At 36.8% G+C, this 56047-nt stretch carries 47 protein-coding genes and 1 riboswitch (1 of these 48 running past the window's edge); of the genes, 40 read left to right on the top strand and 7 right to left on the bottom strand.

The window, feature by feature from the left end; all coding sequences use genetic code 11:
• Positions 1-624: 624 nt before the first annotated feature.
• The gene (gene fosM / locus COD11_RS15050) at positions 625-1044 is read left to right on the top strand and encodes a FosM family fosfomycin resistance protein (RefSeq protein ID WP_098797718.1); all 420 of its coding nucleotides are present in this window, start codon (positions 625-627) and stop codon (positions 1042-1044) included.
• A gap of 114 nt (positions 1045-1158) precedes the next feature.
• On the opposite strand, the gene COD11_RS15045 is transcribed toward fosM, so the two are convergent.
• Positions 1159-1917: a CPBP family intramembrane glutamic endopeptidase gene (locus COD11_RS15045; protein WP_176551101.1), complete on the bottom strand. Its 759-nt coding sequence runs from the start codon at positions 1915-1917 to the stop codon at positions 1159-1161.
• A 286-nt stretch (positions 1918-2203) separates the two neighbouring features.
• On the opposite strand from COD11_RS15045, the gene COD11_RS15040 reads away from it, so the two are divergent.
• The 13 genes from COD11_RS15040 (at position 2204) to purD (ending at position 15748) form a co-directional block, all read left to right on the top strand.
• Positions 2204-2404, top strand: a complete 201-nt coding sequence (locus tag COD11_RS15040; RefSeq protein ID WP_098797716.1) for an NETI motif-containing protein — start codon at positions 2204-2206, stop codon at positions 2402-2404.
• Between the two features lie 87 nt (positions 2405-2491).
• A riboswitch (purine riboswitch) is annotated at positions 2492-2593 on the top strand.
• A gap of 165 nt (positions 2594-2758) precedes the next feature.
• Positions 2759-3247 (top strand): 5-(carboxyamino)imidazole ribonucleotide mutase, encoded by a 489-nt coding sequence (gene purE / locus COD11_RS15035; RefSeq protein WP_098797715.1) that lies wholly within the window; start codon positions 2759-2761, stop codon positions 3245-3247.
• Positions 3234-4364: a 5-(carboxyamino)imidazole ribonucleotide synthase gene (purK, locus tag COD11_RS15030; protein ID WP_098797714.1), complete on the top strand. Its 1131-nt coding sequence runs from the start codon at positions 3234-3236 to the stop codon at positions 4362-4364. The genes purE and purK overlap by 14 nt, the downstream gene beginning before the upstream one ends.
• 15 nt (positions 4365-4379) lie before the next feature.
• A complete protein-coding gene (gene purB, locus COD11_RS15025) occupies positions 4380-5672 on the top strand; it encodes an adenylosuccinate lyase (protein WP_098797713.1) in 1293 nt (430 codons plus the stop codon).
• A gap of 124 nt (positions 5673-5796) precedes the next feature.
• The gene (gene purC / locus COD11_RS15020; RefSeq protein ID WP_098797712.1) at positions 5797-6528 is read left to right on the top strand and encodes a phosphoribosylaminoimidazolesuccinocarboxamide synthase; all 732 of its coding nucleotides are present in this window, start codon (positions 5797-5799) and stop codon (positions 6526-6528) included.
• Positions 6516-6770: a phosphoribosylformylglycinamidine synthase subunit PurS gene (gene purS / locus COD11_RS15015; protein ID WP_098797711.1), complete on the top strand. Its 255-nt coding sequence runs from the start codon at positions 6516-6518 to the stop codon at positions 6768-6770. The genes purC and purS overlap by 13 nt, the downstream gene beginning before the upstream one ends.
• Positions 6767-7450: a phosphoribosylformylglycinamidine synthase subunit PurQ gene (gene purQ / locus COD11_RS15010; RefSeq protein ID WP_098797710.1), complete on the top strand. Its 684-nt coding sequence runs from the start codon at positions 6767-6769 to the stop codon at positions 7448-7450. The genes purS and purQ overlap by 4 nt, the downstream gene beginning before the upstream one ends.
• Positions 7434-9662 carry a phosphoribosylformylglycinamidine synthase subunit PurL gene (gene purL, locus COD11_RS15005; RefSeq protein WP_098797709.1) on the top strand — a complete coding sequence of 743 codons (2229 nt, stop codon included), beginning with the start codon at positions 7434-7436 and terminating at the stop codon, positions 9660-9662. The genes purQ and purL overlap by 17 nt, the downstream gene beginning before the upstream one ends.
• A complete protein-coding gene (gene purF, locus COD11_RS15000; protein WP_098797708.1) occupies positions 9638-11050 on the top strand; it encodes an amidophosphoribosyltransferase in 1413 nt (470 codons plus the stop codon). The genes purL and purF overlap by 25 nt, the downstream gene beginning before the upstream one ends.
• A gap of 114 nt (positions 11051-11164) precedes the next feature.
• Positions 11165-12202 carry a phosphoribosylformylglycinamidine cyclo-ligase gene (gene purM / locus COD11_RS14995; RefSeq protein WP_098797707.1) on the top strand — a complete coding sequence of 346 codons (1038 nt, stop codon included), beginning with the start codon at positions 11165-11167 and terminating at the stop codon, positions 12200-12202.
• Positions 12202-12768 (top strand): phosphoribosylglycinamide formyltransferase, encoded by a 567-nt coding sequence (gene purN, locus COD11_RS14990; protein WP_098797706.1) that lies wholly within the window; start codon positions 12202-12204, stop codon positions 12766-12768. Before purM ends, purN begins: the two co-directional genes overlap by 1 nt.
• Positions 12769-12787: 19 nt before the next feature.
• Positions 12788-14326: a bifunctional phosphoribosylaminoimidazolecarboxamide formyltransferase/IMP cyclohydrolase gene (gene purH / locus COD11_RS14985; protein ID WP_098797705.1), complete on the top strand. Its 1539-nt coding sequence runs from the start codon at positions 12788-12790 to the stop codon at positions 14324-14326.
• A gap of 153 nt (positions 14327-14479) precedes the next feature.
• The gene (gene purD / locus COD11_RS14980) at positions 14480-15748 is read left to right on the top strand and encodes a phosphoribosylamine--glycine ligase (RefSeq protein WP_098797704.1); all 1269 of its coding nucleotides are present in this window, start codon (positions 14480-14482) and stop codon (positions 15746-15748) included.
• On the opposite strand, the gene COD11_RS28015 is transcribed toward purD, so the two are convergent.
• Together COD11_RS28015 and COD11_RS14975 are read right to left on the bottom strand one after the other, a co-directional pair.
• Complete coding sequence (locus tag COD11_RS28015; protein WP_331275793.1) at positions 15729-15830, bottom strand: EYxxD motif small membrane protein; 102 nt, start codon at positions 15828-15830, stop codon at positions 15729-15731. The genes purD and COD11_RS28015 overlap by 20 nt on opposite strands.
• A 70-nt stretch (positions 15831-15900) precedes the next feature.
• Entirely contained in the window at positions 15901-16179 is a 279-nt protein-coding gene (locus COD11_RS14975) for a YgaP family membrane protein (RefSeq protein ID WP_176551100.1), read from the bottom strand.
• 117 nt (positions 16180-16296) lie between these two features.
• Here COD11_RS14975 and COD11_RS14970 point away from each other — a divergent pair, with 117 nt between their 5' ends.
• The 8 genes from COD11_RS14970 (at position 16297) to pruA (ending at position 27713) form a co-directional block, all read left to right on the top strand.
• Positions 16297-18039: an adenine deaminase C-terminal domain-containing protein gene (locus COD11_RS14970; protein WP_098797702.1), complete on the top strand. Its 1743-nt coding sequence runs from the start codon at positions 16297-16299 to the stop codon at positions 18037-18039.
• 38 nt (positions 18040-18077) lie between these two features.
• The gene (locus COD11_RS14965; protein WP_098797701.1) at positions 18078-19130 is read left to right on the top strand and encodes a DUF3048 domain-containing protein; all 1053 of its coding nucleotides are present in this window, start codon (positions 18078-18080) and stop codon (positions 19128-19130) included.
• Positions 19131-19154: 24 nt separating this feature from the next.
• Positions 19155-19466 carry a YerC/YecD family TrpR-related protein gene (locus tag COD11_RS14960; protein ID WP_098797700.1) on the top strand — a complete coding sequence of 104 codons (312 nt, stop codon included), beginning with the start codon at positions 19155-19157 and terminating at the stop codon, positions 19464-19466.
• Positions 19467-19659: 193 nt separating this feature from the next.
• Positions 19660-20352 (top strand): heptaprenylglyceryl phosphate synthase, encoded by a 693-nt coding sequence (gene pcrB, locus COD11_RS14955; protein WP_098797699.1) that lies wholly within the window; start codon positions 19660-19662, stop codon positions 20350-20352.
• An 81-nt stretch (positions 20353-20433) separates the two neighbouring features.
• The gene (pcrA, locus tag COD11_RS14950) at positions 20434-22662 is read left to right on the top strand and encodes a DNA helicase PcrA (RefSeq protein ID WP_098797698.1); all 2229 of its coding nucleotides are present in this window, start codon (positions 20434-20436) and stop codon (positions 22660-22662) included.
• Between the two features lie 55 nt (positions 22663-22717).
• Positions 22718-24739: an NAD-dependent DNA ligase LigA gene (ligA, locus tag COD11_RS14945; RefSeq protein ID WP_098797697.1), complete on the top strand. Its 2022-nt coding sequence runs from the start codon at positions 22718-22720 to the stop codon at positions 24737-24739.
• A gap of 46 nt (positions 24740-24785) precedes the next feature.
• Positions 24786-25976: a CamS family sex pheromone protein gene (locus COD11_RS14940; protein ID WP_231308845.1), complete on the top strand. Its 1191-nt coding sequence runs from the start codon at positions 24786-24788 to the stop codon at positions 25974-25976.
• A gap of 189 nt (positions 25977-26165) precedes the next feature.
• Positions 26166-27713, top strand: a complete 1548-nt coding sequence (gene pruA, locus COD11_RS14935) for an L-glutamate gamma-semialdehyde dehydrogenase (protein WP_098797696.1) — start codon at positions 26166-26168, stop codon at positions 27711-27713.
• A 53-nt stretch (positions 27714-27766) separates the two neighbouring features.
• On the opposite strand, the gene COD11_RS14930 is transcribed toward pruA, so the two are convergent.
• Positions 27767-28186 (bottom strand): hypothetical protein, encoded by a 420-nt coding sequence (locus COD11_RS14930; protein ID WP_098797695.1) that lies wholly within the window; start codon positions 28184-28186, stop codon positions 27767-27769.
• Positions 28187-28745: 559 nt separating this feature from the next.
• Between COD11_RS14930 and putP the strand changes: the two genes are divergently transcribed.
• From putP to gatB, 5 genes are all read left to right on the top strand, one after another.
• Entirely contained in the window at positions 28746-30209 is a 1464-nt protein-coding gene (gene putP, locus COD11_RS14925) for a sodium/proline symporter PutP (RefSeq protein WP_098797694.1), read from the top strand.
• A gap of 117 nt (positions 30210-30326) precedes the next feature.
• Positions 30327-30713 carry an Hsp20/alpha crystallin family protein gene (locus tag COD11_RS14920; RefSeq protein ID WP_098797693.1) on the top strand — a complete coding sequence of 129 codons (387 nt, stop codon included), beginning with the start codon at positions 30327-30329 and terminating at the stop codon, positions 30711-30713.
• Between the two features lie 302 nt (positions 30714-31015).
• The gene (gene gatC / locus COD11_RS14915; protein ID WP_098797692.1) at positions 31016-31306 is read left to right on the top strand and encodes an Asp-tRNA(Asn)/Glu-tRNA(Gln) amidotransferase subunit GatC; all 291 of its coding nucleotides are present in this window, start codon (positions 31016-31018) and stop codon (positions 31304-31306) included.
• 13 nt (positions 31307-31319) lie between these two features.
• Positions 31320-32777 carry an Asp-tRNA(Asn)/Glu-tRNA(Gln) amidotransferase subunit GatA gene (gene gatA / locus COD11_RS14910; protein WP_098797691.1) on the top strand — a complete coding sequence of 486 codons (1458 nt, stop codon included), beginning with the start codon at positions 31320-31322 and terminating at the stop codon, positions 32775-32777.
• A gap of 14 nt (positions 32778-32791) precedes the next feature.
• Complete coding sequence (gene gatB, locus COD11_RS14905; protein ID WP_098797690.1) at positions 32792-34222, top strand: Asp-tRNA(Asn)/Glu-tRNA(Gln) amidotransferase subunit GatB; 1431 nt, start codon at positions 32792-32794, stop codon at positions 34220-34222.
• 37 nt (positions 34223-34259) lie between these two features.
• Here the strand turns inward: gatB and COD11_RS14900 are convergent, their stop codons facing one another.
• Complete coding sequence (locus COD11_RS14900; RefSeq protein ID WP_098797689.1) at positions 34260-35021, bottom strand: AAA family ATPase; 762 nt, start codon at positions 35019-35021, stop codon at positions 34260-34262.
• Positions 35022-35244: 223 nt separating this feature from the next.
• Between COD11_RS14900 and COD11_RS14895 the strand changes: the two genes are divergently transcribed.
• From COD11_RS14895 to COD11_RS14860, 8 genes are all read left to right on the top strand, one after another.
• Entirely contained in the window at positions 35245-36156 is a 912-nt protein-coding gene (locus tag COD11_RS14895) for a diacylglycerol kinase (RefSeq protein WP_098797688.1), read from the top strand.
• A gap of 90 nt (positions 36157-36246) precedes the next feature.
• On the top strand, positions 36247-37629 hold the full coding sequence (gene rlmD / locus COD11_RS14890) for a 23S rRNA (uracil(1939)-C(5))-methyltransferase RlmD (RefSeq protein WP_098797687.1): 1383 nt from the start codon (positions 36247-36249) through the stop codon (positions 37627-37629).
• Positions 37630-37953: 324 nt separating this feature from the next.
• Positions 37954-38970: a Wadjet anti-phage system protein JetD domain-containing protein gene (locus COD11_RS14885; RefSeq protein ID WP_098797686.1), complete on the top strand. Its 1017-nt coding sequence runs from the start codon at positions 37954-37956 to the stop codon at positions 38968-38970.
• Complete coding sequence (locus tag COD11_RS14880; RefSeq protein WP_098797685.1) at positions 38967-40478, top strand: replicative DNA helicase; 1512 nt, start codon at positions 38967-38969, stop codon at positions 40476-40478. Before COD11_RS14885 ends, COD11_RS14880 begins: the two co-directional genes overlap by 4 nt.
• Positions 40468-41202: a DUF6063 family protein gene (locus COD11_RS14875; RefSeq protein ID WP_098797684.1), complete on the top strand. Its 735-nt coding sequence runs from the start codon at positions 40468-40470 to the stop codon at positions 41200-41202. Before COD11_RS14880 ends, COD11_RS14875 begins: the two co-directional genes overlap by 11 nt.
• Positions 41202-45629 carry a coiled-coil domain-containing protein gene (locus COD11_RS14870; RefSeq protein WP_098797683.1) on the top strand — a complete coding sequence of 1476 codons (4428 nt, stop codon included), beginning with the start codon at positions 41202-41204 and terminating at the stop codon, positions 45627-45629. The genes COD11_RS14875 and COD11_RS14870 overlap by 1 nt, the downstream gene beginning before the upstream one ends.
• Positions 45630-45911: 282 nt before the next feature.
• A complete protein-coding gene (locus COD11_RS14865; protein WP_098797682.1) occupies positions 45912-46832 on the top strand; it encodes a nuclease-related domain-containing protein in 921 nt (306 codons plus the stop codon).
• Between the two features lie 709 nt (positions 46833-47541).
• Positions 47542-48510 (top strand): tRNA dihydrouridine synthase, encoded by a 969-nt coding sequence (locus COD11_RS14860; RefSeq protein ID WP_098797722.1) that lies wholly within the window; start codon positions 47542-47544, stop codon positions 48508-48510.
• A gap of 277 nt (positions 48511-48787) precedes the next feature.
• Here COD11_RS14860 and COD11_RS14855 read toward each other — a convergent pair whose 3' ends face one another.
• Positions 48788-49642: a formate/nitrite transporter family protein gene (locus COD11_RS14855; RefSeq protein WP_098797681.1), complete on the bottom strand. Its 855-nt coding sequence runs from the start codon at positions 49640-49642 to the stop codon at positions 48788-48790.
• A gap of 248 nt (positions 49643-49890) precedes the next feature.
• Between COD11_RS14855 and COD11_RS14850 the strand changes: the two genes are divergently transcribed.
• The 3 genes from COD11_RS14850 to COD11_RS14840 all read left to right on the top strand — a co-directional run bounded on the left by COD11_RS14850 (position 49891) and on the right by COD11_RS14840 (position 52348).
• Complete coding sequence (locus COD11_RS14850; RefSeq protein ID WP_098797680.1) at positions 49891-50196, top strand: hypothetical protein; 306 nt, start codon at positions 49891-49893, stop codon at positions 50194-50196.
• A gap of 137 nt (positions 50197-50333) precedes the next feature.
• Positions 50334-51149 (top strand): alpha/beta fold hydrolase, encoded by an 816-nt coding sequence (locus COD11_RS14845; RefSeq protein WP_098797679.1) that lies wholly within the window; start codon positions 50334-50336, stop codon positions 51147-51149.
• Positions 51149-52348 carry a SpoIIE family protein phosphatase gene (locus COD11_RS14840; protein WP_098797678.1) on the top strand — a complete coding sequence of 400 codons (1200 nt, stop codon included), beginning with the start codon at positions 51149-51151 and terminating at the stop codon, positions 52346-52348. The genes COD11_RS14845 and COD11_RS14840 overlap by 1 nt, the downstream gene beginning before the upstream one ends.
• A gap of 233 nt (positions 52349-52581) precedes the next feature.
• Here COD11_RS14840 and katG read toward each other — a convergent pair whose 3' ends face one another.
• On the bottom strand, positions 52582-54762 hold the full coding sequence (gene katG / locus COD11_RS14835) for a catalase/peroxidase HPI (RefSeq protein WP_098797677.1): 2181 nt from the start codon (positions 54760-54762) through the stop codon (positions 52582-52584).
• A 486-nt stretch (positions 54763-55248) separates the two neighbouring features.
• Between katG and COD11_RS14830 the strand changes: the two genes are divergently transcribed.
• Both COD11_RS14830 and COD11_RS14825 read left to right on the top strand, forming a co-directional pair.
• A complete protein-coding gene (locus COD11_RS14830; RefSeq protein WP_098797676.1) occupies positions 55249-55746 on the top strand; it encodes a YehS family protein in 498 nt (165 codons plus the stop codon).
• A gap of 10 nt (positions 55747-55756) precedes the next feature.
• On the top strand, positions 55757-56047 hold the beginning of the coding sequence (locus COD11_RS14825; RefSeq protein WP_098797675.1) for a M48 family metallopeptidase. The gene runs 420 nt beyond the window's last position; only the first 291 of its 711 coding nucleotides appear in the window; the start codon lies at positions 55757-55759; the stop codon falls past the right edge of the window.

Here is a 56047-nt window from a genome sequence, read left to right as displayed (position 1 = left end):
ACGTCGCCAAGTAAGATGAAGGAAAGATCAGTAGAGATACTGATCTTTTTTTGTGTAGTTATAGGTTGTTAAACCGAAGGTTTGAAAATAAAAATTAGAGACAAAGTAAAACTACTAGCCTGAGGCTTGGGAGAAGCAAGAAGATCAAGGAAGCGCAGAGAATGAAGACCGGAGTGTGCGGTCTTGGCACATGAGGATCTGAATGAACAAGCTGACGCGGAGATTCGCCGCTTATCGCAGGCCGATAGTCCGAACACGGANNATGGTAGTTGGGGGTTTCCCCCTGTGAGAGTAGGACTCGCAAAGTAAGTGAAGAAAAGATCAGAAATGCTGGTCTATTTTTTTGTGTGTAGTTGTAGAAGTTGAATGCATATAATTTTGTAGAATTGCAGATGAAGATCTCAAAATCGTAGATAGGGTATTATGAGTCGAAAATAAACTACCAGAAATCGTAGATAAAAACAATCTAACCCGATTAGATCAGCATTTTGTATCCTCCACTTTTAAATTAAGATGTCTCTATTAAAAGAGGCCCGACAGAAGCCATCTTCTTAATTTTTACATAGATATGATATATTTATCCGGTATGAGACGTTTAAGTCAATAAAGATGGGGGAAATTAGTATGATTAAAGAAATTAATCACTTTCTGTTTTCAGTTTCAGATTTAAATCAATCAATAGAATTTTACCAGAGTGTATTTGGTGCTAAATTATTAGTAAAAGGTCGTAGTACTGCATATTTTGATTTGAATGGTTATTGGGTAGCATTGAATGAGGAGAAGGATATTGCGCGAAATGAAATAGCACATTCTTATACACATATTGCTTTTTCTATAGATGAAAAGGATTATGATCAAGTTTACAACAAATTAAGTGAATTAAATGTAACAATTCTTTCAGGACGTCCAAGAGATGAAAAAGATAAAAAATCGATCTATTTTACTGACCCAGATGGACATAAATTTGAATTTCACACGGGAACATTAAAGGATCGTTTAGACTATTATAAGAAGGAAAAGCTGCATATGGAGTTTTTTTATTAATTATAAAAATTAATCTGAATAGGAGAGATTTTTAAAATATAGAATTATTGAAAAAAACTGATGTGGAAAGCTCAAACCTTTTTATTTAGGTTCTGAGCTTTCTGTTAGAGAGTATCAGATTATAAAACCGCTGAATACCATTCCGATATTAATGATGATATGAAAAACAATACTAGGATAGATGCTGTTCGTTTTAAGTGTGATTAATGCGTAAATTACTCCTGCAATTGAAATTAACAAACTAAGAGAAATGGAAAAACCAATTGCTAGATGAAGAAGTCCAAAACCAACACTTGTAACAAAAATTGCAAAACCTGTAGATGTGTATTTCTTAAGGCTGGAAAGCATGATTCCTCTCCAAATAACTTCCTCAAAAATAGCATTTATTAGTGAGAAAATTAAGGAAAACAATAGAAGCGATTGGATATATTCTATATCTTTTTGAATAATAAAAATTAGATATATAAACCCATTAACGATGATTCCTATTATCCAAAACCAGAATGTATTAACTTTATGGAACGGTAAAATAATGGGATTTTGCCAATCTGGTTTCTTATTGTACCAAGAAATTGTGTTATTGAAGAATACATGGTTTAAAATGATCCCTATTATGATAAAAACAAGGAAAGTCCGATTTAGAATTACTTTTGTTTCCTTTGAGATATTTAACTCTCCAATGAAATCATTAGTAACCATAAATACCACAAAACCAATTAGAAACGATAACAATAGAGATATAATGAACCGTCTTTCTTTATTTGTTATTAACAAAACCAATAATCCAATAAAAACAATTGTAGAGAACATTACTTGCTGATAAGCAATAGAAATAATTCCTAAAAAATACAAAATAGCAGTAGTAATTAACAAAACAAAGACTCCCATTCAAATTTAATTAGGTAAGATAAAACAGATGTAAAATAATTTTACCATAAATAACCAAGGTCTCTTGTAATTTAGAAGTTACATTTTATGAACTGCCACATGCTAGGTACTCAAAATCACACCCTGTTAGTCCCCAGCCTCCTTTTTCTCCTTTTATATGGTATATGTCTTTCAAAATTACCCGAAAATAATAAGTAGAGGTATTAAAAAAGTGGTAAAATGAGAGTACTTTTTTTATGAAATTGGGATTGTACTTTATGGAGGTTGAAGAATGACAAGTAAGCCAAAAAAGAAAAAATTTATAGTAGAAGAAAATGAAACGATTGAAGATTGTTTAGCTAGAATGAGTAAGGAAGGGTACTTTCCTGTTAGAAGAACGGAGCAGCCTATCTTTAAGGAAGAAAAACGAGATAATGTTGTTGAACATGTTCCATGTGGTAGAAGTATTACATTTGAAGGGAAATTAATGTAAAACACGAACATTAATGTGTCAATAAAATAAATCGTTCGATTTTACGTTGACATCGAAAAGCTTCATTGTTAATATAAAACATGTAAATAATTGATGAACGATAAACCTCATATATAATTGGGAATATGGCCCAGAAGTTTCTACCCGATGACCGTAAATCACCGGACTATGAGGGAAAGTCATGTATATACGATTCGGAAATAGACCTATAATCCGAGCTCGATATACTGAACTTTCTCTATGGATTAGAGAGAGTTTAGATATCGAGCTTTTTTAGTATCAGAGTTTATAGGGCTTTCGCCGTTGTACTTAGCGACAAGCCAAGTTTTCTAGTTTTGTAAAGGTGGGGAAAAGATGGAGCCGGTTGTAGGAGTTATCATGGGAAGTACGTCTGACTGGGAAACAATGAAAGCTGCATGTGATATTCTTGATGAGTTGAATGTTCCCTATGAAAAGAAGGTTGTTTCAGCACATCGCACACCAGATTACATGTTTGAGTATGCTGAAAATGCTAGAAAAAGAGGTTTAAAGGTTATTATTGCTGGTGCAGGAGGTGCTGCACATTTACCGGGGATGGTAGCAGCAAAAACATCTTTACCAGTCATTGGAGTTCCAGTACAGTCAAAGGCTCTAAATGGTCTTGATTCATTGTTATCGATTGTTCAAATGCCAGGAGGGGTCCCAGTTGCAACGGTTGCGATAGGAAAAGCAGGAGCAACGAATGCGGGTTTATTAGCTGCTGAGATTCTTTCAACAGGTGATCAATCTCTAGCAGATAAATTAGATACAAGAAGAGAAGAACTTCGACTAAAGGTGTTAGAAAGCAGTGATGAACTTGAGTAACCAAACGATATTGCCAGGAGGAACAATTGGGATAATTGGTGGAGGTCAGCTTGGCAGAATGATGGCCATTGCAGCTAGACAGCTTGGCTATCGTATCGCGGTATTGGATCCAACAGAAGATTGTCCTTGTGGTCAAATTGCAGATATAGAGATTACAGCAGGTTATGAAGATTTAAATGCAATTAAGAGACTTGCTGAAGTTAGTGATGTTATTACCTATGAATTCGAGAACATCGATTACACAGCACTGCGTTGGTTAGAAGAAAATGCGGCATTACCACAGAAAAGCTCATTGCTTCTTTTAACGCAGGATCGTGAAACAGAAAAAGCAGCCATAGAGAAAGCAGGTTGTGAGGTAGCGCCTTATCAAATCATCCATAATGATGAGGAGTTATACAAGGCAGTTGAAAAGCTTGAGTATCCGAGCGTGTTAAAAACATGTAGAGGTGGTTATGACGGTAAAGGACAAAGAGTCCTCCGTAGTGATCAAGATCTTGAGGAAGCGAAACAATTACTTTCTCATGGAACATGTATATTAGAAAAATGGGTACCTTTTGAAAAGGAAATATCCGTTATTGTGACACGATCTGTTAGTGGCGAGACAAAGACATTTCCAGTGGCTGAAAATGTTCATAAAGACAATATTCTTTATCAAAGCATTGTACCTGCAAGAGTGTCAGATGAAGTTATTCAAAAAGCAGAACAGTTAGCTATAAAGCTATCAAATAGCTTTGAGCTTGTAGGAACACTTGCAGTAGAAATGTTTTTAACGAAAAATGGAGATATCTATATTAATGAGCTTGCACCTCGCCCACATAATTCAGGTCATTATACAATCGACTTATGTGAAACAGATCAATTTGAACAACATATCCGGGCTGTCTGTGATCTGCCTTTAGGGAGAACTACATTGCTTCAAAGCGGTATGATGGTGAATCTATTAGGAGAAGATTTATCCATAGTGAGTGATCATCTCTCATTACTAAAAGATGCAAAGCTTCACCTATATGGAAAGAAGGAACCTGCTGCAAAACGCAAAATGGGACATATCACGTTTATTAGTGAAACAATAGAAAAAGACATAGATAAAGTAAATCAAATTTGGGGTTATAAATAGAACGGAGGCAAAAACATGATTGAACGTTATACAAGACCAGAAATGGGCGCGATTTGGACGGAAGAAAATAAATTTAAAGCTTGGTTAGAGGTAGAAATTTTAGCATGTGAAGCATGGGCAGAGCTTGGAGTTATTCCAAAAGAAGATGTTGCACTTCTTCGTAAGAATGCATCATTTGATGTGAACCGCATTAACGAAATTGAATTAGAAACTCGTCATGATGTTGTTGCGTTCACTAGAGCGGTTTCGGAAACTCTTGGTGAAGAACGTAAATGGGTTCATTATGGCTTAACGTCAACTGATGTAGTAGATACTGCTTTATCTTATATACTTAAACAAGCAAACGATATTCTGTTAAAAGATATTGAAAACTTTATTCAAATTTTAAAAGAAAAAGCACAAGAGCATAAATACACAGTCATGATGGGACGTACTCATGGTGTACATGCTGAACCAACAACTTTTGGTTTAAAGCTTGGATTATGGTATGAAGAAATGAAACGTAATTTAGATCGCTTTAAGCGTGCTGCAGAAGGTGTTGAATATGGAAAGATCTCTGGTGCTGTTGGAACTTATGCAAACATTGATCCTTTTGTTGAATCATATGTGTGTGAAAAGCTAGGAACAAAACCTGCTCCAATTTCAACACAAACTTTACAACGTGACCGTCATGCAGATTATATGGCTTCTATTGCATTAGTTGCAACGTCAATTGAGAAGTTCGCTGTAGAAATTCGTGGTCTACAAAAGAGTGAAACACGTGAAGTGGAAGAATCGTTTGCAAAGGGTCAAAAAGGATCTTCAGCAATGCCTCATAAACGTAACCCGATCGGTTCAGAAAATATGACAGGTCTTGCACGTGTTATTCGTGGGTATATGTTAACAGCTTACGAAAATGTTCCTTTATGGCATGAAAGAGATATTTCTCACTCTTCAGCTGAACGTATTATCTTACCAGATGCTACGATTGCTCTTAACTATATGTTAAATCGCTTCGGTAATATTGTGAAAAACTTAACAGTATTCCCTGAAAACATGAAGCGTAATATGGATCGTACACAAGGTCTTATCTACTCTCAACGTGTGTTATTAGCGCTAATTGATACTGGTATGACAAGAGAAGAAGCGTATGACCTTGTTCAACCAAAAGCAATGGAAGCATGGGAAAAACAAGTACCTTTCCGTGGATTAATAGAAGCAGAAGAAAAGATTACTTCTCGTCTTTCAGCTGAAACAATTGCAGACTGCTTCGATTATAATTACCACTTAAAAGGTGTCGATACTATTTTCGAACGTCTAGGATTATAAAAAGCAAATAGCAAGGGCTAAAAAGTCCCTTGCTATCTATTTGATAAAAAAATATGGTTAGAAAATCTAACAAATAGTTTGTATATACTTAAGGTTCCCAATATTCAGTTTAGGAGGGCTTTCATTGAGTACAGAAAAGCTTGAATTACTATATGAAGGTAAAGCAAAAAGAATTTATAAAACAAACGAACCTACTATTTTATGGGTCTCATACAAAGATTCTGCAACAGCCTTTAATGGTGTGAAAAAGGAAGAGATTACAGGTAAAGGTCGTTTAAATAATGAGATTTCTACATTGATTTTTGAAAGGCTAACAGCTAACAACATTGAAAATCATTTTGTTAAAAGACTTTCAGCTACTGAGCAACTTGTCAAAAAGGTAGAAATTATTCCTTTAGAAGTAGTGGTAAGAAATGTTGTGGCAGGCAGCCTTTCTAAACGTATTGGAATTGAAGAGGGAACAGAAATTAAACATCCACTAGTAGAGTTTTATTACAAAGATGATGATTTAGGTGATCCATTAATTACCGAAGATCATATTGCTCTATTAGAAGTTGCAACACCAGAACAAGTTGAAACATTAAAAACTCTAGCTAAAAAGGTGAATGAAGTGCTTAAAGCTCATTTCCTAGCATGTGACATCCGCCTAATTGACTTTAAATTGGAATTCGGCTTAACAGAGGATGGGAACATTATACTTGCTGATGAAGTATCACCAGATACATGTCGTTTATGGGATATCAACACAAATGAGAAGTTCGATAAGGATGTTTTTCGTCGAGAAATTGGTAGTTTAACAGATGCATATGAAGTTATTTTAACTAGACTTGGAGGCCAATCAACATGTACAAAGTAAAAGTTTATGTCACGTTAAGAGAAAGTGTATTAGATCCACAAGGAAGCGCAGTGAAAAGTGCTTTACACAGCATGGATTATAAAGAAGTTCAAGATGTACGTATCGGAAAGTATATGGAACTTACAATTGAAAAATCAGACCGTGATTTAGATGTAGCTGTTCGTGAAATGTGTGAGAAATTACTTGCTAATACAGTGATTGAAGACTTTAGCTACGAGGTACAGGAGGTTGTCACAAAGTGAAATTCGCTGTGATCGTTTTCCCAGGGTCTAACTGTGATGTTGATATGTACCATGCAATTAAAGATGAGCTTGGTGAAGAAGTAGAGTATGTTTGGCATGATGAAACTGACTTAAGTGGGTTTGATGGCATTCTTCTACCGGGTGGATTTTCTTACGGAGACTACTTACGCTCAGGTGCGATTGCACGCTTTTCAAATGTAATGAAAGAAGTTGTAAAAGCAGCTGAAGCTGGTAAGCCTGTTCTTGGTGTATGTAATGGATTCCAGATTTTATTAGAAGTTGGTTTACTGCCAGGTGCAATGAAGAGAAATGAAAATTTAAAGTTTATGTGTCGACCAGTTAATTTAAAGGTTGAGAACAATGAAACAGCCTTTACTTCAGCTTATGAAAAGGATGAGGTTATCTCAATTCCGATTGCACATGGAGAAGGGAACTATTATTGTGATGAGCAAACACTTCAAACGCTTAAAGAAAACAATCAAATCGTGTTTACGTACGAAAAAAATCCAAATGGCAGCTTAGTTGATATTGCAGGCATTACAAACGAGCGCGGAAATGTATTAGGGATGATGCCTCACCCTGAGCGTGCAGTTGATGAATTATTAGGAAGTGCTGACGGATTGAAATTATTTCAATCGATCGTAAAAAACTGGAGGGAATCTCATGTCACTACTGCTTGAACCAACAAACCAGATGATAAAAGATGAAAAAATCTACAGACAAATGGGTGTAAGTGATGACGAGTTTGCCCTGATTGAAAAAATTATTGGACGTCTTCCAAATTACACAGAAATCGGTATTTTTTCGGTTATGTGGTCGGAGCACTGCAGCTACAAAAACTCTAAACCAATTCTAAAGAAGTTTCCTGTTACAGGTGAAAAAGTACTACAAGGTCCTGGTGAGGGAGCTGGGATCGTTGATATTGGAGACAATCAAGCGGTTGTATTCAAGATTGAGAGTCATAACCATCCATCTGCAATTGAGCCTTACCAAGGTGCAGCAACTGGTGTAGGTGGGATCATCCGTGATGTATTCTCTATGGGAGCTAGACCTATTGCGATTTTAAATTCTTTACGTTTTGGAGAACTAAAAACACCTCGTGTGAAATATTTATTTGAAGAGGTTGTTGCAGGGATCGCTGGTTACGGTAATTGTATTGGTATTCCAACTGTAGGTGGAGAAATCCAATTTGATGCTTCTTATGAAGGAAATCCACTTGTTAATGCAATGTGTGTTGGGTTAATTAACCATGAAGATATTAAAAAGGGTCAGGCAAAAGGTGTTGGCAACACAGTCATGTATGTTGGTGCCAAAACTGGCCGTGACGGAATTCATGGTGCAACATTTTCTTCTGAAGAATTAACTGACGATTCTGGTGCAGATCGTTCTGCTGTGCAAGTAGGCGATCCATTCATGGAGAAGCTTTTATTAGAAGCTTGCTTAGAAGTTATTAAGAATGACGCTTTAGTTGGAATTCAAGACATGGGTGCAGCTGGATTAACAAGTTCATCAGCAGAGATGGCAAGTAAAGCTGGTTCTGGTATTGAAATGGACTTAGATCTCATTCCACAACGTGAAACTGGTATGTCAGCTTATGAAATGATGCTTTCTGAATCACAAGAAAGAATGTTGCTTGTTATTGAAAAAGGAAGAGAGCAAGAAATTGTTGATCTTTTTGAGAAATATGATTTAGAAGCTGTTTCAGTTGGTAAAGTAACAGATGATAAAATGCTTCGTCTTTTCCATAAAGGTGAAGTGGTATGTGAGCTTCCAGTTGATGCTTTAGCAGAAGAAGCACCTGTTTACCACAAACCATCTAAAGTACCTGCTTATTATGAAGAGTTCCAACAAATGAACGTAGCACCTCTTCAAGTAGATAACTATAAAGAAACACTTGTGAATCTATTAAAGCAACCAACGATTGCATCTAAAGAATGGGTTTACGATCAATATGATTATATGGTTCGTACAAATACAGTTGTAGCACCAGGTTCTGATGCTGCAGTAGTACGTATTCGTGATACGAAAAAAGCTTTAGCGATGACAACTGACTGTAACTCTCGTTATCTCTATTTAGATCCTGAAGTTGGTGGGAAAATTGCGGTAGCAGAAGCAGCTCGTAACATCGTATGTTCTGGTGCAACTCCACTTGCGATTACAGATAACTTGAACTTCGGTAACCCTGAGAAACCAGAAATTTTCTGGCAAATTGAAAAAGCGGCTGATGGAATTAGTGAAGCTTGCCGTGTATTAAATACACCAGTTATCGGCGGTAACGTGTCTTTATATAACGAAACAAATGGAACAGCGATCTATCCAACACCTGTTATCGGTATGGTTGGATTAATTGAAGATACAGATTATATTACAACTCAAGACTTTAAAGCAGCTGGAGATCTAATCTATCTTGTTGGTGAAACAAAGCCGGAGTTTGGTGGTAGTGAGCTTCAAAAGTTAACACAAGGCGAAATCTTTGGTCAATCACCGGAGCTAGATTTAGAGAAAGAAAGCAACGTTTTAGGACAAATTTCTGCTGCAATTCGTGCGAAGTCAGTAGCATCTGCTCATGATGTATCTGAAGGTGGTGTAGCGGTTGCGTTAGCTGAACCATTATTCGGTGGTGAAGGATTAGGAGCTACTGTTACTCTTCAAGGTGATGCAACGGCAGCATTATTTAGTGAATCTCAAACAAGATTTATCCTTTCTGTGAAAAAAGAAAACAAAGAAACATTTGAAAGTTTAGTAGATGCAGTTTGTATTGGAGAAGTAACAGATTCTGGCAAACTTATCATTTCAAACGAGAAGAACGAAACACTTGTCGATGCATCTGTTAAAGAATTAAAGGATGCATGGAAAGGAGCAATCCCATGCTTGCTGAACTCAAGGGATTAAACGAAGAATGTGGCGTTTTTGGAATTTGGGGTCATCCTGAAGCAGCACAAATCACTTATTATGGTCTGCACAGTCTACAGCATAGAGGTCAAGAAGGTGCTGGGATTGTAACAAGTGATGGCGAGAAGCTTACAGGAATGAAGGGATTAGGCCTCATTAACGAAGTATTTGCGGGCGGAAAATTAAATGAACTATCAGGTAAAGCAGCAATCGGTCACGTTCGTTATGCAACAGCTGGTGGAGGCGGATATGAAAATGTCCAGCCTTTGCTTTTCAAATCACATAGTGGCGGATTAGCTCTTGCTCATAACGGTAACTTAGTAAATGCGACACAGCTTAAGCATCAGCTTGAGAGCCAAGGAAGTATTTTTCAAACAACTTCTGACACAGAGGTGCTTGCCCACCTTATTAGAAGAAGTGGTTATCAAGATTTGAAAGAAGCTGTGAAAAACGCATTAACGATGATTAAAGGAGCGTACGCCTTTTTAATCATGACAGAAACAGAAATGATGGTTGCTTTAGATCCTAATGGCTTACGTCCATTATCGATCGGAGTTATGGGTGATGCCTATGTAATTGCATCTGAAACTTGTGCGTTTGATGTTGTCGGAGCGAAATATGAAAGAGATGTTCAGCCTGGTGAACTGCTTATTATCAATGATGAAGGTATTCGTTCTGAACGTTTTTCAATGAATATTAATCGTTCTATATGCAGTATGGAATATATTTATTTCTCTCGTCCGGATAGTAATATTGATGGAATTAATGTTCATACTGCCCGTAAAAATTTAGGAAAACGATTAGCTGTTGAGTCTGAGGTAGATGCAGATGTTGTAACAGGTGTACCTGATTCAAGTATCTCAGCTGCGATTGGTTTTGCAGAGTTAACGGGTATTCCTTACGAATTAGGGTTAATTAAAAACCGTTATGTAGGTCGTACGTTTATTCAGCCATCTCAATCTCTTCGTGAACAAGGGGTTAAAATGAAGCTTTCTGCTGTACGTGGTGTTGTTGAAGGAAAGCGCGTTGTAATGGTTGATGATTCGATCGTTCGAGGAACAACAAGTCGACGGATTGTTAATATGCTTCGTGAAGCAGGTGCAACTGAGGTTCACGTGCGAATTAGTTCACCACCTATTGCAAATCCATGTTTCTATGGAATTGATACGTCAACACATGAAGAGCTCATTGCCTCTAACCATTCAGTCGAAGAAATCCGTCAAATCATTGGAGCAGACAGCTTAGCATTCCTAAGTGTCGAAGGTTTACTCGAAGGACTGGGCCGCCCATATGAAGGTGAAACAAGAGGTCAATGCTTAGCTTGTTTCACAGGACGCTACCCAACTGAAATTTACGCGGACACGGTACTGCCGCATGAGAAGGCGTAAATAGAAAATGCTGATAGGAATCGAGTGGTCGATTCCTGTCTTGTTTTCGGTACGTGTTTTTGTGGTGCCTGGCACCACCCGAAATTTGTCGAATTAATAAGGAGGATCACACACATGTCTGACGTTTATAAGCAAGCCGGTGTTGATATAGAAGCAGGATATGAAGCTGTTTCAAGAATGAAAAAGCATGTTGCCAAAACAATGCGCACAGGTGTATTAGGTGGCCTTGGTGGCTTTGGTGGGATGTTTGATTTAAGTGAATTAAATTATAAAAAGCCTGTACTTGTTTCAGGTACAGATGGTGTTGGGACAAAATTAAAGCTTGCTTTTATGGCTGATAAGCATGATTCAATTGGAATTGATGCAGTTGCGATGTGTGTGAATGACATCTTAGCTCAAGGAGCTGAGCCTTTATTTTTCTTAGATTATTTAGCTCTTGGAAAAGCAAAGCCTGAAAAAATTGAACAAATTGTAAAAGGGATCGCTGATGGCTGTGAACAATCTGGCTGTGCGTTAGTTGGTGGAGAAACAGCGGAAATGCCTGGACTTTATGAAGAGGATGAATATGATGTTGCTGGTTTCTCAGTAGGTGTTGTTGAAAAAGATAACATTGTAACAGGCGAGAACATTAAACCAGGACATGTGCTAATCGGTCTTGCATCAAGTGGTATTCATAGTAACGGTTTTTCTTTAGTTCGTAAAATACTACTTGATGATCAAAAGCTTAATTTAAATGAGGTATATGCGCCGTTTACACAAAGCTTAGGTGAGGTATTATTAACTCCAACAAAAATTTACGTAAAGCCTGTTCTTGAAGTGATTAAAAAGTATCAAGTTGATGGAATGGCTCATATCACTGGTGGTGGATTCATTGAAAACATTCCTAGAATGCTACCGGAAGAAACAGCTGTTGAAATCGACCTTGGTGCTTGGCCAATGCTTGATATTTTTAACTTCCTGAAGGAAAAAGGACAATTAAGTAGTGACGATATGTATAATGTGTTCAATATGGGAATTGGTTTTGTACTTGCTGTAAAAGAAGAGCTTTTACAAGATGTTATGAAAGAGTTAGAAGCTAACAATGAAAAAGGCTTTTGTATTGGGCGTGTTGTAGAAGGCTCTGGTGTTACGTTTAATGGAGGAGCACGTTAATGAAGAAAATAGCCGTATTTGCGTCAGGGAATGGCAGTAATTTTCAGGCAATCCTTGATCAAGTTAAGCTTGGTGCAGTAGATGCTGAGATTGGTTTTGTTATTTGTGATAAGCTTAAAGCAGGTGTTATTGAGCGTGCAAAATCAGCTAACATTCCTGTTTTTAGTTTTGTACAAAAAGACTTCGAAAACAAAGCACAATTCGAAGAGGAAATTTTAACTCATTTGCGTGATCACCAAATAGATTTCGTTATCCTAGCAGGTTATATGAGATTAATTGGGGATACGTTATTACAGGCTTACGAAAATAAAATTGTGAATATTCATCCATCTTTACTACCAGCTTTTCCAGGTAAAGATGCGATAGGACAAGCTTATCGTGCAGGAGTGAAGGTAACTGGTGTTACCGTACATTATGTGGATGCAGGAATGGATACAGGCCCGATTATTGCTCAACAAGCAGTTGAGGTTGCTTATGGTGATACAGAAGATATGATTGCAGAAAAAATCCATAAAGTTGAACATGTTTTATATCCGAAAGTCATTCAAGAATTAGTATCAAAATAATGTGTAGAGGTGAAAATTGATGGCAGTGAAACGTGCGCTAGTTAGTGTGTCAGATAAAGAGAATCTTGTCCCATTTGTTAAGGAATTAATTGAATTAGGGGTTGAAGTTATTTCAACTGGCGGAACAAAGAAATTACTTGAAGAAAACGGCTTAAATGTTATCGGAATTTCTGAAGTAACAGGATTTCCGGAAATCATGGATGGTCGTGTAAAAACTCTTCATCCAAACATTCATGGGGGTTTACTAGCGGTACGTAATAACCCTAGTCATATGGATCAATTAAAAGAAAATAACATTGATACAATCGATATGGTTGTTGTAAACCTTTATCCTTTTAAAGAAACAGTTTCTAAGCCGGACGTTCAATTCCAAGATGCTATTGAAAATATCGATATTGGCGGACCATCAATGCTTCGTTCTGCAGCAAAAAATCATGAAGATGTAACAGTTCTTGTTGATCCGCAAGATTACAGTACTGTTTTAGAAGAGCTAAAAGCTTCAGGTGAAGTATCACTAGCTCAAAAACAACGTTTAGCTGCAAAAGTTTTCAGACACACAGCTGCTTATGATGCTTTAATTGCAGAATTTTTAACAAAAACAATTGGTGAAGAAGATCCTGAAACAGTTACTTATACATTTGAGAAAAAGCAATCTCTTCGTTATGGGGAAAACCCTCATCAAAGTGCTACTTTCTATCAAAAACCATTCGTTCCAGTAGCATCTATTGCAAACGCGGAGCAGCTTCATGGAAAAGAGCTTTCTTTTAACAATATTAAAGATGCCGATGCAGCTCTTCAAATTGTACGGGAATTTACAGAGCCAGCTGCAGTAGCAGTTAAACATATGAACCCATGTGGAGTAGGGGTAGGTACTTCAACATTAGAAGCATTCACTCGTTGCTTCGAAGCAGATCCAACGTCAATTTTCGGTGGTATTGTTGCACTGAATCATGAAGTTGATGTAGAAACAGCTAAAAAGCTACACGAAATCTTCCTTGAGATTGTCATTGCCCCATCATTCAGTCAAGAGGCATTAGATGTTTTAACAGCAAAGAAAAACCTTCGTTTATTAACAATTGATGTGTCAGCTGCTTCTAAGCCTGAAAAAGTTCTTCAATCTGTTCACGGTGGCTTACTTGTTCAAGGTGAAGACACACTATCTTTAGATGATGTGGAAGTAACAATCCCAACAAAACGTGAACCATCAGAAGATGAATGGAAAGACTTAAAATTAGCTTGGAAAGTTGTTAAACATGTAAAATCAAACGCCATTGTATTAGCAAAAGATGAAATGACAGTTGGAGTTGGTGCAGGGCAAATGAATCGTGTTGGCGCTGCTAAAATTGCAATTGAGCAGGCTGGTGAAAAAGCACAAGGTAGCGCAATGGGCTCTGATGCTTTCTTCCCAATGTCAGACACAGTTGAAGCAGCTGCAAAAGCAGGTGTAACAGCAATCATCCAACCTGGTGGCTCAATCCGTGACGAAGATTCCATCCGCATGGCTGACGAATATGGAATCACAATGGTATTCACAGGAGTACGTCATTTTAAACACTAAAATACTTAATCAAGCAATTGGCAGTTCGCCAATTGCTTCTATTCTCACCTCTAATATCTGACATCTATTAGAACTTAATATTACAAGAGGAGAATAGCTTTTAGCATATAAACGTAATACCAAAGGGAAATAAAATTCAAGTGGGGTGTATTCATGAAGGTACTGATTATCGGACAAGGCGGACGTGAGCATGCGTTAGTTTGGAAGGCAGCACAAAGCAATCTTGTAGAAGAGGTCTTTGTTGCACCTGGCAATGATGGAATGAATGAGTTTGCAACAAGAGTAGCTATTAGTGAAAATGATAATGAAGCACTAGTTGCCTTTGCAAAAGAGCAAAACATCGATTTAACAATCGTAGGCCCAGAAGTTCCATTACTAAACGGAATTGTGAATGAATTTGAACGTGAAGGCTTAAAAATATTTGGTCCAAGAAAAGAAGCAGCTCTTATTGAAGGTAGTAAGAATTTTGCGAAAGAACTTATGATCAAATATAAAATCCCAACAGCTGAGTATCAAACGTTTACGGATGTAGATGAAGCAAAATCTTACATTGAACAAAAAGGTGCACCTATCGTTATTAAAGCGGACGGGTTAGCAGCTGGAAAAGGTGTAACTGTTGCTGAAACACTTGATGTTGCACTAGATAGTGTGACAGATATGCTTGAAAATGCTAAATTTGGCGATGCTTCAAGCTCTGTTGTTATTGAGGAATTTCTAGCGGGTGAAGAATTTTCCTTAATGGCATTTGTAAAGGGTGAAAATGTTTATCCAATGGTCATTGCTCAAGATCATAAACGTGCTTATGACAATGATGAAGGGCCAAACACTGGTGGAATGGGTGCATATTCTCCTGTACCACAGATTTCAGACGAAGTAGTAAATACCGCAGTTGAAACAATATTAAAGCCAGCTGCAAAAGCTCTTGTAAGTGAAGGTCGTTCATTTACAGGAATTTTATATGCTGGTCTTATTTTAACAAATGATGGCCCTAAAGTAATTGAATTTAATGCTCGCTTTGGTGATCCGGAAACTCAGGTTGTTTTACCAAGGTTGAAATCGGATTTAGTATCATCATTATTATCAATTTTGAATGAAGAACCTGTGGAATTAGAATGGTCAGAAGAAGCTGTTCTTGGTGTTGTACTTGCTTCAAAAGGTTACCCTAATGACTATGAAAAAGGTCTTCCAATTGGACAACTTTCTGAGAAGCATGAAAAAGCAGTCATTTTCCATGCAGGAACAAAGAAAGTTGAAGATCAGTTTGTGGGTAACGGTGGACGTGTGCTTGTTGTCTCTGGATATGGTGAAACAATTAGTGACGCACAAGAGCAAGCATATGCATTAGTTGAAAAGATTTCTGCACCAGCTTTATTCTATCGTAAAGATATTGGTAATAAAGCGATTAAGCACGGCGTTTCTTAATAAAGACGAAAAGTAATGCAACAATCCCGCCGATTAGTGCAATAAGAATAAAAGACATATCTGTTAAATATTCTAAAAACATTTTATACACCTCCTGTTAAATAAGGGACTGGCTACTAATGGCCAGTCCCATTTTTCATTTTTTAAAGTCGTTATGAAGGATTGTACGTAACAGCATCTTCTTCATCGTCAAAGTAATCTTCTTCATCATCATCAAAGAAGAAAGTTGATGATGAATTTTCAAATAAATAGGTGATCGGACAGAAGCGTAAAATACCTTCACCAACCTTCATTGCACCTAGGATGATGGCAATAAGGTAGGAATCTCTCCATGGCTTTTTACAATATTTTGAAGTAGCCCATGATAAAACAGAAAGGCCACATGTTATACGAATTAAAGCATTAACAATACCTATATTTGGTCGTACCATAATAAATCAATACCTCCCATATTTGTCATTAAATTGAAATAAAACTTTAATGCGTTAATAAGTTTCCTGTGTTAACATAGTATTTAAATAGTCTTACAAAAATTGGGGGGATTTTTTATGCCCGAACAAAAATTTCTATGGAAAAACAGTCAAATACGTAAGCAGATAGATGTTTTATCAAACAAATTATCATCTACAACAATTTTGAAAAACGTCACATATCTTAACTCATATTTAAGACAATGGATTAAAGCTAATATCTGGATCTACGATGATCGCATCGTCTATGTGGGAGACAATTTACCTGAACAAACAACAGAAACAGAAGTAATTGATTGCTCTGCTAAAGTGGTAGTACCAGGATATATTGAGCCACACGCTCATCCATTTCAGTTATATAATCCCCACACATTAGCAAAGTATGTGTCACAAACGGGTACAACAACCTTAATAAGTGATAACCTTTTTCTGCTATTACGTTGCAACAAAAAGAAAGCGCTTACTTTTATTGATGATATGGAAAAGTTGCCTTACCATTTTTATTGGTGGGCAAGATTTGATCTACAAACAGAAGTGCATTCTGAAGAAAAAATCTTTTCACATGATTTTGTGAAAAAATGGTTAGAGCATCATTCAGTCTTACAGGGCGGTGAGTTAACGGGCTGGCCTAAGCTTAGAGATGGTGATGATTGGATTCTTTATTGGTTACAGGAAACAAAGCGAAAAGGGAAAAGGCTGGAAGGTCATTTTCCTGGTGCCTCGGAAAATACATTAACAAAGATGAAATTATTTGGTGTTGATAGTGATCATGAATCAATGACCGGAAAGGATGTAATGAACCGGTTAAAAATGGGATACACAGCAGCATTAAGGCAATCATCTATAAGACCAGACTTAAGTAAGTTGATAAAAGAGGTTCAGGATGAGGGTCTTACAACTTACGATCATTTATACTACACAACAGATGGAGCGAACCCTGATTTTTATGAAAAGGGGATGATTAATCGTTGTATAGAAATCGCACTAGATAGCAATGTTCCTGCAATTGATGCTTATAATATGGCGGCCTATAATGTTGCAAAATATTATCAAATAGAAGACAGAATCGGGGTTATTGCTCCAGGAAGGGTGGCAACGCTTAATATTCTTGATTCAATTGATTGCCCTGATCCTATATCGGTTATGACAAAGGGTAGATGGATATTAAAAGATGGAATACCTCAACAAGAAGAACATGAGGTAGATTGGAATCAATATGGTCTTGAACCGGTTGATTTTAAATGGGATTTAACAATGGACGATCTACAATTTTCTATGCCACTAGGTATGAAAATGCGAAATGCGGTCATCATGGAACCATACTCTGTTACAATTGATAGTTCAGCAAATGATTTGTCCGAAAAACATGATGAAAGCTTTTTAGCTTTAATTGACCGTAATGGTGAGTGGCGAATTAATACGGTGATAAAGGGCTTTGCCAACCATGTTCAAGGCTTTGCAAGCTCCTATTCAACAACTGGAGATATTATTATCATTGGAAAACGAAAAACAGAAATGCTTGCTGCTTTTGAAAGAATGAAGGAAATTGGTGGAGGTATTGTCCTAACAGAAAACAATGAAGTGATTTTTGAAATGCCTCTTCAATTAAATGGGGGAGCTTCAAATGAAGAGCTTACACATGTTATTGATAAGCAAGCAAAATTGACCTCTTTATTACAAGAAAGAGGATACAGTTTTGATGATCCTATTCATTCATTGCTATTTCTGTCATCTACTCATTTACCATATATACGAATTACACCAAGAGGGATTTTTGATGTGATGAAAAAAACGGTACTCTTTCCATCTATAATGCGTTAAAATATAAAAGTGTAATAATAAGATAAGGTTGTGTTAGTTTGATTAAGGGTAAGTATTCATTGGTTATCGTATCATTACTTGTTTTCTTAAGCGCATGTAATCATAACGAGGACCAAGCCGAAAGCATTGTTAAAAAAGATGATGTTGTTCAGCAAGAAGATGAACCAGTCGTTGCAGAGGTTGAAGTTGAAGAAAGCGTTATCTATCCTCTAACCGGAATAGCAACAGAAGAGCAGAATATTTCACAACGTCCAGTTGCTGTGATGATTAATAATCATCCTAAAGCGAGACCACAATCAGGATTAACGAAAGCAGATGTTGTATATGAAGTACTTGCAGAAGGGAATATTACAAGGTTTTTAGCTGTATTTCAAAGTGAAGTACCTGATATAATAGGACCGGTTAGAAGTGCTAGGGATTATTATATTGATATAAGCAAAGGATTTCATGCCCTATATATTAGCCATGGATGGAGTCCTTCGGCAAAAGAGAGGCTTGTAAGTAATGAGGTTGATCATATAAACGGCATGTTACACGATGGCACTCTTTTTTGGAGGGCAGATCATCGTAACGCGCCTCATAATTCATATATCTCAAAGGACAATATCTTACAAGGTGCAGAGTTAAAACAATATACGATGACGGAAGATGTGATCCCATTCAATTTTCTTACTGAGGAAGAAATGAAGGAGATAAAGGGAGAGCAGGTAAACAAATTTGTTATAAAATATGACAAATCTGAAACATGGCAAAGCACATACGAGTATAATCAAACTGAACAAACCTATAAAAGATATAGTGGAAATGAAGAAACGGTTGACTTAGAAAGTGGAGATTCTCTAGAACTAACAAATATCTTTGTTGTTCAAATGGAACATAAGGTGATTGATAAAGAAGGCAGGCGTACAATCGACATAACATCAGGAGGAAAAGCTCTATTACTGCAAAAGGGTATGATGCAGGAGGTAGAATGGGAGAATCATGATGGCCGAATTTTACCGGTAAAAGATGGGGAAATTGTAAAGCTGGTGCCGGGAAGAACTTGGGTAAATGTCGTCCCATCTTTGGATCAATTTCTAATTCAATCGTAATAGTAAAAGGAGAATGAATAGATTATGCAAATAGAAAAGCTTCGTGGAAAAGAATTAGATCAACTTTTTCAATCTATTTTGTCATTAAAAGATTTAGAGGAATGTTATCGTTTCTTTGATGATTTATGTACTGTAAACGAAATCCAATCACTTGCACAACGACTTGAAGTAGCTAGAATGCTGCGTGATGGATATACGTATCATAAAATTGAAACAGAGACTGGAGCAAGTACAGCAACGATTTCCCGCGTTAAACGTTGCTTAAATTATGGAAATGATGCTTACACAATGGCTCTGGAACGTGTTCATGGAGAAAAGGAAATAGAAGAAGAATAAAGTGAAAGCACCGATTATAACGGTGCTTTTATTTTTTACTAAAAAATAAGGGGAATTAAGGCTTTCGCCATTTGACTTGGTGAAAGCCTAAGTTTTCTAATCTTCAAGTATCTTCCTCCCCTTTTAAGTTTTTTGCCTTCATGTAATTTGTTATAATAGGGAAATGGATGTTTTTGAATGGAGGAGTCCAGTAATGTATGATATTACCGAGTGGAAACATGTTTTTAAACTCGATCCTGATAAAGATATAAGTGATGAAGATTTAGAAAAAATATGTGAGTCTGGAACAGATGCGATTTTAGTTGGTGGAAGTGATAATATAACAGAAGATAATGTGTTAAACCTAATGTCCCGGGTTCGCCGTTATCTTATTCCTTGTGTGTTGGAGGTTTCCACAACCGAATCTATTATTCCTGGTTTTGATCTATATTTTATTCCAACAGTCTTAAATAGTCGTAAAACGAAATGGATGATGGACCTTCATCAAGAAGCTGTGAAGGAATATGGAGATGTCATGAACTGGGATGAAATTATTGTAGAAGGATATTGCATCCTAAATCAAGACTGTAAGGCTGCAGCTTTAACAGATGCTAATACCGAGCTTTCGATTGAAGATGTAAAAGCTTATGCCCGTGTAGCGGAAAATCTGTTTCATCTTCCAATCTTTTACCTGGAATACAGTGGGATGTTAGGGGACCTTGCTGTTGTTGAAGCAACGAAAAAGGTACTTACCAATACAAAACTATTTTATGGTGGAGGAATTACCTCACCAGAAGAAGCTAAAAACTTTGCTAAATATGCTGATGTAGTAGTCGTAGGGAATGTGATCTATGATGACTTAAAGTCAGCACTAAAAACGGTTGATGCAGTGAAAGAAGCAAAATAAATTTCTCCGTCAGCATTATTGAATGATGATAGAGATGACGATAAAATAGAACATATGTTTCAGAAAAGGGTGGTGGATTGGTTGCAATTTTTATCAAATCAGTTACTTGAAGGTTTGAATGATAGGCAACAACAAGCGGTAAAAACAACAGATGGTCCTTTATTGATTATGGCTGGAGCCGGGAGTGGAAAAACAAGAGTTCTAACTCATCGAATTGCTTATTTAATGACAGAAAAGCAAATAGCTCCGTGGAATATACTAGCGATCACGTTTACAAATAAAGCAGCAAGAGAAATGAGAGAGAGAATTCAAGGAATTCTTGGTTCTGGCGGAGATGAAATCTGGATTTCAACGTTTCACTCCATGTGTGTAAGAATTTTACGTCGAGATAGTGACAGAATGGGAATTAATCGTAACTTTTCTATTCTTGATACGACAGATCAATTGTCGGTTATTAAAACCATCCTAAAAGAGAAAAACCTTGATCCGAAAAAACATGATCCTAGAAGCTTACTAGGGTCCATTAGTAGTGCCAAAAATGAACTGATTACACCTGAGGAATTTGAAAAACAAGCGGGAAGTCATTATGAACAAATTGTTAGTGATATTTATAAAGATTATCAAAAGAAGCTACGTAAAAACCAGTCACTAGATTTTGATGACCTCATTATGACCACTATTCAATTATTTCAACGTGTACCAGAAGTACTGGAATCGTATCAACGAAAGTTTCAATATATTCATGTTGATGAATATCAAGATACGAATAGAGCCCAATATATGCTTGTAAAACTATTAGCTGCTCGTTTTCAAAATTTATGTGTTGTTGGTGACTCGGATCAATCGATTTATCGCTGGCGTGGTGCTGACATTGCTAACATTCTTTCATTTGAAAAAGATTATCCTCAAGCAAATGTGATTTTACTGGAACAAAACTATCGTTCTACACAGTTAATTTTACAAGCGGCGAATGAAGTGATTAAACAAAATTCTAACCGTAAAGCTAAAAATCTATGGACAGAGAATCAGCCGGGCTCCAAAATCACCTATTATCGTGCTGACAGTGAATCAGCCGAAGGGCAGTTTGTTGCCGGAAAGATTAAGCAGTTAGTTGATTCAGGTCAAAGAAAGCTTTCTGACATTGCGATTTTATATCGTACAAATGCTCAATCTCGTATTATTGAGGAAGTTTTGCTGAAGTCGAACTTGAATTATACAATTGTTGGAGGTATTAAGTTCTACGATCGTAAAGAGATTAAAGATTTACTTGCTTACCTTCGATTAATTGCTAATCCAGATGATGATATTAGCTTAGCTCGTGTTATAAATGTGCCAAAACGTGGTGTTGGTTCAACTTCCTTTGATAAAATCGCAAATTATGCAATAGACAATGACTTATCAATCTTTCGGGCTTTAGAGGAAATTGAGCAAATTGGTGTGAGCGCAAGAGTAATCAATGCTCTTACAGATTTCCGTGAATTGATACGAAATCTAGGGAATATGCAGGATTATCTGTCGGTAACAGAGCTTGCTGAAGAAATTATTGAGAAGAGCGGATATAGAGAAATGCTTAAACAGGAAAAAACGTTAGAGGCACAAAGTCGCTTAGAAAATATCGATGAGTTCTTATCTGTTACTCAAACCTTTGAAAAACAAAATGATGATAAGAGTCTTGTTGCCTTTTTAACTGATTTAGCACTTGTTTCAGACATTGATAAACTAGATGAAGAAGAGCAGGAGCAAAGTGATGCACTTGTATTAATGACGCTTCACTCTGCAAAAGGTCTTGAATTCCCTGTTGTCTTTTTAATCGGACTTGAAGAAGGTGTCTTCCCTCATAGTCGTTCCTTAATGGAAGAAGATGAGATGGAGGAGGAGCGCCGTCTTGCCTATGTAGGAATTACGAGAGCAGAGCAGGAACTTTTCCTTTCGAATGCTCAAATGCGTACGTTATTTGGTAAGACGAATATGAATCCAGAATCTCGCTTTATTAGAGAAATTCCAAGTGAATTAATTGAAAATCTGAACGAACAAGCAAAGAAATCTGTTTCATCCTTCAACGCAGCACGTCGTCAAGAACGTCAAGAAAAGCGACCACCTGTATCTAGACCTGTAGTCACACCTTCATCAACAGGGGGAGAAGCTTTTTCTTGGGCTGTTGGTGATAAAGCTGAACATAAAAAATGGGGAATTGGTACAGTCGTGAGTGTAAAAGGCTCCGGAGAAGGAAAGGAATTAGATATCGCTTTTCCAAGCCCAGTCGGAATAAAACGACTATTAGCTGCATTTGCACCTATTAATCGGGTTTAAAAATAGACGTAGTAATTTACAAACCAATTTTCGGTAGAAAGGATTGGATATCTTAATGGATAAACAATCAGCACAAGAGAGGGCTCATGCTCTTCATGAGTTATTAAACACGTATAATTATGAATATTATATACTTGATCAACCAAGCGTTTCGGATGCAGAATATGATCGGCTTATCCAGGAACTTTCAAAGCTTGAGGCAGATTATCCAGAACTGAAAACACCAGATTCACCTACACAAAGGGTAGGCGGTGGTGTTCTTGACTCTTTTCAAAAGGTTGTGCACAGAACACCAATGCTTAGCCTTGGAAATGCCTTCAATGACCAAGACTTACGTGATTTTGACCGACGAGTAAGACAAGCAGTTGGTGATGATGTTCAATATGTTGTTGAATTAAAAATTGATGGCTTGGCTGTTTCTCTACGCTACGAAAATGGGTTGTTCGTTCAAGGAGCAACGCGTGGAGATGGGACAACTGGTGAGGATATAACGGAAAACTTAAAAACGGTTCGTTCTATTCCACTAAAACTTAAAACAAATGTTTCTCTTGAGGCTCGAGGAGAAGTATTTATGCCTAAGTCCTCCTTTGAGAAATTAAATGAGCTCCGTTTACAGCTTGAAGAAGAGCCGTTTGCCAATCCAAGGAATGCAGCTGCTGGGTCTATAAGGCAGCTCGACCCTAAAATTGCTGCAAAAAGAAATTTGGACATTTTTGTTTACAGCATTGCGGATTTAGGTGGAACAGGTATTGATAGACATAGCGAAGCGTTAGACTTTTTAGAAAAAGAAGGTTTTAAAACAAATAAAGAGCGAAGAAAATGTGATAGCATTGACGAAGTCATCTCTCTAATTGAAAACCTTCAAGAAAAAAGAGCCTCTCTACCCTATGATATTGATGGAATCGTAATAAAGGTGGATTCTCTCGCTCAACAAGATGAATTAGGATTTACAGCAAAAAGTCCTCGGTGGGCTGTTGCCTATAAGTTTCCTGCAGAAGAAGTAACAACGAAGCTGTTAAATATTGAATTAAGTGTAGGAAGAACAGGTGTGATCACACCAACGGCTATTTTAGAGCCAGTTCGAGTAGCGGGGACAACTGTTCAACGTGCTTCTCTTCATAACGAGGATTTGATTAGGGAAAAAGATATTAAAATTGGTGATACAGTTGTTGTGAAAAAAGCTGGTGACATTATTCCTGAGGTTGTTAATGTGTTAGTAGAACAACGTACCGGAGAAGAACAGACTTTTACTATGCCGACGAATTGCCCTGCCTGTGAGAGTGAGCTTGTTCGAATCGAAGGAGAAGTTGCACTACGTTGCATAAACCCTCAATGTCCAGCTCAAATCCAAGAGGGGTTAATTCACTTTGTTTCAAGAAATGCGATGAATATTGATGGCCTTGGAGAACGTGTTGTTGCTCAATTGTTTCAAGAGGGATTAATTAAAGATGTTGCTGATTTATACCGACTAACAAGAGAACAATTGCTTCAACTTGAAAGAATGGGTGAAAAATCAACAGATAACCTATTAAATGCGATTGAACAATCAAAGGGAAATTCCCTTGAGCGACTGCTTTTTGGGTTGGGGATTCGCCATGTTGGAGCGAAAGCAGCGAAAACTTTAGCACAACAATATGAGACGATTGAAAATCTTCAACAAACAACTTTGGAAGAGCTAATTGCCATAAATGAAATTGGTGAAAAAATGGCGGATGCTATTACAACTTACTTCCAAAATCCTGATGTGGAGCATCTTATTAGTGAGCTTCAGTCACTAGGTGTTAATACAGCCTATAAAGGGACGAAGCTAGTTAAGCCTGAGGATAGTGACTCTTATTTTGCTGGAAAAACAATTGTTCTAACAGGAAAGCTAGAGCAATTATCAAGGAATGAAGCAAAAGAAAGAATTGAAGCCTTAGGTGGGAAAGTCACAGGAAGTGTTAGTAAAAGCACAGATCTTGTTATTGCAGGTGAGGCAGCAGGAAGCAAGCTTAAGAAAGCGGAAGACTTAAAGATTGAAGTATGGGATGAAAACAGACTAGTAGAAGAATTAGATAACGAGGGTCAGTCATCATAACAAACAGTCCTAGCGAAATGTATAAAATAAGAGGTGTGGACTTAAATTGAAAAAGAAACTATTCATGGTGTTAACAAGCGTGTTTCTATTAACTGCCTGTGCACCTAATTTTGGAGAGCAAGAGGAAATCGTGCAGGAAACGGAGGATGAATCAAAGGAAACAGCGATCATCCCTAAATATAATATTTCAGATAGTTACTACAGAATGATCTTACCTTTCAAACCAGGGGAAGCGAGAGGACTTGTTTCACAGCAGTTAAACACACGCCTGGATATTGATGAATTTGAAACAGGATTAATGAGAGTGGCGCAAGATACATTCCCAACTGAAAAGGAGTACTTATATCAAGAGGGACAGTACTTAAAAGGTGATGTAATTAACAGCTGGTTAAAAAGAAAGTTAACAGGAAAAAAATTAGAAGAGACCCAGGCCGAAGCCAAAGAAGATGATAAGGAATATATAGAGCTTGGCCTAAATCCAGCACTTCCTGAGGGTACTGACAACCTGGAACAAAAAAATAAAGAAAATCCAATTTACTTAGCTCACATGCTTGAGCATAACTACTTAATTCGTAAAGACGATACAGTGGAATTGGGCGGCGTTGTGATCGGGTTAGCAATGAATTCTGTTTACTATTTTAAACAAGAAGATGGATATGCTAGAGAGCATAAAATTAGTAGAGAAGAAATACTATCTAAAGGGAACGAAATAGCACAGGAAGTTATTAATCGAGTAAGAAAAACAAAAGGATTAGAAAATGTTCCAATTGTAATTGCTTTATATGAGCAAGAAGAAAAATCCTCGATTGTACCCGGTAACTTTATTGCTAAAAACGTAGTAAAACAAGGTAGCAATTCTTTAAGTAAATGGGAAGAAATTGATGAAGAATATTACTTTTTCCCATCAACAGAAGCAACAAGCGTTTATCGTGATGATGCACAAATGTTTAACCGATTTAAGCAGGATATTGAAGAGTTTTTCCCTAATTACACCGGGGTGATCGGAAAAGCATTTTATAAAAATGGTGAATTAAACTACTTGGATATTGAAATTCCAATGCAATTCTATGGAAAAGCTGAGGTTGTTGCTTTTACCCAATTTGTTACAGGAAAGGTAATGGATTACTTCCCAGATTACATTTCGCTTGAAGTGAATATCATGTCCAACTCTGATCAAGAAGCTCTTGTTCTAAAAGAACCAAATCAAGAAACTCCAACAGTTCATATATATAAATAAAAAAACAAGCTAAGATGTGCTCTTAGCTTGTTTTTTTATGCTTGAAAATAGATTTGATGTATTTATCATTTCTATATATATGGCTGCATACGAATGAAGCATGAATGGTTAAAGGCATGGAAATGTTTTTAACTATTCTTTTTTGGTCCGATAACTTTCAGGTTATTTTCTCTTAGGAGGCGAAGGAATATGGTAGTACCTTACAAGCACGAACCGTTTACTGATTTTTCTGTAGAAGAAAATAAACAGGCACTAGAGGACGGCTTTCATGTTGTTAAATCTTATTTAAATAATGATTATGATTTAGTGATTGGTGGAAAGCGCTATTCAACAAAAGATAAAATTGTTTCAGTAAATCCGGCAAATAAGCAGGAAGTGGTAGGTACCGTCTCAAAGGCAACGAAAGAACATGCGGAGCAAGCGATGCAAATTGCTGATCAAACATTTAACACATGGCGTAAAACAAAGCCTGAAATGAGAGCGGACATTTTATTCCGTGCAGCAGCTATTGTTCGCAGACGTAAGCATGAGTTTTCCGCATTATTAATAAAAGAAGTAGGGAAACCTTGGAATGAAGCTGATGCTGATACAGCGGAAGCCATTGATTTCATGGAATATTACGGACGGCAAATGCTAGATTTAAAAGATGGTATTTCTGTAGAAAGTCGCCCAATTGAATACAACCGATTTAATTACATACCACTTGGTGTTGGTATTGTGATTTCTCCATGGAATTTTGCCTTTGCTATTATGGCAGGAATGACAGCCGCAGCTCTTGTGTCTGGTAACACGGTATTGTTGAAGCCTGCAAGTGCAACTCCTGTTGTTGCGGCAAAGTTTATTGAGGTTTTAGAGGAAGCTGGCTTACCTGCTGGTGTTGTTAATTATGTACCTGGAAGTGGTTCGGAAGTTGGTGACTATTTAGTTGATCACCCTCGTACTAGATTTATTAGCTTTACAGGCTCTAGAGATGTAGGTGTGAGAATTTATGAACGAGCGGCCAAAGTACATGAAGGGCAAAAATGGCTCAAGCGTGTGATTGCAGAAATGGGTGGTAAAGATACGATCGTTGTAGACCAGTCAGCTGATTTAGAATTGGCTGCACAATCCATTGTGGCATCTGCCTTTGGCTTCTCTGGACAAAAATGTTCTGCTTGTTCTCGTGCTGTCATTCTCGAAGATGTATACCAACCCGTGTTAGACAGAGTAATTGAACTTACTAAAAATCTTTCAGTCGGAGAAACAAAAGATCGTTCTGTAAATATGGGACCTGTTATTGATCAAGCAGCCTACGATAAGATTATGAGTTATATTGAGATTGGAAAAGAAGAAGGGCGTCTAGTAGCAGGAGGAAAAGGGGATGATTCAAAAGGCTACTTCATTGAGCCGACCGTGTTTGCCGACGTAGATGAAAATGCACGCCTTATGAAGGAAGAAATCTTTGGCCCTGTTGTTGCATTCTGTAAGGCTAAGGATTTTGACCATGCTCTTGAAATTGCTAACAATACTGACTATGGTTTAACAGGTGCAGTGTTAACAAATAATCGGGAGCATATTGAAAAGGCAAGAGAAGATTTCCATGTTGGAAACCTTTATTTTAACCGTGGTTGTACAGGTGCTATTGTTGGTTATCAACCGTTTGGTGGATTTAATATGTCTGGAACAGATTCTAAAGCAGGTGGACCAGATTATTTACTTCTTCATATGCAAGCAAAAACAACATCCGAAATGCTATAAAAGACAAAGGGGCTGTCCATTTCTCTGGACGCCCCTTTTAATTGTCTATATTTTTACCCATTCCAATAAAGGCGTTCTTCACCGTTCTCCTGTTGAGTATAGGGTTCATATTCAACAGCCTCATTTATTTCCTCATTCAACTGTGGCTTTATTTGCTTGTTGTTCGATCTGGTTTCTTCAATAGGGGCTTGTCTTTGTGTTGAAAGAGCTTTAATAAGTTCGGAGGTAAGCTCACTACGCTTTTGGTACTCCATAATAAACGCAGCGAGGGCAATAATTAATCCACCGCCTACTAAACAAGTTAAATATGGTCCAAGAGATCCAATCAATTGTAACAGCATAAATTGAACAGAGCCGCCGTACATCTCTCTTTCTTCCTCTACAGCTTTAAATGCCATGGATACATGATTTATTATACCGCCTGCTCCAAGCAGGATTAATAACCCACCAAAGCCAATTAAAAATTTTTTCAACGATATCACTCCTGACGGAAATTATCCTTGTCCAATTTTATCATGAATGGAGAGTTTCCTCCAGAAATTCAAAAAAACCCCATTCAATAAAAAAGGAAAAAGTGAAAAAAATCCACCTATAAATCTAAATAAATTAGGAACGAGATAGACAATTCTCATCAAAAATCATGTGCAAAACCTCGACTTTTGCGAACTTAATTTTATAAATTTTTATGAATAGATATAATCTATAGTAGGATATTCTGCCTATTTAATGCGTTTTTATGAATATTTATTCATTTCCCATTTTTGTCCCAATCGGAAAATTTGTTCGGTTTGTCAAACTATGTTAACATATTATACGAGTTTTGCCTGTAGTTGTCCTATTAAACTCTTTTTATTCATTCATCATGAAATTGCATAAGCCTGCATAAGGATTTGGTGATAGCTCATTTAGGAGGTGAAGCATTCATGGAACATGCATTATCTGGAGCAACGTGGTTTTGGTTATTTGTCCCAATGTTAGCATTAGTGGCACTATCAATCATTACAAACTTTACAGAAAGGGAGTGAGGAATTAGTGGAAACAGGTGTTTTAGTAACATTTATCATTTATTTAGTAGGTATGTTAGGAATCGGGATCGCTGCATACAGAATGACTAGTAATCTTTCAGATTATGTTTTAGGTGGTAGACGACTTGGACCTGGTGTTGCAGCACTTAGTGCCGGTGCATCGGATATGAGTAGTTGGTTACTGTTAGGTTTACCTGGTGCGGTTTATGCATCTGGTGGTATGAATCAAATTTGGATTGCAGTAGGTTTAGCAATTGGTGCGTATTTAAACTGGCAATTCGTTGCAAAACGTCTTCGTACGTATACAGAAGTTGCTAACGACTCGATTACAATTCCAGATTTCTTTGAAAATCGTTTTAAAGATGGCTCTAAGCTATTACGTGTTATCTCGGCATTAGTTATTTTGTTATTCTTTACGTTCTATACTTCTTCAGGTATGGTTGGGGGAGCGAAGTTGTTTGAAGCTTCATTCGGCCTATCTTATACACAATCACTTTGGATTGGTGCAATTGTTATCATTTCCTACACATTCCTTGGAGGTTTCTTAGCGGTAAGTTGGACTGATTTTATTCAAGGAATTTTAATGTTCTTAGCATTAATTGTTGTACCGATTGTTGCGGTTAACAAGCTTGGTGGCTGGGGTGAAACAGTAAGCTCAGTTGGTGAAATTGATCCAATTTATCTTGATGCATTTTCGGGTATGTCAGCATTAGCGATTATTTCTTTACTTGCATGGGGATTAGGATACTTTGGTCAGCCTCATATTTTAACTCGTTTTATGGCATTACGTTCTAAAAAAGATGTACCAAAAGCACGTATGATCGGTACAATTTGGATGGTATTTGCTTTATTCGGAGCGATCTTCACAGGATTCGCTGGTATCGCTTACTTTGCGGATGCTCCAATTGCGGATGGAGAGCAAGTATTCATTATGTTCACACAAGTTCTATTTGATCCTTGGGTATCTGGTATTCTATTAGCTGCGATCTTAGCTGCTATTATGAGTACAATTGATTCACAGCTATTAGTATCATCAAGTGCTGTAGCAGAGGATTTCTATAAATCTATTTTAAGAAAAGAAGCTTCTGAAAAAGAACTAGTATGGGTTGGTCGTATCTCAGTTGCGGCTATTGCATTGATTGCTATTTTACTAGCTTCAAATCCAGACAGCTCTGTATTAGATTTAGTAAGTTATGCTTGGGCAGGATTTGGCGCTGCATTTGGTCCTGTAATCATTCTCTCCCTTTTCTGGAAACGAATGAATCGTTGGGGAGCATTGGCTGGAATGATCGTAGGAGCAGTTACAGTTGTAGTATGGAAACAATTAACGACTTCAGGGGCTATTTCATTTAGCCTTTATGAAATCGTACCAGGTTTCATCTTAGCATGGATTGCTGTCCTAGTTGTCAGCTTAGCGACAGGAGCTCCTTCTAAAGAAATTGAAGAAGAGTTCGAACAAGCAAAAGCATAAATTTCATGAAAAAGTAGGGGCCTCAGTCAGGCTCCTACTTTTTGTTATTGTTTAATAGGGGCAAATTCCTCAATGCTTCATAAGATATAGTAATGATAATTTGAGGAGGGGTGTGCCATGAGGAATAATGATCCGATGAGGATGATCAATGAGTTTTTTCAAAGTCGTCCAAAGCGTACACTTTTAGATTCCATTGATGATGCGTTTCGTAAAACAGCATCAACAGCAGGTTTTTCAGTTGATGTTAAGGAAACATCTGAACACTTCAATATTCTTGCTGAATTACCTGGTGTGCCGAAAGAAGATATTAATGTAGAAATTCGGGGTGACGATGTGGTAATTGAAGTAAAAGAACAAAGCCATCAAGACAGGAACGTCGGTGGAGTTCAAAGTGTATCATTGCCTCATTATGTATTGAGACGAAATATGAAGGCTAGTTATAAACATGGCTTGCTGAAGATTCAGCTAGATAAAAAGAAGCCGAAGAAGATTGAGATTGAATAATTGAGGAGCCGCTAGCATGGTGCTAGCGGTTTGTTTGTGACGTGGCGATTTTGTCGAAAAACTATTATATTTAGGAATTTGGCTAATAAAAGTACTAAAACAGCAAATAAACTCTTAAGAGACGTCAAATAAAACATTTAAAGAAACAGCAAATAAATCGTGAAAATTGGTAAATAAAAATACGAGGAGACAACTTTGCCCCAACTGTGGTTGCTTTTCTCTACAATTGTTGATTAAATATATGTTCATTTGGTATCATCAGAGTATTGTGATTGTACGATTTTGTGGAGGTGAGAGGAAAGATGTCTAGAATTTCGACAGATCAAGTAAAGCACGTTGCAAATTTAGCTCGTTTAGCCATTACTGAAGATGATGCAGAGCTTTTTGCCAAGCAATTAGATGCCATTATTACGTTTGCTGAGCAGTTAAACGAAGTAGATACAGAAAATGTGAAACCAACATCTCATGTGTTAGACATGAAAAATGTGATGAGAGAAGATGTTCCGAAAAAAGGTTTAGACAATGAAGAAGTTGTTAAAAATGCGCCAGATCATGAAGATGGATATATTCGTGTACCATCTATCTTAGAATAAGGGAGGGACAAGCATGGCACTTTTTGATCACAAAATATCAGAATTAAAAGAACTTTTACATAAAAAAGAAATCACTGTTTCTGATTTAGTTGACGAATCTTATAAACGAATTCAAGAAGTTGACGATAAAGTTGGTGCGTTTCTTGCGTTAAATGAAGATCAAGCACGTACATATGCGAAAGAATTAGATGAAGCATTAGATAGCCGAAATGAATTCGGGTTATTATTTGGTATGCCGATCGGTGTAAAAGATAATATCGTTACGAAAGGTCTACGCACAACATGTGCAAGTAAAATCTTAGAAAACTTTGATCCTATTTATGATGCAACAGTCGTAAAGCATCTTCAAAATGCTGAGGCTGTTACAATTGGAAAATTAAATATGGACGAGTTTGCAATGGGCTCTTCAACAGAAAACTCTAGCATAAAGCCAACACGTAATCCATGGAATCTTGAAACTGTTCCAGGGGGATCAAGTGGTGGTTCTGCGGCGGCGGTTGCAGCAGGAGAGGTTCCGTTCTCATTAGGATCTGATACAGGTGGTTCCATTCGTCAACCTGCAGCATTTTGTGGAGTTGTTGGCTTAAAACCTACATATGGACGTGTGTCTCGTTTTGGTTTGGTAGCATTTGCGTCATCACTAGATCAAATTGGACCTGTAACACGTTCTGTTGAAGACAACGCATTTCTTTTACAAGCCATTTCTGGAGTTGATGAAATGGACTCAACATCAGCAAATGTAGAAGTACCAGATTTTCTGTCTTCTCTAACAGGTGATGTAAAAGGCTTAAAAATCGCTGTGCCGAAAGAATACCTAGGCGAAGGTGTAACCGAAGAAGTAAAGCAATCTGTACTTGATGCTCTTAAAGTATTAGAAGGACTTGGTGCAACATGGGAAGAGGTATCGTTACCACATTCTAAATATGCACTGGCAACTTATTATTTATTATCTTCATCAGAAGCATCTGCCAACTTAGCTCGTTTTGATGGTGTTCGTTATGGCCATCGTTCAGATAACGCAGAGAACTTAATTGAATTATACAAGCAAAGCCGTGCAGAAGGCTTCGGTAATGAAGTAAAACGTCGTATTATGCTTGGAACATATGCATTAAGCTCTGGATACTATGATGCTTATTATAAAAAGGCACAAAAAGTTCGTACATTAATTAAAAAAGACTTTGAAGATGTGTTTGAAAAATATGATGTAATTATTGGACCTACTACTCCAACACCTGCGTTTAAAATTGGTGAAAACGTTAAAGAACCGATGACAATGTATGCAAACGATATTTTAACTATTCCTGTTAACTTAGCAGGTGTGCCAGGAATCTCTGTTCCATGTGGCTTATCAAATGGATTACCACTAGGATTACAAATTATCGGAAAGCATTTTGATGAAAGCACAGTTTACCGCGTTGCACATGCGTTCGAGCAAGCAACAGATCATCATAAAGCAAAACCTGAATTGTAAGGGGTGAGAAAATAATGGAATATGAAACGGTCATAGGACTTGAAGTTCACGTTGAGTTAAAAACAGATTCAAAAATCTTTTCAAGTGCGCCTAACCACTTTGGTGCAGAACCAAATACAAATACAACAGTTGTCGAGCTAGGGTATCCTGGTGTTTTACCTGTTTTAAATAAAAAAGTAGTTGATTTCGCAATGAAGGCTTGTATGGCATTAAACTGTGAGGTTGCGACTGAAACAAAATTTGATCGTAAAAATTACTTTTATCCAGATAACCCAAAAGCTTATCAAATCTCTCAATTTGATAAACCGATCGGTGAAAACGGCTGGATTGATATTGAAGTAAATGGTGAAACGAAACGTATCGGGATTACTCGTATTCATATGGAAGAAGATGCTGGTAAATTGATTCACTCAAATGATGGCTATTCTTTAGTTGACTTAAACCGTCAAGGAACACCACTTATTGAGATCGTATCTGAGCCAGATATCCGTACACCAGAGGAAGCATATGCTTATTTAGAAAAGCTAAAAGCAATCATCCAGTATACGGAGGTTTCTGATTGTAAAATGGAGGAAGGCTCACTTCGTTGTGATGCAAACATTTCTCTTCGTCCTGTTGGTCAGGAAGAATTCGGAACAAAAACGGAGCTTAAAAACCTAAACTCCTTTGCGTTTGTTCAAAAAGGATTAGAATATGAAGAAAAGCGTCAAGAAAAGGTTCTTCGTTCAGGTGGTGTGATTGAACAGGAAACACGCCGTTATGATGAAGCAACAAAGAAAACAATCTTAATGCGTGTAAAAGAAGGTTCTGATGATTACCGTTACTTCCCAGAACCAGATCTTGTTGAGCTTTACATCGATGATGAGTGGAAGGAAAGAATTCGTGTTTCCATTCCTGAGCTTCCAGACGCACGTCGTAAACGTTATATCGATGAGCTGGGGTTACCTGAATATGATGCGCAAGTATTAACGATGACAAAAGAAATGTCCGATTTCTTTGAAGCAACATTGGCCGTTGGTGCTGAAGCAAAACAAGCTTCAAACTGGGTTATGGGTGAAGTTTCTGCCTATCTGAACGCTGAAGGAAAAGAACTAAACGATGTAGCTCTTACACCAGAAGGTTTAGCTGGTATGATTAAACTCATTGAAAATGGGACAATTTCTTCAAAAATTGCGAAGCAGGTTTTCAAGGAGCTAATTGAAAACGGTGGAGATCCGGAACAGATTGTAAAAGATAAAGGCTTAGTACAAATTTCTGATGATGAAACTCTACGTAAATTTGTAAACGAAGCAATCGATGCAAATCCACAATCTGTTGATGACTTCAAAAACGGTAAACAAAAAGCGATTGGTTTCTTAGTTGGTCAAATTATGAAAGCAACTAAAGGTCAAGCTAACCCACCAATGGTAAACAAGCTGTTGATGGAAGAAATTCAAAAAAGATAAGAAAAAAGAGAGATCTGCAACAAAGTAGATCTCTCTTTTAATGGGGATCATCATGAAATAAGTGGTGAAGAAGTCTTTCTTTATTTGTAAAAAATTGCTTCATTATTGAATAATGATTTGTGTTTTCAAGTGTGGTCTCATGGATTCCATCTTCGGTTAATTCAAGAATCTTTGCTGAAGGGTAGGCCATAATCAACGGTGAATGGGTAGCAATAATAAATTGAGATTGATCTTTGACGAGCTCATCAATTCTTGTGATCATTGATAGCTGACGCAATGGGGAAAGGGCCGCTTCTGGTTCATCTAATAAATAAATGCCTTGTCCGCGAAATCGATTCATAAAGGTAGCAAAAAAAGATTCGCCATGTGATTGCTCGTGAAGCGAAACACCACCAAAAGAATCAATAACATGAGGAGCATCACCTTCTCTATCCATTTCTTCTATACTTGAAGCCACGTTATAAAAACTTTCAGCACGAAGGAAGAAGCTATCTTTAGGTTTGACAGTCCCTTTAATTAGTTTAAGGTAGTGATCTAGTTCAGAGTGAGAATCATAAGTTGAAAAGTTAAAGTTAAGCGAACCACCTTCAGCATTAAACCCAATTGCAAGGGCAATAGCTTCTAATAGAGTAGATTTGCCCATTCCATTTTCTCCAACTAAAAAAGTAACATGAGGATGAAGCTCTAACTCATCAAGAGATTTCACACTAGGAAGGTTAAATGGATACTTTCTAAATGAAGGAACTTCCTCTCTTTTTAGTTGAATTCGACGTATATATTGATCATTTAATCCATCCATAGATTTCCCTTCTTTCCGGCTTTAATTGCTTTATATTGTAACAATTTTACAATGATTTAGCATGAAAAACTTTACTTTTTATATAAAACATGGTGATAATGGTAGTTGGGTTATCATGTTTCGTTAGCATAGAAATGGGAGACAATGATAACAGAACATAATCATAATGAATATAAATTATATAAATATCGATACATTTCTTTGAAAATAGGATGATGTGTGAATGAAAAGAGCAAGAATTATTTATAACCCTACCTCAGGGAGAGAGCTGTTTAAAAAACATTTGCCAGAGGTGCTACAAAAATTTGAACAAGCTGGCTATGAAACCTCTTGTCATGCAACAACAGGTGAAGGAGACGCGATACAAGCGGCAAAGGCAGCATCTGAGCGAGGCTTTGACTTAATAGTCGCAGCAGGTGGAGATGGGACAATCAACGAGGTTGTGAATGGGATCGCTGAATTGGAAGAGCGCCCACAGCTTGCTGTTATTCCAGTAGGAACAACAAATGACTTTGCAAGGGCTATTGGTATTCCATTAAATAATGTCATTGCAGCGGTAGATGTGATCTTAGAAGGTGAACCGAAGAAGATTGATATCGGAAAGGTTAATGACCACTATTTTATTAATATTGCAGGTGGAGGTCGTCTTACTGAGCTGACGTACGAGGTGCCGAGTAAGCTGAAAACAATGGTAGGACAGCTAGCTTATTATTTAAAAGGAATGGAAATGTTGCCATCCATACGTCCTGCTGAGGTAGAAATTGAGTATGATGGTAAGCTTTTTCAAGGTGAAATCATGTTATTTCTTGTTTCACTAACAAACTCAGTTGGTGGCTTTGAGAAGCTTGCACCTGATTCAAAATTAGATGATGGGATGTTTGACCTTCTTATTTTGAAAAAGGCTAATCTAGCGGAGTTCATCCGAATTGCAAGCCTAGCGCTAAGAGGCGATCATATAAACGATGAACATATTATCTACACAAAGGCAAATCGAGTGAAGGTAGTAAACAAAGATAAAATGCAGTTGAATTTAGATGGTGAATACGGTGGCATGCTACCGGGTGAATTCGTTAACATGTATCAGCATATTGATGTTATCATGTCAGCTGAAAAAGTAAGACAAATGGAAGAATAGGAACTTGGCAGAACATAATAGCCAAGTTTTTTTTATTGAAATTGTTATGGTAAAATGAATGAAATAATTTGTACGAAAAGGAAGAACAACATGGCAAAAATTCAAGCACCTGTTATGAAAAATGAATATTACGATGTGGTCTTTGAGGACTTAACGCATGAAGGTGCGGGTGTCGCAAAGGTAGAAGGCTTTCCGATCTTTGTTGAAAATGCACTGCCGGATGAACGAGCAAAAATAAAAGTTATCAAAGTAAACAAAGGCTTCGCGTTCGGACGACTAATTGAGCTCCATGAACAAAGTAAAAACCGAATTGATGCGCCTTGCCCAATCTATTCTCAATGTGGGGGCTGCCAGCTTCAGCATCTTAGCTATGAAGGACAGCTTGATTTTAAACGAAAACAAGTGGAGCAGGTCCTTGCTAGAATAGGCAAACTAGATTTAAACAAAGTAACCGTACATCCGACTCTAGGCATGGAGAATCCTTGGAATTACCGAAACAAAGCTCAGGTTCCAGTAGGTGAACGTGAGGGTGGTCTAGTCGCTGGCTTCTATCAAAAAAGAAGCCATGACATCATTGATATGGAAAGATGCCTTATTCAGCAAGCTGAGAACGATGATGTTGTTCAAGCGGTGAAAACCATTTGTGAAAAATATGGCATTCGTGCTTATAACGAAGAAAAGCACAAAGGCTGGCTTCGTCATATTATGGTTCGTTATGGGCTAGTCACGAGCGAGATCATGGTTGTATTTGTGACAAGAACGGCTGACTTTCCACATAAAAGTGAGGTTATCACTGAAATAACAAATCAACTACCACAAGTGAAGTCTGTTGTGCAAAATATTAATAACAAAAAAACAAATGTCATCTTTGGCGATGAAACAAATGTACTTTGGGGAGAAGAGTATATTTACGATAAAATTGGTGACGTAAAGTTCGCAATATCTGCACGCTCTTTTTATCAAGTAAACCCAGAGCAAACAAAGGTGCTATATGAAAAAGCGCTGGAATACGCTGAATTAACCGGTGAAGAATCTGTGATCGATGCTTACTGCGGAATTGGGACGATTTCATTGTTTCTTGCCCAAAAAGCAAAGAATGTTTTTGGTGTGGAATTTGTACCTGAAGCAATAGAGGATGCCAAGCGAAATGCAGAGCTGAATGGCATTGCTAATGCAGAGTTTGCAGTTGGTGAAGCGGAGGTTGTTATTCCAGAATGGTACAAGCAGGGTAATCAGGCAGACGTGATTGTAGTAGACCCTCCGCGCAAGGGCTGTGATGAAGCATTATTGAAGACAATCTTGGATATGAAGCCGAAGAAGGTTGTTTATGTTTCATGTAATCCTGGAACGCTTGCAAGGGATTTGCAGGTGTTGGAGTTAGGTGGCTATAAGACGGTTGAAGTGCAGCCGGTGGATATGTTTCCGCATACGACGCATGTTGAGTGTGTGGCGCAAATGGTGTTGAAATTATAACGACTAGTTATTAATTTAGAAAGAAAAAATTTTCACATTTCCTTCGAGTAATAAAAATACAAAATAAGCGAAAAGTAAGCAGGGCTACCCTTTATATATGAGGTAAGCCCTTTTTTATGTCCCCGGGTAACTCTATCTAAATTGAGAAAAAGTGTAAGTAAAGACATGTAAAATCAGATGAGGAAGTGGATGATATCATTAACTAATGCAAAATACTAAATAGTTTTATTTCTAGATGTTATATAATACCATTAAGTAGTAAATACTAAATTAATAGATTTCTCAATTAATAAAGAAAATTGATAGGAAAGATGAGATGTTATTATGAAAACACGAATAATCTCAATCCTTGAACAGGCTAAAAAATCCACGATAACGCTTAGTGAATTAGAAGGTGTTGCTAACACTCTTGATACCTATGAAGAGTTTGCTTCCACAATTCAAACATTATTAGACGAAGGTTTCATTACATCTGTAAAAAGTCATGGTACCAATTGGAAGGGCTTGCCTAATAGTTTTAGGATCCAAAAAGGAAGAGTAAAGCAACCAATTATTGAAGAGATTCAGGAGATGCAATTTAAAGTGCATCCTACCATAGAGCTACGAGCTTATTTTTCTGCATCTAAAAAGAAATGGATGGAGGAAAAGCCATTGATTGTGATGATTGATCAATACTTACAGAAGAATGGTCTTCCTACAACTTTTACGAATAGTTCGGAACGGTCTTATGAATTAATGCAGGATGAAAAATGGATTGATGAAAAGGGCGGAAAAGCCATTTTAGAAAAAATAAATCTATTTGATAAGTTGAAGATAATGAATTCCCCAGATCCTCTTATGTTTGCGGTAAACCCAAACAAACTACTATTGAATCAAAGAGCATATAAACACCTCATTGTAGAAAATAAAGCTACCTATTCCGGATTACTAGATTCGTTATCAACTACCAACTTTACTACACTGATATACGGTTCAGGATGGAAAATTGCTTCTGGTTTAAATCAACTCTCCAAACAACTTGGTCTCACTGATAAGGAAGAACAGCATGAAATCTATTATTTTGGAGATTTAGATTATGAAGGGATTAGCATCTATTATCACCTTTATGAAAAATATAACGTGAAGCTTGCCCAGGGTTTTTACGAAGCAATGCTTAGAAAGCCCTTCTACAAAGGGAAAGAAAATCAAACTCGAAATGAAGTGGCTGTTCATCACTTTGTACATTATTTCGGTAAAGAAGAACAAGAGAAAATTGCAGCTATGTTTCAGGAAAATGGTTATTATCCCCAAGAATCCCTAGCGAAGGAAGAGTTACACATTATTTGGAGGGATGCGTTATGAACACCCAATTAAAAGGGATAACGGAAAATTATCGTGAACGAATGCAGCGGTTAGCCTTATTTGACCCGTTATTCCGGTTAGAAAATAAACGGGAGAAAGATGAGAAAAACCAGCCGATTGATTACTTCGGATATGGGCTATTATCTTTATTATTTTTCTTTGAAAATATGTTAATACGAAATAAAAAAACGAGCATTCAAGATCTAGCGCAGTATTTGTACCAGTTAAATCAAGGGGAATATTCCCTATCCTTTGAAGGTTATGAAAAAGTGGCTAGAACAATAGTAGAAACCTTTCGTCCACCTGGTGGAAAGCGGAATGAAAAAACATTTTATAACTGGGAAACAAGAGAACATGAATCCGTTCAATACTCGATTTTGAAAGCAGATCGATCAGATGTTCATATGAATACCCAGTACTATAAATTAGATGAACAAGGGTTAGAATTAGTGTTTGCGACGAAGGAGTATTTTACTGAATTTCAGCTATCCATCAACCAGTTAGTTTTGAGGAAGCAACTTGAAAAAGGTGAATTTGTAGGAGCGTTAAGGCAGATTGATGAAATGCATATAGATGTCGAATCGTTAAGAAATCGAATGACAGTTGTGAAACACGAAATTCAACGAAATATCATTTCTGATGAAACATATGAACGCTATAAACAGATGGTTGAGGACATTAATGCACGATTAACGAGAGAAAATGAAGAATTCAGTGAATTACATGTATTTGTCAAAGAAACGAAGACTCGCTTAGCATATGACATGAACTCTGAGAAGGATCGAAAAGCGTATGAATTAATTTTACAAATTGATCGAGAGCTTAGTGAAGTTCACCATATACATACCATGCTATTGAAGGAAAGTATAGATTTAAAAACAACTGCATTACATGCAGCCCAAGAGGCTCTATATTATGTAGGGATCGACTCATTTAACTTCAAGCAGGAAATTACAGCTGCTCTCGTAAGCAAGCCTTTACCTTTAGTTTCATCGAAACGATTAATAGAACCATTTTTGACAATTGAACAAAGTGAAACATGGTCTCCTCTAGTTATCTTTTCCGAACAGAGAATTGAAACGAAAGACGGGGTAGAGCGCACCACTAATTTTGATGATCTTTCAGATGAAGCATTACAGGAAATGGAGAATGCAAAGGTTCGTAAATTATTTGGAGATATTATGAATCTCGTATTAAAGGTAATGGACGGAAGAGATGTCATCACACTAAAAGAAGTGGTAGACCATATGAGAGAAAAGGAATCGGACTGGTTAAAAATACGAATATTTTATCAATTTTGGTATGTTATGCATCAACGATCACCGATTACCTATGAAAAAACAGAAGAACTAAATGAATTATTATTTGAAGAAGTTTTAGAATTAGTTAAATATCAGTATTCTTATATAGAAGTTGAAGAATTACATGAGATTATAACAGTGACGGAGCGGTTTTCAATTCAAAACATGACACTTCGATTAAAGGTGGGTGAAGAGAATGGATTATAGGCAAGATGAAGTGATAAAGGCCTTTCAGATCTATTCGAAGATTAGTCGAAAGGGGTATAGTGAGGGAGATGAGCTGAGGCTTTATTTAGCTGAAGATAAGGTGAGAGGACTCGTTGATCAATTTGCCAAAGAAGTAGATTGTACGATTTTCTCGGTTGGGGAACGGCTCTATTTTGTCCCAATGGCCCTTAATTCTCCCTTTCATATTTCCAACGATACATTGAAAAAAACATATTTTACTGGAAAGACTGTCAATGCAGACATTTATTTTATGTATGTGACCATTATCATTCTGATGGGGGAATTTTATGATAGCTATCAAACGACAGACCCAACACGTGATTTTATTTCGATGAGTGATTGGCTTGAGCAAGTCAATGAACGACTAGAAACGTTACAAGCGATTGAAGAAGAAGAATTAAAAGAGCTCGAAAAGGAATATGAATATAGCTGGAGTGCGATTATTAGCAAATGGGCAGATATGGATGATTTAAAAGAAACCGCAAAAGCACAATCAGGGAAAACGATTAGTAGACTTAGCTTTCTTAATACGGTGAAAAGATTTTTAGTGGCACAAGAACTAGTGCAAGACATTGGTAATGATGAATTACAGTTAACAGAAAAAGCGAAAGTAATTGTGCAACGATACTTTATGGAGTTAGAGTATAACCGTGGTATTTTGGAGTTTATTTATTCAATAGACAGGCAGAAGGAGGAGGTCTAATGCCTTCTATTTCAAAGATTAGGTTCACCAATGTTGTATATGAAGGTGGAGTAAAACGGTATAATGATGATATTTTTGTATTTGATAGTCATAATGGAGCAATATTACTTGAAAATGGCGGAGGTAAGACGGTTTTTATTCAAACAGCCATTCAAGCGATTCTCCCTAATGTAGAACTTGCAGAGCGTAAAATGAAGGATACGCTTTCTCTTGAATCAACAAGTGCTCATATAGCGATCGAATGGATTATTAATGAACGACCAAGGCGTTATGGGCTTACTGCCGTCACCTTATATATGGCAAAGGAAGGGGTGAAAACATATCGTTACACATATGAGTATGAAGAAGGCGACAAGCATCGGATTGAAGAATTACCCTTTGTTCGAACGAATATAGGTGGAAAGGTTCGACCTGCAAGTCGTGACGAGATGAATGATTATTATATAACAATGAAGTCATCACACCCCTTAAAGGCGAGCACATTTGATACAGTAAAAAGCTATCATCAGCATTTAGAAGATCGATTTAAAATTATTGCTTCAGAATGGAAAAAGATCACGGTAATTAATAGCTCAGAAGGTGGAGTGGAGAGTTTTTTTGATGGATGTAAAACGACCTCACAGCTAGTAGATCAATTGCTTATTCCAACAGTTGAGGAAGCAATTGCTGGAAAAGGATCGGTTGATTTTGTCCAAACCTTTGAGAAGCAACGTGAGCATTTTAAAGCACACAAACGATTAAGACGAGTGATTGAAGAAAACAAACAAGTAGAAAAGAGAATTGAAAGCTATGTTTCTTGCTTTCACCAATTAGATCAAGAACAAAAAGAATTAGAAGAACAAAAAGTAAATGTGAAAGCACTGTACGTTCATACGCAGCAAGAGCAGGAAGAGACAAAAGCGACGTTATCAAAAATACAGACTAGCTTAGAAGATTGGCAAGCTGAGAAGGATGAGTGGGAGCGGAAGAAAAAATCCTACGAAATTTCTCTACTAGAGCAAAAAAGAGATGAAGCGTTTGAAAAGTATAAAGAAGAGCAAGATGAATTCGATATGCAAGTACAAGACCATAAAGAAAAGGAAATTCGCCTTGCGCAATTAAAAGTATCAAAGGTTAAAGTTGAAATAAGGAAAAACGAAGAATTGCACGCTCATTTCACAGAACAGCTGAACCACCTTGATAGAGATGAAGAAACGCTCGATTTAGAGGAGCAATTAGAAGATAATACTGCATTTTTAAAAGGTTTTTTTCTTCATGAAGAAGAAAAGATTCAATCAAATATCAACCAAGTAAAGCTCCAAATAGATAGGAAGAAAGAAGAAATAGAACGAGAGCAAAAGGTTTTTGTTAGCCTTAATGAAGACTTAAACCAAAAGCTATTACATAAAACCAAGTTAGATAGTAAGAAAACCCATTTAGAAAATGATATGAAGGATATTTCTAAAGAGATATTATCTAATCCACTTAAGGAAAGAGTAGAGGATGAGTTTCCTAAATGGGAAAGTGATTTTCAACGTTATGAACAGGCGATGGTCACTTATGATAAACATATAAAAGGGTTGGAACAATCAAAACATGAGCTTAAGAAAGCTATACCAAATGTTCAAACAGAGTATGAAAAATTTCGGGAGGAAGCAACTAAGTACACGCAACAAATAAAAGGAATAGAAGAACAACAAAACGAGATCTTAACAGAGCTTGTTATACGAATGCCTCAATGGCAGCACTACTATTCTCTTTATGAGAAAGAAGAAACAATCATAAGTCAGCTAGAGGAAAAAGTTGAAAAGCTATTACGAGAAAAAGATGAGCTGTTATTTAAGGAAAGACAAGCAACGAGATTCGTAGATGATTATGAAAATAATACATCGTTTACAGCGGATCCGAAGCTGGAGCTGTGGAAAAACAGATGGAGAAATCAGTTTGCTTATCTAGAACTAGGAACTGATTTCGTTCAGCAGGCTGCTCGTTCTTTGGAAGGATCTGTAGAGGAATATCATCATAACTATCCCTATTGGGCAATCACGTTCATCGTGACAGAGGCAGAGGTTATGAAGTTACGAGATAAGTTACTTTCTGTTGATAGGGAAATGTCGCATCCGGTCTATATTTGTACGGAGGCAGAAGCTCGGACGTTAATTCGAGGTGAGTGGAACTCTAGTGACCAACATATTTTTCCTTCTATATGGAAAGAGAATCTAACTATAGAGAATTTTAATAACTGGAAAATAGAAGTTCAAAAGCTAGCAAATGAATCAAAAGACGAACGGACGAATAAAGAATTAGATCTCGAAAACTGGAGAGCAGTGTTAGCGAAGGTGCGTGAATTTATACAAAAGTATCCATTCGAGCATTACACTTCCTTAAAAGAACAGTACAAAGTAGCTTCTGAGGAAGAAGCGAAGCAAAAAAGAGTGTTGTATGAAATAACTACACAAATCGATAAAAAAGACAATGAAATGAGTGAATATCGTACACGTTTAGCCGAAACAACTAGTTTGTATAACGGGTTAATGACAAGGCTAAAAACGGGAAGAGATTATCTTGCTAAAAAGAAAGATTATGAATTTCAAACGAAAGAATTAGTGAAAATTCGCGATGAAATTGATGTGGAAAATAGAAAACGAGAAAAATCGAAAAGACTTCTTACAAATTTGAAGGATATGCTGCAAGAATTAGACGAGCAATTAAATGTAACCAAAAATCCTTTATATGATTTAAGAGGCGATACGTATTACAAAGAAGTAGTTGCAGCGCAACCAAAATATTCATCTAAGAGTTTGGAGCTTTTAGTTAGCGAACGGAAAATGCTACGAAGTAAATTAGAAGGTAAGCAACAAGGAAGAGTACTATTAGAAGAAAAACGAGATATAGTTAAGGACAAGCTTAAAGACCTATCTGAAGAAATGAAGCAATTAGAACAACAATATGGGATAGTGGAGACAATCGAATTTCCAGCTCATGGCCATGATGAAATTCCAAGCCTTATCAATACCATAAGGAAATTAGATTTAAGAATCAAGGCAATAAGACCTACTGTGGATAGACTTCGGGAGCAGTGGACAAAAGCAAGCAATGAATACGATCTTCGTAAAGGTGATTTTGATCAGGTATATAAGGAAATCGTAATCTTTAAAGAGTCACTTAAGGAAGTAAAGGATCACCTTGATATAGAGTGGGGAAGTTTGCAGGAAAGGTATCAGTTTTTAGCTAACGAGCAAAAAAGATATCAGTCATTGGAGACTGAGATAAATAAAGCAATGATTGAATTAGAGAAGCAAGATATGCGTTTTGCTTTTCTACATGAAAATGTGCGTGAACATCTTTTAGAAGGTCAAATCAAGCAAGATTATGCCTATAAGCGATTAGCAATCATTGATCAATTAGTACAAAAAATATCATCTGTACAAGAAAAAGTGCTTTCCTTGGAAAAAAAGAGAAACGAAGAAAAAAGACAATTTATTAACTATTGTCATGATCACATTATGGATATAAAACTGAGAAATACATGTATCACAGGAATTGAACACAAAATTACGTATGATGATGTGATCGAATGGCAAGAAAAAATGAGTGATCGCATTCATCGGACTGTGAAAATTGCTGAGGAAGATATGAGAGAGCACGACAAGCAATTACAACAATTCATAGCTCATCTTCATCTTTACTTACGAACAATCGCTGATGAATTAAGGCTAATACCAAGGCAGACTCGTGTTAAGGTAGAGGACAAAACGAAAGACATTTATATCTTCTCTGTACCTGATTGGGATGAGCAGGAAGGGAAAGAAGCGCTTCGACATCATATTGATTGGATGGTCATACAGCTTGACAAAGATGAGTATAAAGATGATGAGGGAAATGAGGACGAATCACTTATTCGCAAACAAATCGAAAAGTGGTTACACACAAAACAGTTACTGAAAAATGTAATGAAAGAAAAAGACATAAGTGTAAAGTGTAGAAAAGTAAGTAATGATGGTAAAGTCAGCGGTGCTCTAACCAGCTGGGAAAAGTCAAATGCTTGGTCTGGAGGAGAAAAATGGAGTAAAAATATGACACTGTTCCTCGGTATTCTAAACTACTTAGCTGAAAAAAGAGTACCACTTCAAGGAAATCAAAAACGTCACAGAACAGTTATTGTCGATAATCCATTCGGAAAAGCATCAAGTGACCATGTATTAGATCCGGTATTTTTCATCGCCGAACAATTAGGTTTTCAAATAATTGCCTTAACTGCTCATGCAGAAGGAAAGTTTATTCGTAAGTACTTTCCCGTTATTTATAGTTGTCGCCTAAGGCAGTCAGCAAGCGGAGAAACACTTATAATGACCAAAAATAAAGAAATTCGAACAGCGTTCTTTAAAGACAATGACCCTGAAGCAATGGTCAGACTAGGAGAACAGGAACAATTATCTTTGTTCTAATATTAACAGAGAAAATATATTGGGTTAGTACATCACCATCCAAGCCATTGAATGCATGGCACAACTCATAATGAAAGAAGGCAACGAACCCGTGTGGGAGTTGTCTTTTTATCTTTTATAAAAAATAACAAACTTAAACGAATTTTAACAAATTATTGAGCATTGACAAAATTAACTAATAATGAAATTATAAAGTCAACCTCACATTGTCTCTACCTTTATCGTATTCACACCTCTTTCACAGTTTAAAAATAGACTAAGTTTAGAAAGGAATGCTATAAATTGATTCTAAAACCACGAAATATCCCCGCGACCTTACAATTACGTTACTACTTAAAGCACCGAATGGCGTTCACTGATGGAGAATTAAAAAAATTCCAAGCTGATGAAAAAGGCTTCCAAGGTGAGTGTCTTTTTGATGAACTAATCAATCAATCTCCTGTCTCCACTTATCTTCAGCTTAATGATCTTCTCCTTGAATGGCGAAACTCAACTTTTCAAATTGATTCGCTTTTCATTTCTCCACACAAAATTTATCTTTTTGATATCAAGAATTATGAAGGAGAATTTTATATAGAAGGTAATCGATGGTATTTATCATCCGGTAATGAGATAAAAAATCCTATCCCTCAAATTCAGCGCTCAGAATCCTTCCTTAGACCACTCATTCAAACTTTAGGTATTAATCTCCCCATAGAAGCTAGTGTTATTTTTGTTAATCCCAACTTCACACTTTATCAGGCAACTAGAAATTTACCACTCATCTTACCTACACAGATTAGCTCTTTTATAAAACGATTAGGTTCGGTTTCTATGAATTCAAGCGGACAATTGATAGATTTAGCGAAAAAATTAGCCTCGATGCATATTGAAATCTCTCCTTACGATGGCATGCACATCCCTGAATATACATATGAATCTTTGAATAAGGGAGTTTCATGCTTAAAATGTGGGTCACTCTCGGTTGGCTTAGATGGTAGAGGACTTATGTGTGAGAGGTGTGGGGTAAAAGAGGGACTACATGCAGGTATAATGCGGACGATTGTAGAATATAGGGTACTTTTTCCAAATAGACAAATTACCGTTTCCGCTGCTAATGATTGGTGCGGGCTCGGCATGACTAGGCTTAGAATGCAAAAAATATTGAAAGAGCATCTTGTGATGGGGAAGGCGGGGAAGTCTACGTATTACTTCTTTAGGTAATAGTTTTGGAGATGAAAAGTGTAGAATGAAAAAGTGAAAGTTGAATTTGTATGCTTTTATATAGGTAGACAGTATAAATGAATACGCAAGATCCAAAAAAAAGGTAAAGTTGACCGCGAAAGGGATTGGAAATGTTAAATATATCCATGTGTGTATCGTTTCTAAGTGAAAAAGAGACAAAAGCATACGTAAAAGAGAAATGTGAATGCTTTTATATAGGTAGACAGTATAAATGAATACACAAGATCCAAAAAAAGGCAAAGTTGACCGCGAAAGGGATAGAAAATGTTAAATATATCCATATGTGTATCGTTTCTAAGTGGAAAAAGAGACAAAAGCATACGTAAAAGAGAAATGTGAATGCTTTTCTATAGAAAGGCAGTACCAAACCATACGCAAAATTCAATGTAAGAATAAAAAAGTCAGCCCTACCCCGATTTCAATTAAAAGTACTCTAACAATATCGAGGCCTTTCCCCTGATAACCCCATGTCATTCCAGTCTTTTTTAGCAATACTTAATCTAATAGGAGCTGCAGATCACTAATAGATAGAGTAGATAATAAAGAAGTAAAAATTAACAAGTCAAATCAATTTGATAAAAAGTGCCCAAGCATGGTATAAGTGTTAAAGGAGCAGAACCATTTGCTTTTTTAATTTTGGGATAAGAGGTTAATCTAATATCCCATAATGAGAGGATTTGAGTTTAACATGACCGAAAATTTTTGGCGTGATTTACCACGACCATTTTTTATACTAGCACCAATGGAGGAAGTGACGGATGTTGTTTTTCGCCATGTAGTGAGTGAAGCAGCAAGGCCGGATGTGTTTTTTACAGAGTTTACAAATTCGGAGAGCTATTGTCATCCAGAGGGGAAAAAAAGTGTTCGTGGGCGTCTGACCTTTACAGAGGATGAACAACCAATTGTAGCCCATATATGGGGGGGCAAGCCTGAATACTTCAGGCAAATGAGTATTGGTATGGCGGAACTAGGGTTTAAGGGAATCGATATCAATATGGGTTGTCCTGTGCCTAATGTGACACAACATGGAAAGGGAAGTGGCCTGATTCGTCGTCCAGATGTTGCAGCAGAATTAATACAAGCTGCAAAAGCAGGGGGATTGCCTGTAAGTGTTAAGACAAGGCTTGGATTTTCTGAATTAGAAGAATGGCGCGAGTGGCTGGCACACATTTTGAAACAAGATATTGCCAATCTTTCCATTCATCTGCGTACAAGAGACGAAATGAGCAAAGTGCCTGCTCATTGGGAACTAATCCCGGAAATTAAGAAACTTCGTGACGAGGTGGCTCCAGAGACACTCTTGACGATTAATGGGGATATCCCAGACTATCAAACTGGTTTAAAGCTTGCTCAGGAATATGGTATTGATGGCGTTATGATTGGACGAGGTATATTCCATAATCCCTTTGCTTTTGAAAAAGAGCCGAGAGAACATAGTAGTGAGGAATTGCTGGATCTCTTAAGATTGCATATGGATCTTCATGATAAATATTCAGGTTTAGAGCTTCGTCCGTTCACGGCTCTTCATCGCTTTTTTAAGATCTATGTCAAAGGATTTCGAGGGGCAAGTGAACTAAGAAATCAATTAATGAATACAAAGTCAACAGATGAAGTGCGTGCATTGCTCGATAACTTTGGATTAAAAAATTTTGATTGAGTGATAGATCAATAAAAGTACCGACATGTAGAGTGTATAGCAAAACTAACACAAAAAATGGAACAGTAGATAAATACTGTTCCATTTTTTGTGTAAATAAATTAATAAGAGAAAAGCCTGTTTCTCCTACTGAAACAACCATTTTCCTGTTAAGTTTCTGGTTTCAAAGGAAGTTTGTTTTTGTTAGGTAAACATATTTCAATTAAGAGAAAATATGTATAAAAAGGGAAGGAAGAAACCTAGGAATCTTCTCGTCTCTTTTCGATAAAAGGAACTATTATTTAATCTTATTTTGAATCTCGTCATTATACGCAAATGAGAATAATAATGCGACCATAATCGCTCCACCAATAATGTTTCCAATACTTGCAGGTATTAGGTTATAAAAAAATTGATACCAATCGTATGTGTGATTACTGAAAATTCCAATACTAAAATAACCCATGTTTGCTGCGCTATGTTGGAAATTTCCGGCAACAAATAAGATGACTGGAAGTAGCGTTCCGATAATTTTACCGGTAATATCTCGGGCAGCGGTAGTTAGAAAAGCAGCCATACCAATTAACCAATTGGCAAGGATACCTGAAATCATAATCTCAAAAAATCCCCATGCTCCATCTGATAAAAAACTCATTTTGTTGTGGTTGATGTAGTAGTTTAGATCTTGAAAGAACTCAGGGGAGAGTGATTTCGATAAAACGATAAGTGCTCCAACAAATAATGCCCCTATGATATTACCGAGGTAAGTCGCTAGCCAAAACTTTATAATCTTTAAGCTCATAAGGGAAGGTTTTTGGAATAAATAACTTGGTAATAAAACATTGACCTCAGTAAAGAGAATCGCTCCTGAAAGAAATACCATTGCATACCCTGTGGCAAATCCTATACCAGCCATCAAATGAGATACTCCCTTTATGTCAATTCCCATTGAAAGCAAGATAGAAAAGGCAGCACCAAAAGCCATAAATGCTCCAGCCTGTAAGGATAATATAAATTGGGAGCTCGTCTTCCGATTAAGGTGGTCACGCCCCTTTTGACTAAAATTATGTACAATTTGAGCTGGGTTAAAGTATTGTCTTGATGGTTCGTGGAACGCTTCATTATCTTGTTTCTTAGTGGTGTTTTCAATCATATTTTGTCGCCCCTTTGTCAAAGGTTGTTTCTACCTTATACCCGTTTGTGTGTTAATCTAACTTAATTTTCTTTTGTGTAATGAAGTTGAAATATAAGATCATCTACACAAAGGACCATAAAGTTAAGTAGTTGTTAAATCAATAAAGAATTTGTAATATGTCTAGGTGTGGAACTTTAATTATTAATCAATGAAAAAAGAACTATGATATAACAGCCAACTGATATAGTAAAAAGGAAGATATATAAATGGCAAAAAAGAAAAATGATATAGCTTGGCTAGAGGCTAAAAAACAATGTAGGCTTAATGAAGCTGACATAAGAATGGCGAAGGAGCTGGGGATGTCACCAAAGAGTTTAATTAAAAATATTCCTGCCCCTAATCAAAAATGGAAAACACCTGTTAAAGTTTGGATTCGCGATTTATATGAGGGAAAGTTTGGTAGGGTTCTAACAGTCAAACCTGCTCTCAATAATGAAGAGAATAGAAAACTAACAAAGGAAGAAAAGCCAATGAAGGATGATGTTTTTAAAGATGAGGATTTGCCGTTTTAATGCTTTTAAACAGAATGGATTAAAACTAATAATTGGTGTCTAATTACAGAATTCCGGTTTTCTTTTTGGGACAATGAACCTGTCCCTATGGTATGTTATGATGAAATTACCGATGCAACATTAAGGAGATATTGATGATGACAACAAATACTCTAACTCGAAACAATGTTACAGTTAAAGGGAAAGGGAAGCAACCGGTGATATTTGCACCAGGTTTTGGCTTTGATCAAAAAGTTTGGGAGACTGTGTCTGAATCATTTGAAGATGATTTTCAGGTGATTTTATTTGATTATGTTGGATTTGGAAATTCAGATCTATTGGCTTATAACCCTAAGAAGTATAGTTCTATTTTTGGTTATGTAGAAGATTTATTGGCTATATGCAACGATATCGATATAGGCAATGCAATTTTTGTAGGGCATTCAGTTGGTGGAATGATAGGTATGTTAGCATCTATTCAACAGCCAGAGTTATTTTCAAAATTGGTAATGATTGGGCCATCTCCTTCCTTCTTAAATGAAGTACCGGAGTATTACGGTGGGTTTGATAAAGAGGAAATTGATTCTTTATTAAATCTGTTAGTGAGAAATTATGTTGAATGGACTACAACCATTTCTGAAACCATTATGAATTGCTCAGATCAATCTGAAGTGAAGATGGGGATAGAAGACCGCTTCCGTCAGAATCATCCTAATATTACATACCGCTTTGCTGAGGTTTGTTTTTTTACAGACTACAGAGAGTATCTACCAAATGTTTCAGTACCTACTTACATTATACAAAGCGCAAATGATGTTTTTGTTCCCGAAGAAGTTACAAATTACATGAAGGATAAGATTCCAGAATGTGAAGTTAGCTATTCAACAGCTATAGGCCATTGCCCGCATATTAGTCATCCAAAAGAAATTTCCCATCTAATCAAAAGTCATTTGAATACCGATGGTTTTATATAATGGAAGCTAATTTAAATAATATGCCAGGTGGTTATTTGACTCTTTCATCAAATTTTAAAATTTTGTCAGTTAATCAAACATTGCTGCAATTAATTCACTGTGATATGAAACAATTGATTGGACAGAGTATTCGTTCCATCCTTTCGAAACCTGCACAAGCATTCTTCCAATTTACTTTTTACCCGCTTATTACCCAAAATAAACGAGTTGAAGAAGTGTATTTAGAGTTGTTATCTCATACTGGCGAAGAAATACCGGTACTTATGTATGCCTCCAAAGAAAATGGAATAATCTCATGTATTTTTGTGCCCAACAAGAAAAGAAATGAATACGAAAATCAATTACTAGAAGCAAAGAGGAATGCTGAGGAAAGATTAGTAGAAAAAGAGAAGATGAATGCTGATTTAAAGAAAGTTTTACACAACCTAGAAGAGAAACAAAATGAAATATTAAAGATAAATAAGCAAAATAATAAATATAAAACAGATACCCAAAGTGAGCTTAAGCTAGCAAAAAAGATACAAGAGACTACCCTAACAGAAGCCATAAATAACAAGGATCTTCAAATTGAATCCTATTATCGAGCTTCTAATGAATTGTCTGGTGACATATATGGATTTTATCAAATAAATGATCATCAATATGGAATAATATTGCTAGATGTCATGGGACATGGCATCTCATCATCTCTCATTACGATGTCACTTGTTACTTTGTTTCAACAATTAATTTCAAAAGGATTAACACCAGAACAAATCATGAAAGCATTAGATGATAAAATGCACAGTTTATTTGAAAATGATGAGGATGCTTGGCATTATTGTACAGCTATATACATTTTCGTCGATATAAAAAAACAAACTATTGAATACATAAATGCTGGCCATCCTCCGGCAATATACATTGATTCTAAAGGAAAACAAAGAGAACTGAAAACACAGGGGCCACCTATTGGAACTTTCAAAGATAACAAATTTACAAATTCTGTTTTCTCATATACAGCAGGAGCGAGGATCCTTCTATATACGGATGGAGTTTCAGAGCCTCTTGAACATGATCGTTTAAGTTTATTATTAAATCAACATGCATCAGATTCTTTAATTGTAGTGAAAGAAAAACTATTGCAAACACTCCAAGTTGAAGGAAACGATATTTATAAAAATGATGATCAATGTTTCATTCTCATTGATCTAAAATAAAAAAGCACTCAAAAATCCATTGAAAAGGAGTTTTCGAGTGCTTATTTTATTAACTAGAGTCAATTTTAATAATATTGTTTACTTGAATCAATTTCATAATGTACAGTTGGTTACCAAAGAACGTAATAAAATTCGACTTAAAAGTGATTTTGTTCGAATAATATTTAACAATAAGTTAACCAAGAAGAAAAATGTTCGTTTTTTGATTTAAAAGCGATAATTATGAAATTAACTTACTTAAGATCAAAACGATCCGCATTCATTACTTTAACCCAAGCAGAAACGAAGTCTTTAACAAATTTCTCTTTGTTATCTTCTTGAGCGTAAACTTCTGAAATCGCACGTAGAACTGAGTTTGAACCGAATACTAGATCAACTCTAGTTGCTGTTCGTACCACTTCACCAGTGTTGCGGTCACGGCCTTCGTATACGCCTCCGTCTACTGGCTTCCATTCTAATCCAATATCTAGTAGGTTTACGAAGAAGTCATTAGTAAGTGTACCTACACGATCAGTGAATACACCATGCTTTGTGCCGCCGTAGTTTGTACCTAGAGCGCGCATACCACCGATAAGAACAGTCATTTCTGGTGCAGTTAGACCTAATAGTTGAGCTCTATCTACAAGAAGCTCTTCTGGACTAACACTGTACTCTTTCTTTTGATAGTTACGGAAACCGTCAGCAACAGGCTCTAACACGTCAAAGCCCTCTACTTCAGTTTGTTCTTCTGTTGCATCGCCACGTCCTGGAGCGAAAGGAACTGTTACATCAAAGCCTGCATCTTTTGCCGCTTTTTCTACTGCCGCAGTACCACCTAGTACAATTAAGTCAGCTAGGCTAACTTTTTTCTCAAGATGACTTTGGATGTCCTCTAGTACAGAAAGAACTTTTGAAAGCTGTTCAGGTTGGTTTACTTCCCAATCCTTTTGTGGAGCAAGGCGAATACGTGCACCGTTTGCGCCACCACGATTATCAGATCCACGGAATGTGCTTGCTGAAGCCCAAGCAGTTGTAACTAACTCGCTAATTGTAAGTCCTGAGTCTAGGATGAGTACTTTGATTTTTTCTACTTCATCTTCTGTTAATTTATAATCAACAGTTGGTACAGGATCTTGCCAGATAAGATCTTCTGCTGGAACCTCTGGACCAAGATATCTTGATTTAGGACCCATGTCACGGTGTAAAAGTTTGAACCATGCGCGAGCAAATGCATCAGCAAACTCATCAGGGTTTGTGTGGAAACGACGTGCGATTTTCTCGTAGCTTGGGTCATGACGTAATGCTAAATCAGATGTGAACATAACTGTTGGAACTTTCTTAGATGAATCAGCTGCATCTGGTGCAAGATCTTTTTCGTCAGGATCTACAGCCATCCATTGGTATGCTCCAGCTGGACTCTTAGTTAGCCACCATTCATATCCGAATAATAAATCAAAGTATCCATTATCCCATTGTATTGGGTTAGCTGTCCAAGCGCCTTCAAGACCACTAGTGATTGTGTCGCCACCTTTTCCACTTCCGTGTGTGCTTAACCAACCTAAGCCTTGTGCTTCAATTGGAGCTGCTTCTGGTTCTGGACCAACATGTGCTGCATCTCCTGCACCGTGTGCTTTACCGAATGTATGTCCACCTGCAATAAGTGCAACAGTTTCTTCATCATTCATTCCCATACGTCCGAATGTTTCGCGAATGTCGTGTGCACTTTTTAGTGGATCAGGTTTACCGTCTGGACCTTCTGGATTAACGTAAATAAGTCCCATCTGAACAGCAGCAAGCGGATTTTCAAGCTCGCGGTCTTCAGAGTAGCGGTTATTTCCTAGCATTTCAGTTTCAGTACCCCAGTAGATGTCTTCTTCTGGATGCCAAATGTCTGCACGTCCGCCACCGAATCCAAAAGGCTTTAGACCCATTGATTCAAGTGCAACGTTTCCTGTTAGAAGCAATAAGTCAGCCCAAGAGATCTTGTTGCCATATTTTTGCTTAATAGGCCATAGTAATCTACGTGCTTTATCAACGTTCGCGTTGTCAGCCCAGCTATTAAGTGGAGCAAAACGCTGATTACCAGTTGAACCACCGCCACGACCGTCACCAGTACGATATGTACCAGCAGCATGCCATGACATACGGATAAACATTGGACCATAGTGACCATAGTCAGCAGGCCACCAATCTTGGCTGTCTGTCATTAAGTCATGAAGATCCTTTTTAAGAGCTTCATAGTCTAGCTTTTTAAATTCTTCAGCATAATTAAAGTCTTCTCCCATAGGGTTAGATTTTTTGTCATGCTGATGAAGAATATTTAAGTTTAACTGGTTAGGCCACCAGTCTTGATTTGTTGTACCACTAGTTTTAGGACTAGTCGCGCCACCGTGAAACGGGCATTTTCCAGTTCCTGTTGTATCAAAAGATTCCATTTTTCTAATCTCTCCTTTTTGTAAACTAAATATTAGTTAATCATTTATACTAAATTATAATAATTCTTACATTATCATTATAATAACATATTATAAAAAATGAAAGAAATAAATTCTTAGAATACAAATTTTTTTTGAACAAGCCTATTTTAACGGGATTTTCAAAAGAAAATAGTAGAGATGCGACAATTAATAATATATGTTTCTATTTAAATAATAGAAGTCTGACCTTAATGAAAAGGGGAATTAATAATTGAGAAAATATAATAGAATGGTAGAAAAACAATAGGACTTCAAGTTGATAGAAGCTCTACTAACGATAATAATCTTCTATATATTGATGAGCGAATGAGATGGGGTTAGATAGCAAATCCACCCATTTCCCTGATTTAGGCTAAATAATGAATGTAAGGATTTTTATTCTAATAGCCTAATGTGGTATAAATAAGGGTAACTAAAATAACAGATATTATAGGAGCTAATATAATGGATAATAACGATATTTTAATACGGTTAAGGTATGCATTGGAAATCAAAAATAAAGAAATGGCAGAGATGTTTCAACTTGGTGGAGTGGAATTATCAGTACCGGAAGTGGTAAAGGTTTTGACAAAGTCTAACGATGAAGATGAAAATGAAAATGAGGATCAAATAAAGTGTACAAACAGTATGCTAGATTCTTTTCTTAATGGCCTAATTATCTCTAAGAGAGGAAGACAGGAACCTAAACCAGGACAAAACCCAACAGAGTTGTCCTCTACTAAAATTGAGAACGTTAATAATTTACTTTTAAAGAAAGTAAAAATTGCCATGTCATTAACAACAGAGGATATGCTTGATATATTCGAACATGCTGGAATTATGGTAACAAAAGGAGAATTAGGAGCGTTATTACGAAAAGAAGGACATAAAAATTATAAGGAATGTGGAGATAAATTCGCCAGAAACTTTTTGAAAGGCTTAGCCTTTAAGTATAGAAAATGATGGTGATATCATGAAACATACATACTTAGGTAGAACGATACATTTTGAAATTCGTTATAAAAACCGAGCTTCGGTAGGAATTTCAATAGATCGTTATGGAAATATTGAGGTGCTTGCCCCTAAAAGAACACTTGATGAGACGGTGTTTCAGGCATTAGAGGATAAATGGGATCTCATTCAAGATAAAGTAAAAGAAATGCATGATCGGTTGAAGGGACCACAAGATAAGGTTTATCAAAATGGAGAGAGTTTTCTTTACCTAGGAGAAACATATCCAATAGAGATTATACAGGATAATAAA

Source organism: Bacillus sp. AFS040349, from assembly GCF_002577655.1.
GTDB lineage: Bacteria > Bacillota > Bacilli > Bacillales > Bacillaceae > Metabacillus.
This window is presented reverse-complemented; position numbering and strand designations above follow the sequence as displayed.

Coding starts and splice junctions, on each gene's coding strand:
- COD11_RS14960 (WP_098797700.1), top strand. CDS start 19,155: ATGCAAATAGAAAAGCTTCGTGGAAAAGAATTAGATCAACTTTTTCAA.
- COD11_RS14845 (WP_098797679.1), top strand. CDS start 50,334: ATGACAACAAATACTCTAACTCGAAACAATGTTACAGTTAAAGGGAAA.
- purH (WP_098797705.1), top strand. CDS start 12,788: ATGGCAGTGAAACGTGCGCTAGTTAGTGTGTCAGATAAAGAGAATCTT.
- purK (WP_098797714.1), top strand. CDS start 3,234: ATGAACTTGAGTAACCAAACGATATTGCCAGGAGGAACAATTGGGATA.
- gatA (WP_098797691.1), top strand. CDS start 31,320: ATGGCACTTTTTGATCACAAAATATCAGAATTAAAAGAACTTTTACAT.
- COD11_RS14850 (WP_098797680.1), top strand. CDS start 49,891: ATGGCAAAAAAGAAAAATGATATAGCTTGGCTAGAGGCTAAAAAACAA.
- katG (WP_098797677.1), bottom strand. CDS start 54,762: ATGGAATCTTTTGATACAACAGGAACTGGAAAATGCCCGTTTCACGGT.
- COD11_RS14830 (WP_098797676.1), top strand. CDS start 55,249: ATGGATAATAACGATATTTTAATACGGTTAAGGTATGCATTGGAAATC.
- gatB (WP_098797690.1), top strand. CDS start 32,792: ATGGAATATGAAACGGTCATAGGACTTGAAGTTCACGTTGAGTTAAAA.
- purM (WP_098797707.1), top strand. CDS start 11,165: ATGTCTGACGTTTATAAGCAAGCCGGTGTTGATATAGAAGCAGGATAT.
- purD (WP_098797704.1), top strand. CDS start 14,480: ATGAAGGTACTGATTATCGGACAAGGCGGACGTGAGCATGCGTTAGTT.
- COD11_RS14970 (WP_098797702.1), top strand. CDS start 16,297: ATGCCCGAACAAAAATTTCTATGGAAAAACAGTCAAATACGTAAGCAG.
- pruA (WP_098797696.1), top strand. CDS start 26,166: ATGGTAGTACCTTACAAGCACGAACCGTTTACTGATTTTTCTGTAGAA.
- COD11_RS28015 (WP_331275793.1), bottom strand. CDS start 15,830: ATGTTTTTAGAATATTTAACAGATATGTCTTTTATTCTTATTGCACTA.
- COD11_RS14900 (WP_098797689.1), bottom strand. CDS start 35,021: ATGGATGGATTAAATGATCAATATATACGTCGAATTCAACTAAAAAGA.
- purS (WP_098797711.1), top strand. CDS start 6,516: ATGTACAAAGTAAAAGTTTATGTCACGTTAAGAGAAAGTGTATTAGAT.
- COD11_RS14840 (WP_098797678.1), top strand. CDS start 51,149: ATGGAAGCTAATTTAAATAATATGCCAGGTGGTTATTTGACTCTTTCA.
- COD11_RS15040 (WP_098797716.1), top strand. CDS start 2,204: ATGACAAGTAAGCCAAAAAAGAAAAAATTTATAGTAGAAGAAAATGAA.
- COD11_RS14885 (WP_098797686.1), top strand. CDS start 37,954: ATGAAAACACGAATAATCTCAATCCTTGAACAGGCTAAAAAATCCACG.
- COD11_RS14920 (WP_098797693.1), top strand. CDS start 30,327: ATGAGGAATAATGATCCGATGAGGATGATCAATGAGTTTTTTCAAAGT.
- COD11_RS14855 (WP_098797681.1), bottom strand. CDS start 49,642: ATGATTGAAAACACCACTAAGAAACAAGATAATGAAGCGTTCCACGAA.
- purL (WP_098797709.1), top strand. CDS start 7,434: ATGTCACTACTGCTTGAACCAACAAACCAGATGATAAAAGATGAAAAA.
- COD11_RS14975 (WP_176551100.1), bottom strand. CDS start 16,179: ATGGTACGACCAAATATAGGTATTGTTAATGCTTTAATTCGTATAACA.
- fosM (WP_098797718.1), top strand. CDS start 625: ATGATTAAAGAAATTAATCACTTTCTGTTTTCAGTTTCAGATTTAAAT.
- purB (WP_098797713.1), top strand. CDS start 4,380: ATGATTGAACGTTATACAAGACCAGAAATGGGCGCGATTTGGACGGAA.
- purN (WP_098797706.1), top strand. CDS start 12,202: ATGAAGAAAATAGCCGTATTTGCGTCAGGGAATGGCAGTAATTTTCAG.
- COD11_RS14860 (WP_098797722.1), top strand. CDS start 47,542: ATGACCGAAAATTTTTGGCGTGATTTACCACGACCATTTTTTATACTA.
- gatC (WP_098797692.1), top strand. CDS start 31,016: ATGTCTAGAATTTCGACAGATCAAGTAAAGCACGTTGCAAATTTAGCT.
- rlmD (WP_098797687.1), top strand. CDS start 36,247: ATGGCAAAAATTCAAGCACCTGTTATGAAAAATGAATATTACGATGTG.
- pcrB (WP_098797699.1), top strand. CDS start 19,660: ATGTATGATATTACCGAGTGGAAACATGTTTTTAAACTCGATCCTGAT.
- ligA (WP_098797697.1), top strand. CDS start 22,718: ATGGATAAACAATCAGCACAAGAGAGGGCTCATGCTCTTCATGAGTTA.
- COD11_RS14895 (WP_098797688.1), top strand. CDS start 35,245: ATGAAAAGAGCAAGAATTATTTATAACCCTACCTCAGGGAGAGAGCTG.
- purF (WP_098797708.1), top strand. CDS start 9,638: ATGCTTGCTGAACTCAAGGGATTAAACGAAGAATGTGGCGTTTTTGGA.
- COD11_RS14870 (WP_098797683.1), top strand. CDS start 41,202: ATGCCTTCTATTTCAAAGATTAGGTTCACCAATGTTGTATATGAAGGT.
- COD11_RS14880 (WP_098797685.1), top strand. CDS start 38,967: ATGAACACCCAATTAAAAGGGATAACGGAAAATTATCGTGAACGAATG.
- purE (WP_098797715.1), top strand. CDS start 2,759: ATGGAGCCGGTTGTAGGAGTTATCATGGGAAGTACGTCTGACTGGGAA.
- COD11_RS14875 (WP_098797684.1), top strand. CDS start 40,468: ATGGATTATAGGCAAGATGAAGTGATAAAGGCCTTTCAGATCTATTCG.